The following is a 57,671-nucleotide window of genomic DNA, read 5'->3' on the forward strand; positions in this document are numbered from 1 at the left end:
CGTATCCGGCGCGGTGGGCGGCGTCCTGGACGGAGTCGTTGAAGAGGAGGGTCTTGTCCTCTCCCAGGTTCTTGTCCAGTTCGCCGCCGGTGAAGAGCTGAGTGACGGCGGCAGCGGCGAGTGCGGCGAGGCCGGTGCCGAGGTAGCGGATGGAGTTGAAGGTGCGGCAGGCCGGGCACTGGTCGCGTTCGGCCGCCCGGTCACCGTCGAGGTCGGCGTGGACGAAGGCGGCGTTGTGCAGGGGCTTGGGCCTGCTCGTTCCCTCGCCGTCCTCGGCGGCGGTGAAGTCGGTCTCGGGTGCCAGCGGCCGGAGCCGTCCTCCCATGCCTTCCAGGACCATCACGGCGGGTCCGCCGCGCCGGCGGTCCGGGCCGGCGGCGAAGGCGGCCTCGTGCACCTCCCGGGGGGTCGCGGCGATCATGTTGCGCACCCGGCGCTTGTCGCGGCCGACGGAGGCCCGGCGGATCTTCGTGGCGTTCAGGTCGAGGTGGGCGGGGTCGACCTCCGGCGAGTACGCGGCCCAGCCGGAGCGTCCGCATTCGCGGCAGAACACGGCGGGCAGGAAGACCTGGGCCGGCGGCGGCGCGCTGTCGTCGGCCGGGGCGGGAGCCGGCCCGGCGGCGTCGAGCGGCACGGACGGGCCCTCCCCGTCGTACGGCGACGGGGTGGCACCGGTGGTCCGGCCCGCGCGGGCCAGCGCGCCGCCGGAGGTCACCCGTTCGTCGTCCCAGCGGAACTCGGCGCGGGCGGCGCCGATGCCGCGCAGCACACGGGAGACCGAGCGGACCCAGTGGTGGATCTCGACGGACAGCAGGGGCCGCCCGGGGTGCTCCGGGTCGCGGGCGTACGACAGGAGGGCGAGGTAGCGGGCGAGTGCGCGGGCGGCGAGGCCCGGCCGCTGCTGTACGGCCATGCCCCAGTGGTAGGCGTAGCGGGGCAGCACCTCGGTGATCTCGGCGAGGGTTCTGGGGGTGCCGTCGAGGATCTCCAGGACGGCGGAGGTGAGCCGGTGCCGGCGCAGGACGGCTCCGAGTTCCTCGGGTGTGGGTCCGCTCAGGCCGGTGAAGGCCGCGATGAGGGCGTCCATGACGCCCGGGTCGCGGGTGGGGTCGCCGAGGGCGTCGACCTCCTGGGGCGAGGGGAACGGCAGGGAGAAGTCGCTCTCGCCGGTGAAGTCCGTCGTGGAGCGCCGGTCCTCGCCGACGACCGCGTCGGGCGGGAACGGCACGCCGAAGACCTGCTCGGCGACCTCCAGCATGCCGGGCCGCCCGGCCTCGCCCCGCCTGGCCGCCGCGGAACCGCTGTCGTCGGGACCGCTCTCGCCGAGGGTGGCGGAGGTGGCGACGGGGCAGACCGGTCCCAGGGGCCGGCCGGGTTCGGCCAGGCCGGTGACCGATCCGAGGCGGCGCAGCAGCATGGCGACGTCCGTGCCCTGGGCGCCGTCGTAGGTGTGGAACTCGTCGAGCACGACGTACGCGAGCGGGGAGTCCTGCCACAGCCGCTGGTCCTCGGGCCGCTGGAGGAGCAGGTCGAGCATCTTGTAGTTGGTGATCAGGATGTCGGGCCTGGTGCGGCGGATCTCGTCCCGGTCGACGGCGATCGCGGGGTTGGCCTGCTTGAACTCCTGGGACGGCTTGTCGCCGATGTAGAGCGCGGCCCGCACGCCGGCGTCACGCAGCCGGGTGTCCTTCGGATCGTCGAGGCGCTTGCCGATCCGGTGGGCCTGGTCGGTGGCGAGGGCGTTCATGGGGTAGAGCAGGATCGCCTTGACGCCCTCCCGGCCGGCCTCGCGCTCCCGGAGGCAGTGGTCGAGGACCGGGACCAGGAACGACTCGGTCTTGCCCGATCCGGTTCCGGTGGTGACGAGCGTGGGCCGCGCCGGGCCGTGCAGGGTGGACAGCCGCTCCCAGGCGCGCTCCTGGTGGCGGTACGGGGTGAGGTCGGGGTGCCAGGCCAGGTGCCGCTTCCAGTCCTCGCCCGCGGCGGTCCTGAACGGCGTGCGGACTCGGAGGTAGGGGCCGCGGAAGATGCCGTCCTCGGCGTCGCCGAGGAAGCCCTCCAGGGCGCGGCGGGTGGACTCGTCGGCCAGCGCGTACGTCGTCGCGAGGTACTGGCTCAGACTGGCCCGTACCTGGTCGGCGGCGAGGGTGGGACGCACGCGCGGTTCCTCCTTGGTGCGGATGGTGCTGGTGGGCCGAGGGCGCCCGGTCACCGCCCTACGGTAACGGGGCGCTGGGGCGGAGTCGGCTCCGGCTCACACGCCCAGCTTCCGCCCCACGTACGCGATGCGCAGGGTGCGCTCCTCATGGACCAGGCGGAAGTGCATCCGGCCCGGCTTGGGCAGGAAGTCGCAGTGCCAGTCGAAGAGCTGGTTCTCGCCGTCGGTGTCGGGGAACCAGCACAGTTTCCGGCGCGTCTCGAACTCGGTGCGGACGTAGGAGCGCCACTGGGGCGCGATGGGCTGCTGCTCAGGGTCCCAGTCGCTGACCGCGTCCTGGAGTTCCCCGAGCCGCTCGCCCACCGGCCGTACCCATGCCTCGGGCAGTTCGGCGAAATGCTGCTCGGCGAGGGACGTGAACTGGAGCAGGGGAAAGAGCTCCGGACACCGCTCCCACAGCTCCGTGCCGGACCGCAGGCTCTTGACGGTCTCCTGACGAGCGGTGTTCGCGCCTCGCTGGATCCACGCAAGGTGGGTGGCGACGTGCTCCCGTCGGGCGGCGTGCCCCACCTCGACCTCGGTGCGCGCGAAATCACCGTCCTCGCCCTCGCCGTCGAGCAGTTCCTCCCGGACGAGCGTGAACCGGTCGGCGTCCCAGCGGGGCTCCACCGGCAGCGAGATACCGAGACCCCCGGTGAGGTGCGCCGCCCCGAGTCCTTCTACGGCGTCCCCGTCGTGCCGGTACTCGACGTCGGAGTAGGTCTCCCCCTCGGGGAAGGCCTCCCGGAGGGGCCACTTGGACTGGAGGATGGCCAGCCGCTTCCAGAGGTCGTGGGTGCCCGGCGAGCCGATCCACTTCTGGATCGCGTGGCCCTGGGCCAGATTCCAGGCGTTGATCGGTAACCGGGAGACGAGCAGGGTCCCCGCCCTGTCCTCCCTCGCCACGGCCAGCACCGCCCGGACCATGTCGGTCATGGCGTGGTTGACCCGTTCCGGGTCGGCCGTCGTCTCACAGGACTTCTCGTTCAGGAACAGCTGCGGCACGTATCCCCCTCCGCGACGATGTGTGCGCCGTGCCCCGCCCTCCCCGGCGGGGTCGGCCGGTGATCAGCCGATGAGCTGGTCGAGCGTGTTCTCCAGCTCGTCGAAGAAGCCCGAGGGCCACTGGTCGAGCATGCCGTCCTCGTCGACGCGGGGACTGACGAAGTTCACACCGGTGCCGTCGCCCCGGAAGTAGTGGAACACCGCCTGACCAGGCGCGAGCCGCCCCTGCTTGACGGCGAGGCGCACCCCGTTGATGACGTGGTCGCTGTGCGTCTCCATGATCACCTGGGCGCCCTGCGCCGCGGCCGAGGCGGCGAGCGTGGCCATCTGCGTCTGGCCCTGAGGGTGCAGGTGCGCCTCCGGGTTCTCCAGCAGGATCAGAGAACCGGGGCGGGCGCTCAGGCAGGCCACGACGATGGGCAGGACGTACGTGAGGCCGAAGCCGACGTTGCTGGGACGGCGGCGTTTGGTGGCTCCGGCAGTGCCTCGAAATCCGTACGAGAGGCTCACGACGTCCGCGCCCTTGATCGCGTCGGCCTGGATGTCCACACCCGGGCACAGGTCGCCCATCCAGGCAGCGGTCTGGTCGATCAGATCATCGGACGCGGCTTTCGGGTGGCGCAGCGGGCCGGCGGGAACCGTGTCCTCGCGGTGGTGGCGCAGGAAGTTGACCGTGTGCTCGCCATGTACGCCGAGGAAGCCCCGGCCGATGGCCACCTGGTGGTCGCGCGGGTAGAACTCGGCGGGCGAGATCCGGTCGGCGTGCAGGTACTGGAAGGGGGCGGTGAAGAACGCCGGGATCACGGCCGCCGGCCCGGTCGGCCGCTCCCGTCCGCCCTCGGAGATGTCGGGAAGGTCGACGTCGAGCAGGGGCAGAAGGTTCTGCTCGGCCTCGTACTCGGTGGTCCACCCGTAGTGATAGGGCCCCTCGTCCACAGCGAGGCTGATCCGGGGTTCCTCCTCCGTGAAGTCCTCGTGGAGGACGTCCTCTCCGGTTCCCAGGCCGACGAGTTCGCCGTTGAGCAGGAAGCCCTGGTTGGCGACGCTCGTGCGGAGCCCGGCCTGACGTGCTTGCGGCAGAAGCGAGGAGAACGCCAGATCACCGGACTCGTACGACTGGCGGAGCAGTGCGAGGGACTGGAGGACGCTGCTCTTGCCGGACGAGTTGAGGCCGGTGAGGAGGGTCAGCGGGCCGAGGGGGATCTCCGCGTGCTGGAACGCCTTGTAATTGTGCAGCGTCAATCGGTCGATCACTGTTCGGCCACCCCTCGGAACAGTCGTGCCACTTCCTGGAATCGGGTGCGGATCTTCGCCGGGTCCCCGGTGCCCACGGAGATCGACCGGTCGAAGTCCCAGTCGTCCATGAGCTCGAAGAAGCGGTCGTGCACCTTCGTCCGCGACGCTACCAGCCGTCTCCGCTCGTGATCATCAAGAAGCGCAAGATGGACGGAGATCGTCTCGAAGAGGGCCTTGTTGACGGCGGGAGAGCTGCGCTTTCCGCCTCGCCACTTGCGGAAGGCGTGCTCACCGAACAGATCCCGCGCGCACCGCATCGCCATCCGGAACTCCCGCGCCAGCTGCGCCCGCCGCTCCTCGCCGATGGTGTTGATCTGGTACATGGAGTCGATGAGGAACTTGTCGAAGTCCTTCTCGGTGTGCGCGGCCGGGTTGGTCAGACGGAAGGCGAGGAAGCGCAGCACCATCTCCCGGTCGGCCATCCGTTCGTCGGACACGCTCCACCGGGTGGCCTCGCCGAAGGCCGGGTCCTCGGCCAGGTCGGCGAGGAAGGTCCGGACCGGCCCGCTCACCAGCGCGTGCCGCAGCTCCTGCGGCTTCAGCGGCACACCGCCGGTGTTGATCCGGGAGAAGACGTTGTACTTGACCGCCTCCGGGGTGCCCTGCTGCATGATGTGGACGGTGAGCTGGGTCTCCCGCAGGCGCAGCTTCATCCGTCCGCTGAGGTCCTGGTAGGTACTGCCGTCGAGCTGCCAGAGGTAGTCCACGCCCCGGAGGGTCAACGGTCCCAGGTCGGTGAGCTCGGGCTTCATGAACCGGGCGATGGCGGTGAGCCGCTGGACGCCGTCCACGACGGCCCATGTGTCCTCGTCGCCGTACGCCATGTGGAAGTTGGAGATCGGGATGCGGAGGAGCAGCGACTCGATCAGCCGACTCTGCGCGCGGTCGCTCCAGATGCCGGAGCGACGCTGGAAGTCCGGCGCCAGGTCGAGCATGCCCTGCTCCAGACGGGACAGCAGCAGTTCCGGCGTGGTCGTCTCGGTCTGGATCCTGATGTCCTCCGGCCGGAACGGGGCAGAGATCCCGTCCACGTCCCGGTACTCGCCCTGCTCCTTGTCCTCCTCGTCGGCGGGGAGTTCCAGCTCGACACCGGTCGGACGGCCGTCGGAGCCGATTTCGAGCGGCGAGCCCAGTGGCAGGAGGAGCGAGTCCGGCTGGTCGACGTCCTCGGCCACGGCGTAGCCCCGGGGGTCCGACGATCGGCTCCCTTCGGCGCCCCGGCCGTGCCCGTCGCCCTCGGCTTCCGCCATGCCGCCTGTCGCCCTCCGTCGCCCGCTGCTTGGCTCATAACCTATTGCGCGCGCAATGGGCTATGAGTTCGGCTCAGCCTATATACGGTGCCGGGGGCTGTCAGCGCGACCGCCCGATGCCTGCCCAGGTTGTCCGGCCGGCGGCGGTCAGTGTGTCAGGTCCAGCTCGGCGACGACGGTCTTGCCGACGGGGACGCGGTCGAGGACGTCCCACCGGTCGGCGAGCGCCTCGATAAGGAGCAGGCCCCGGCCGTCCTCGGAGAGCGGCCGGGGTACGGGGCGGGACGTTCCCGGGCCGGGGGGACGCCGCTCGCCCCGGGTGTCGGAGACCTCGACACGCAAGGTCCGGCCGAGGAGCTTGACGGCGAGCTCGAAGTCCCGGCCGGGGACGCGGCCGTGCGTGACGGCGTTGGCGGCGAGTTCGGCGACGAGCAGGGCGGCGGTGTCGGACGCCGGGCTGCCGTGCGGCACGCCCCAGGTGTCGAGCTGGTGCAGCGCGAGCCGGCGGGCGAGCCGGGCGCCTCGCGGGGTGGAGCTGAAACGCTGGGTGAACACACGTACGGTGACGGGTGCCGCGTGGGCGGTGGGGGTGGACGGTGCTGTCATAGGCCCAAGGTGCCGCTGGGTGAGGTGAGTTCACCAGGGCCGCCGCGCGTACGCCGGGTCAGCGTACGCGCACGTTCGGTGGACAGTACGCGTGACCGTACGTGACGATGACCGGGGTCGAAGCGGTACGGCGGCGGGTGGCACGGGAGGTGTCCGGCGGTGGCCTACGAGAGCACGGACGGCGGTACGGGGGCGGCGGCGGGCGGCGCGGAACCGGGGGCGTCGGACAGTCTGCGCACCTTCGGCGCGGTCGTCCAGGCCTTACGCGAGCACACGGGCCTGAGCCGCGAGGAGTTCGGCGCCCTGATCGGCTACTCCAAGCACACGGTCGCCTCGGTCGAACAGGGCCGGCGCATGCCGGACCGCGACTTCGTGGAGCGCGCGGAACCGGTACTCGGCGGCACGGGCGCGCTGCGGAAGGCGGCGCCGCACCTGTCGAGGCAGGCGGGGCTTGCGAGCTGGTTCCGGCAGTGGGCGCGGCTGGAGGCGACGGCGATCAGTCTGTACACGTACGAATGCCGGGTGGTCCCGGGCCTGTTGCAGACGGAGGCGTACGCACGGGCGGTCTCGCTGGACGTGCCCCCGTTGCCGGACCCGGAGGAGCTGGAACAGCGGATCGCAGCACGGCTGGCGAGGCAGGAACTGCTGGCGGTCACGCGGAAGCCGCCGACGGCGTTCAGCTTCATCGTGGAGCAGGCGGTGCTGGAGCGGTGGACGGGCGGGGAGGCGGTGACGCGGGAACTGCTGCACCACTTGGTGGGGTTGATCGAGCGGAACTGGAACGTGGAGTTTCAGGTGATGCCTACGCGGAGCCTGTCCCATGCGGGCATGGACGGCCCTGTGCAACTGGCTGAGACACCGGACAACCACTGGTTCGCGTACTCCGAGGGGCAGCAGAACGGACGACTGATCTCCAACCGCAAGGAGATCAGCCTCCTCCAGCAGCGGTATGCGAAACTGCGCTCGCAGGCCCTGACGCCCGAGGATTCACTGGGCCTGCTCAAGCGATTGCGAGGAGCGCTATGAGCACGTCCGAACTGGCCTGGTTCAAGAGCAGTTACAGCGGCTCGCAGGGTGACAGCTGCGTAGAGGTGGCAAAGGGAACCCAGGCGATCCACGTCCGGGACTCCAAGGACCAGCGGAGCCCCGAACTCGCCCTCTCCCCCGCCGCGTGGGACGACTTCGTCACGTACGCCGCCCAGAGCTGACCTTCACGACAGCGCCCCGCGCCGGACGAGTCCGGCGCGGGGCGCTGTCGTTCACACCGTGGGAGGCGTCCACTTCCCCTTGCCGACGGCCTCCTGGAGCCGCGCGGAGAAGTACGCGTGCGCCGCACGCATCTCCTCTTCACGGTTCGCCTTGTAGAAGGGCGCGGTGTAGCCCTCGGGGGGCTCGGGCCGCTCCTTCTTCTGGTAGGCGAGGAAGTGCTCGTAGTGCTCCTTGGTCTGGCCGAAGCCGTAGGTGTGGCGTTTCCCTGCGATCTTGCGCTCCCGGGAGTCGAACCAGGTCACGGCGTCGAAGTCCTGCATGATCGGGAACCGGGCCTTGTACATGGCGACGAGGGCGTCGGCGCTCACGCCGAGCCAGACCGCGACGAGAGCGTCGATCTCCACAAGGGCTGCCCGCCGTGCCCGCTCGGTGCGCAGAGGGGTGTTCCGCGTCCACACCGGACCGACTGTGTGAAGTGGTTGCAGCTCCGGCCAGTCGCATGCCCACGGCTCGTAGGCTGGCCAGCTGGCGTCGTACAGCTCCTCCCAGAGATCTGCATACGCACTGGTGAGGCAGTTGAGGCGGAGGGTACGCAGGAGCAGGGCCGAGGCAAGAGGATGTCCGACGAAGGGTGCGGGCATCATCTTGGCACCCGCAACGCGAAGGTCTCCCCGCCCGGTGGTGCGTAGGAAATAGTCGATGGGTAGGGCAGACCAGAAGCCTCCTGTGAGGCTCATGAGCGCCGGGGCCGCAATGCTCATGCTCTGAATCTGGTCAACATGAGCGGGTCCGGGGGGCAGGAGCACGGCATACAGCGCCCGCTCCGTATCCGGCGCGATCTGGCGCCGCCACGCCACCCGATAGAACTCCGTATACGGCCGCCGCAACCGCAGCAGCAGCTCCGCCTCTACCTGCTCCTTGGTGACCTCCGAGACCCCCATCTCGAAGCGCCTCGAAGCCGCGCTCCTCGCCCGCCTCACTTCACGCTCGGACTGCCTGAGTTGTTCCAGCGTCCTGCCGTCGCTCCACACGTCCTGCGCCGCCCGGTACACCTCGGGCTTCGCCACGTACATGTATTCGGACTCCGGCACGGCGTCGTCCGCGAGGGTCATGGGGTTGAGGCCCAGGACCTCGCCGGCGCCTTGGCTCGGCTGCTTGAACATGGGGTTGGCCAGACCGATCTGCGGGCCCTTGAGGATCACCTCTGCCCAGTCGGCCGGCCGGCGGACCACACCAGCCCCATCGGGCTTGTTGTAGTCGATGAGGTCGGCCGCCTTGGCACCGCTCTCGTGGTAACCGCTGCTGATCTGTGGCTCGTACTCCGCGAGGCGCAGCGAGTAGTCCGCCAGCGCCTCGATCGCCTGCGCCTCCGCCGTACTCACTGGCGACAGCAGCCGGGCCTGGCGTACGGGTTGCGCCTCGTCACCGGTGAGCTTCTGCCATCGGGCAAGCAGTTCTTCGTCCACGCGGATGATCCGTTTACGGTGCGGACGTTCATCCCAGCTCGCACCGTACTTGATTCCGGGGTCCGGGGCGGTTCCGTCGTCCTCAGCCGACAGGCGCAGGGCGTCTACCGAGACGAGCCAGGACAGATGGTCAAAGCCAATCTCGCCTTCCCGACCGTAGATATGCACGCCGAAGTGACTGGCGTGGCCGACAGGAGGCGGGAAGAAGCGGTTGCCCTGATTTACGAAGTCTCCATGCACCCGCAACCGGGTGTACGCGGCCTCACGCAGGCGCCCTTCCCTGTCACCGCTGAAGTGCGAGCCCGGATGGACCAGGCCTACGGAGCCGTCGTGGGCCATGTGCTGCCACGTTTGGCACATGAACGCCCGGTACAGGTCTGGCTGAGTGCCCGCAAGCAGGGGATACACCGGTCCTGCGCCAAGCATCTCGCTCATGCCGCTGGTCGACGCCAATTCAGCGAGCAGATAGGAGCGGGCGCGCGGCGACTCCAGCAGTTCGTCGCGTCGCCGGGTGCGTTCCACCTTCGTGGGCTTCTCGGTGAGCATGAACCACGGCTCGTACTCGGCCAGGATCGGGTTCTCCTCCCACTTCGGCCGCACCCACGGCGGATTCCCCACCTGAAGGTCGAACCCGCCCCCCGCCCCCCGGAACACATGCGCGAAGTGCAGCTCCCAGTGGAAGAAGCCGTGGCCGTCCTCCGCCTTTATGTCCTTCTCCGTCGTGCCCGCGATGTCCTCGACCGTGTTCAGCCACGGATAGCGGAACGGCAGCTGCGTCGCCGGGCGCATGCCGAGGAAGCCCTCCAGGCGGTCCTCCACGTCGGCAAGGAGTTCCAGCGCCTCGTCGGGGCTGAGGTTCTCGATGCCCGAGAGCAGCGACTGCTCGGGCATGTCGACCCTGCCCAGCAGGCTCTCCAGGAAGTCCAGCCAGTCACCGAGGCTCTGGAGCGGGACCGTCGTGCGCTCCGGCGCGCGGTTGACCGCCTTGCGGGCGGCCGGGGCGCTCCGCTTGGACGCGCCAGCGTCCAGGTCCGCGCCCAGCTCCTCCTGCTCCCCGTCCGGGTCGTCGAACAGGCCGGCCGTCCGCCACAGCTGGTCCCCGGGCGCGGGGCAGGACGGCGGCTCCACCGGCGTTGCCGACGCGACCGGGGCGCCAGGCTCCACCGTCCCACCGCCCAGCAGCCCCGGGACCGACGACTCGTCGACGAGCGAGCCGCCCGTGCCGTACACCGGGTCCGTACCGTCGAGTTCGCCGGTCTTGTCCAGCGGCCAGAACCACAGCGCGCACCAGGCGTCCATGACGGTCTTCAGCCGCCAGTACGGTGTCCCGTGCCGGGTCAGGTCGTCGAGGACCCTCTGCTTGTCCTCCGCCTCTGCCGACTGCTCCAGCCAGTCCGCGCCCCACACGTCGACGCGGCGGGACACCGCCCGTTCGGAGAGTTCGAGGCGGGTCGCGACCAGGGACCACAGGAACTCGGCGCGCCGGGCCACGCCCTGGAGGCGGCCCAGCTCGGTCTTGTCGGCCGCCTTGCGCCAGCGGTCGTAGCGCTTCTGCCGGGCCTCGGCGGTCTCGTCGCCGCGCTCCTGGAACGGCTTCGGTCCCTTCGGGGCCTTCTGGACGCCCTTGCGCCACTGGCCCAGCGCCTTGGCCTCGTCTTCGGCGAGCTTCTTGGCCTCCGGCTCTCCGGCGACCGCGCCCCAGCCGATCGCGGGCAGCAGGAACTGGTGCACCGCGCCGTCGGGCAGCGGCCCGTCCCGGAACGGCAGGTCCTTCGGCGGGAGGGTGTTCTTCTTGGCCAGCCATCCACCGCCCGGCAGGACGTCCGCCTGGTAGACCTTGCGGCCCGCGCCGATGAGTGAGTTGCCGCGCCGCAGATGGAGGCCGAACCAGGGGGCCCGCATGCCGGGGTGCATGGAGTTGAGCCAGAGGGAAACCTCGGCGAGTTCCACCGCCGTGGCGTTGAGGTCCACGCCGTAGGCGTTGTGCAGGGCGATGTACGCCTTGGCCTTCTGGAGCTCGACCTGCCGCAGTTCGGGGTCGATCCGGCGGCCCAGCTCGCGTTCCCGGCGCCTCAGGTACTCGGCGGCCACCTGGTCGATGGCCTCGTTGAGGAACGCGCCCGAGCCGAGGGCGGGTTCGCAGATCTTCCACTCCAGGAGTTCCTTCGCCGGGGTGGTGCCGTCCTGGTCGAGGCGGTGCCTGAGGGCCAGCTCGACCGTGACCTCGGTGAGGGACTTCGGGGTGTAGTAGGAGGCGGAGGTCTGGCGGTCGCGGCCGGCCAGGCGGTAGACGAACGAACCCTTGGGGTGGGGCACCCGCTCCAGGCGGCCCGTCTCCTCGTTCGTCCGCTTGACGAAGAGGGCGTCGTCGTAATCCCCGGTGCGGACACGGGATTCCGGGACCATCCAGCTGCCGCCCGACGGGTCGCCGCCCTTGGCGACCTCGTACAGCTCCTCCTCGGCGATGAAGCCGGTGTACGACATCAGGCCCTCGTACACCGCGCCGAGCTGGTTGATGCCGAGCTGGGCGTACGAGATGAAGCCGCCGCGCTCGCGCCCCCTGCCCTTGGTGAGCATCAGGCGGCGCAGCACCTTGTGCAGGGTCTCGTTGCGCAGCCGGGTGTCCAGGAAGGGGCGGCGCTTCTCTGCTTCTCCGCCCCTGTATTCCGGGTTCTCGATCTGGTCGTCCGAGATGAGACGGACGGCCTCCTTGGTGAACAGCTCGGAGCGCAGGGCCTCGAAGCGCAGGCCCGCGCTCGTGCTGCGGGCGGCGGCGCGGCGGGCGCGGTCGGCCTCGCGGACCCGCTCGGTGTACTCGGCCTGGGTGATCTCGCCGTCGGCGAGCAGCCTCGCCGCCTCGTTCTCGGCCTCCGTCGCCTCCCGGGCCGCCGCCTCCGCCGCGAGGTCCTCGGGCTCGGTGCCGTAGCGGCGGTGGCCCTTCTCGACCTTCTCGAAGAGCAGGTCGAGCGACTCGTACAGGTGGAAGCCCTTCCGGGAGCGCTCGCCGACGAGGTCGCGCAGGACGAGGTCGCCGAGGCGCTGGAGGCCGTAGCCCTGCTCGTACTCGGGGTAGTCGGAGGGCAGGATGCCGAGGGCGGGGCTGGCCTCGGCATACAAGAGGAACAGGATGCGGTACAGGTAGCGCAGCGACTCGCGGCTGAGTTCCTTGGCGAGGCGGGCCGGGTCGTCCAGGTCGGCGGGGGCGACGCCGTTCTCCGGTTCGCGCAGGCGGTCCAGGACCTCGTTGGCGATCCACTCGACGCTCAGGCGCAGGCCTTCGCGGAGTTCGGTCGAGACGCCGACGGCGTGCTTGGAGGACCGGTCGAGGAAGGCGGCGAGCGGGGCGGTGCCGCCCTCGGCGGGGACGCGCAGCGCGTCGGCGCCGAACAGCGCAGCCAGGATGTCGAGTTCGCCGCCGTGGCGGTCGTCGCGGCGGTGCAGGGCAGCGTCGAGGTCGGCGGACAGATAGCGGCCCTCGGGCCAGGCGAGGCGGTCGGCGAGGACGACGACGCCGCCGACGAGCAGCAGGACGTGGCGCGGAGGTGCGTCGCAGGTGAAGAGGAAGTCGGTGAGGGCCTTCGCGTCCAGCAGGTCCGGCGCCGACGTCTCCGTCTCCACCGGGTGGAGCAGACGGCCGGCGCCGTCCGGGTCGAGGGCGGCGTCGGGTTCGGTGGTCCAGCCGCAGGCGACCGCGTACAGGCCGGGTTCGGCGTGGAGCACCTGGACGGCGTACTCGCGGTCGGCGCGGTGGACGGTCACGGTCTGCTCGTGGGCGTCGGCGTAGCCGAGGGCGCGCAGGGTGTCGAGGTGACTCTCGGTGTAGCGCTTCCGCCACCCTTCGGGTACGAGCGCGTTGGGCGCGGCGAGCGCCGCCGCGTCCTCGGCGAGCGCGGCGCGGCCCGCGAAGTAGGAGCCGTACAGGGCGCGCAGGCCCTCGCGGGGGGTGCGGACGCGCGGCGGTACGGAGTCGGGGCCGATGCCCTGGCGGGCGGCGTCGGCGACGGCGTCGGCGTGGCGGCGGCGCTCGGTCTCCTCGAAGGCCGCCCAGCGGGTGAGAAGGCCGTCCTTCGCCTTGAGGTCCTTGGGGAGGACCTCCGCGAGGTAGTGCGGCGAGAGGTAGTCGCCGTGGTTGACCAGCGAGTCGTACGTCACGTCAGTTCTCCGCCTGGGCGTCGGACGGGTGGGCGGCGTCGGATGCGGGGGCCGGCTCCTGGGCGTCGGCCGCGGGTGCGACCGCCTCGGCTCCGGAGGCGTCGGGGGCGCCGGGGCGGTCGAGGACGGCGAGGACCCGCAGCAGCGGGCGGCCGGTGGTGTGGAGTTGGTCGAGGAGCCGGGCCAGTTCGTCGGCGGTCTCCTCGACGAGGCGCTCGCGGCGGCCGGTGACGCCGGGCAGCAGGGAGTCGGCACGCCACCGGGCGACGTGGTCGCGGTAGGCGGCCAGCGGCCCGCTGATCTGCTCCTCCCACGCGGCCCTGCCCGCGTCCAGGTGGTGGCGGGCGGCGGCGACGGCGGCCGGGACGAGGGTCTGGAGCAGGGCCGGGTCCCGCGGGCCTCCGGTGCGGGCGAGCCTCGGGCCGACCTTCGCGTCGCGCAGCGCGTCGGCCATGGGTCGTACCTCGGGCGTCCCGGTGCCGTCGGGGCGGAGACCGGTCACGGCCATCCAGCGGACCACGGTCGGGCGGCCGAGAGCGTTGGAGTGGATGCCCTGGACGAGGAAGACCGGGCCGTCGACGTGGGGCGTGGTGATGACCGGGGCCTCCTGCCGGCCGAACTCGACCAGGACCTTGTCCGTCAGCCACTCGACCACCGGATGGATGTCCGTCAGAAAGGAGACGTCCGGCCACATGGTGGTGCTGCTGTCCCTGGCCTCGGTGAGCTTGCGCTGCGCGAGGGCCCGGTCGAAGGTGACCAGCATCCGTTCGGCGACGTGCTGTTCCCTGAGGTAGGAGGGCGGCAGGGCCTTGAGGCGGTGGAGCAGGTCGGGTGCCAGGGCCGGGGAGAGGGAGAAGTAGGCCCCGCCCTGGGCGTCGGTGCCGGACGACAGGGCGATCTGGTCCTCGGCGCGCTCCTCGTACACCTCGTCGAGGGCGGTGGCGACGAAGTCGGCGGTGTCGCCGTCGAAGAGAGAGATCAGCTCGGCGCGGGCGGGCAGCTCCTGCTCGGTGATCGTGTCCACCTGGCCGAACAGGTCGGCGAGGGCCGTGTCCTCGGCGGGGGAGGACTCCAGGAACTCCTCGACCGTGCCGCCCCTGACCAGTTCCTTGATGAGCCGGCGCTCTTCCTCCTCGGCGCGGTAGAGACCGGAGACGGCCTCGGCCGTGCCGTCCAGCTTGTGCGCCTCCTCCTCCCGGAGGAGCAGCTTCTCGGCGACCGTGCGGTCGTCCTTGGCGCCGGGGACGGCCGAGGTGAGGATCAGCGCGTGGAACCGTGGCTCGTACTTCTGCCCGTACCGGTCGATACGGCCGTTGCGCTGCTCGATGCGGATCAGGGACCACGGGATGTCGTAGTGGACGAGGTGGTGGCACTGGCGGTGCAGGTTGACGCCCTCGGAGGCCACGTCTCCGGTGAACAGCAGCCGGACGGGGGTGTCGGCGAGGCCGAACGCCTCAAGGACCTTGCCCTGCTCCTCGTCGCTGAGGCCGCCGTGCATCACGGCCACGGCCTTCGACGTGCCGTCCGCCCCGACCGGGAAGCCCAGGCGGGCGGGGACGACCTCGGCGAGCCAGGTCAGTGTGCGGACGCGTTCGGAGAAGACCACGGCCCGCGTGGTGGACCGGGGGCCGACACCGATCTCCTTGAGCTGGGCGACGAGCGCGTCGAGCTTGGCGGAGTCGCCGGGCGCGGTGCCGTCGCCCATGCCGGAGACGATCTCCTGGAGCCGGGCGAGGGCAGCCTGCTCGGTGGCGATGGCGGGGTCGGGCCGGAGCCCCTTCTCCTCGGCCTTGCGGACCCGGTCCGTGAGGGAGGAGATGCGGTTCGCGACCGTCTCGCCCAGGGCGACGTGCGAGGACAGGAACGTCTTGAGCAGGTTGTAGGCGAAGACCGGCTCGACGGCGACCGAGACGGGGTCCTGACCGGCGGTGCCGAACTCCGTGCTCGTCGGCGGGGCGGGGATCCAGTGCTCGGCCAGTTCGGCGAAGACCCGCTCCTCCGCCTCGGTGGCCACGCAATGGAGGGAGACGGTGGGACCCCGGTCCGGCCACTCGGTACCCATCTCGTCCCGGACCTCGGGGCTGATCTTGGTGCGCCGGATGAAGAGGTGGCCGAGGTCCTCCGCCGGGTCGTAGTGGTCGCGGTCGGCGATGGCGGCCGGGTCGAGCAGGGAGATCAGGTCGGCGAAGGACCGCTTGTCGCCGTTGTGCGGGGTGGCGCTGGCGAGCAGCAGGGCGTCCGTGCGCGGGGCGAGGATCTCGGCGAGGGCGCGGCGCTGGCTGCCGGGGTTGATCAGGTTGTGGGACTCGTCGATGACGACGGCGTCCCAGCGGATCCGCTCCAGGTGGTGCCGGTACTGGCCGATGTTCTTGAGGGTGTCCACGGAGATGATCACGCGCTTGTAGTGCGTGAACGGGTTCCGCCCGGCCGGAAGCTCGCGCTGGACACGCTGGACGCCGAGCGAGTCGAGCCGTACGAGCGGGATGGAGAAACGCGTCCACAGCTCGTGCTGGAACTGCTCCAGGATGCTCTGCGGGGTCACGACCAGGATGCGCTCGCCGCGGCCTCGCCGGATGAGCTCGGCAAGGGTCAGGCCGATCTCCAGGGTCTTGCCGAGACCGACGACGTCGGCGATGAGGACCCGGGGGCGAAGGTTGCGCATGGACAGGGCGAGTTCGGCCGGGCGCTGCTGGTAGACGAGCGGGTCCAGGAGGAAGCGGTCGGCGAGGGCGAGGCCCCGCTCCGACTGGGGCAGCGGCGTCTTGCGCAGGACGGCTTCGAGGAACAGGCGGCTGCGCCGGAAGTACGAGGAGGTGTCGGGTACGAGGACGGTCTTCTCCGGGTCCAGGAGTTCCACCGTGTCGATGCCGCTGAAGAAGACGGCCTCCTCGTCCCGCACGAACTCGGAGACGCCGACCGCCTCGATCCTCTCCCCGTCGTGATCGGTCGTGGTGGTGTTGCGGACCAGCCACTCCTCGTCCCGTACGAGGATCTGCGCGCCCGGCGGGAACCGGGTTCCCTCCGGCGTCGCCCCCTGGTCGGTCACTCACGGCCCCTTCGTCTTGCGTGTGTCGTCGCTCTCGCCTCCGCAAGTCTGTCACGGGGAGGAAGCGGGACGTACGAGATCGGGCACGGGGGCCGCGCCTGCTCAGAAGCGGGCCTCGCGGGCGTAGCCGGCACGAATCCGCTCGGCGATCCTCAAGGGCGCGGAGGGCCGGACAGCGGTCGTCCCGCCTCGCGGGCGCGGGCGGGTTTCCGCCTGCGCGGGCGAGGACTCCGGGAGGGCGGATGCGCCGTCGTCCGAATCATCCGCACCGGGCTCTCCCTCCGAGGCGTGCTGCCCGGCCCCTGCGGAACCAGCCGGGCCCGCCTGCTCGTCGTCCTCGGCCGCCGCCTGGTCGATGACGGCGGGTGTGTAGGCGGGTGCGTCGGCTCCCGCCGAAGGTTCGGGGGCCGGCGCGGGAAGCTGGGGCACGCTGATCTCGGGCGTCAGAGCTGAGAGGCGGCGCTTGGCCTGGAGGGCGGTCAGACCCTGTGCACGGATGACGCGCACCAGCCTCTCGGTGACTTCGGGCAGTGCCGGCCTGGTATCCGGATCCAGTGCCAGCATGTCCGTGATCAGCGGCACGAGTTCGGGTGGGGCGTCCGTCAGATCGGGAGGGGTCGCCGGGTCCTCGATCCTCAGGGCGACGGCCTGCCACGTCGGCCCCTCGTACGGGTAGTGCCCGGTCGCGGCGAAAAGCAGCACCGCGCCCAGCGCGTACACGTCGGCGGACCGGTCCAGCTTTTGCTCGCCCCGGGCCTGCTCCGGAGGCATGCAGAGCACGCTGCCGACGACGAAGCCGGTGGCCGTCAGGGCGGTGCGGCGTTCCGCGAGCACGGCGAGACCGAAGTCGATCACCTTGGGGCCGTAGGGGGAGAGCAGGATGTTCTGCGGCTTCAGGTCGCGGTGGAGCAGCCCTGCCTCGTGGACCGTGCCGAGGCCCTCGGCCAGCAGTGCTCCGAGGCTGGCGGTCTCGGCGAGCGGCAGGGGCCCCTGACCGGCGACCAGGGTGCGCAGATCGGGTCCGGGGACGTACTCGACCGCGAGCCACGGCTGATCGGCTTTCGCGTCGGCGCCGACGAAGGCCGCGACGAAAGGCCCGTAGACGGTGCGCAGGCTCTCCACCTCGGACAGAAAACGCGCCCGGGTGTCCTCGTCGAGCACGGAGGGCTTGATGACCTTCACCGCGGCCTGGTGGCCGGCCGCGGACTCGCCCAGGAACACCTGGCCCATGCCGCCGGAGCCGATCCGGCACACGAGGGCGAAACCCCCGATCTCCTTCGGGTCGTCGTCCCTCAGTGGTTCCACGGTGTCACGCCTCCCCCTTGCGGTCCGCACCCCGCGATTCCGCGCGGTGGACCTACCCGGACCGGAAGGCAGTCTATGCAGGTCTTCTATCGTCCTGTACCGGCTTCCTCGAAGGCGCCCACAGGCGCGACGGTGGTCGTCACGAGCCTGACAGGCCGTGGTCGTCCATCAGCCGCATCAGGTTCCGCTTCCGCTTCTGGGCGACGCGCAGGTCGGTGATGTAGGCGGTGAAGTCGTCCGGTGTGCCGAGGCGGCGGTGACAGTCGCGGATACCCAGGAGCAGGCTGACGAGCTGTTCATAGGCGCGGTTGCCGGTCTCGTGGGTGAGGCGAGTGACCAGGCGGAGGTAGACGACGAGGGCATCCTCGGGGCGGATCGGGCGGGACTGGTCCGCGAGGGTGAGCCACTGGCCGTCGTGGGCGCCGTACTCGCCGGCTGCCCGCCAGGCGGCATCCACGTCCCCGTCGTCAAGCAGGATGTCGACCAGGACCCGGCCACCGCGCGTGTCCACGCGTTCGGCATCGACGCGGAGATGGGCCAGTGCGCGCTCGCGCTCGGTCGGCCAGCATGCGGCGGCAATGGCCTCGGCACGCAGCTGCTGGTAGGCGAGCAGGGTGCGGCGGGCCGCGAAGTGGTCCCGGCGCAGGGTGACCGCGTCGGCGGGCCGACCGGTCCGGGTGTAGCGGTCGGCGAGGTGGTCGATCAAGGCGGTGTCGACGGTGGCGAGGTCCTCGGTCTCCCGGATGCCGCGCTCAGCCCATTCCAGGGCTTCGACGGTGCGGCCGGCGGTGTCGAGTTCGCGGGCGATGAGCAGATGGGTGTGACCGTTCGGTGCAAGGTCGGCGGCGTGCACGGCGATCACCGTGTCGATGTCCCGTCCCGACTTCGCGAGACGCTGCATGAGGTGTTTCTCGGCCCAGCCGGTGCGGTTCGCCGTCCATGCTTCCGTCACGTACCGGCGCAAGGCGGCCATCCCCTGCCCGCCGAGCAGGTCCTCGTAGTCGAGCGGGTCGATGTCCGTCAGGTCGGCCGCGTCGTCGAGCGCGTGCCTCACGAGCCAGTGGGCGAGTTCCTCCGGGTCGGGGCGGGCCGCGCGGCAGGCGTCATGGTGGGCGTCGGCCAGGCCGACGCCGATCTCCCCGAACCGGCCGTCGGAGTCATCGACGCTTTCGACCACAGCGACCAGCATCCCGATCGCCTCCCGGGCCAGAGCGATCGAGTCGGCTGCCTGGCCGGAGGCCGTCAGTGACCGGATCGCACTGACCGCCTGTGCGGCCTGGTCGGCGTAGGCGTGAACGTCGGCGTACTCGACGTAGCCGTACCGGGCGAAAGGGCCGCTGTCGAGCAACTCGCGGATACGGGAACGGATCCCGACCACGTCGCCGCTGGCGCTCGCGGCCCGCAGTTCCAGACGTCTCCGCAGGCTCCGGTCCTCGGCCATCTCTTCCCGTACAAGAGCAAGCAGATCGTCCCGTGACATGCCGGTCAGCCAGGCGTCGAGGCCTCGGGTCCTGTCCCGGGCAGCCTTCCGCCGGCGAGGCAGGTCGGCTTCCTGGGCGATCACCGTCAGACCGAGCGCGACCAGGTGCTTGCAGAAGTGGCCCTCCTGGCCGTACGGGCAATCGCACGTGCCCGCGGGCTTTCTGCGCACGCCCAGAAGCAGCTCCACCTCGTACCGCTCGGTGCCGCGTACCGACGCCCTGATCCAGCCGTCACCGAACTCGACCCCGGACACTTCGTCGGCATAAGCGAGTCCACGCTCGAACGAACGCTCCCCGGCCAGCGCCCTCAGCTTCGCCTCCGTAAGACCGCCCACGACTCACCGCGCTCCGCTCCGGCCTGGACTCCCCAAACAGCCCCCACGGTAACGGCCGCCCCAGCCAACGGGCCCATCCTCATGTCAGGCCGTCAACAACCCGTTCTCCGCGGTGCCTCACACCCCACCTGCATGGTCGTCGCCCACCCCGGCTCCCCGGACCTTCCCCGAAAGGGCCGCATGACCAAGCCCGCCACTGTGAACCTGACGAAGGCCTCGCCCACGGTCTCCCTGGACAAGCACGGCGTGACCTCGGGAATGATCAAGGTCAACCTCAATGGGATCTCGCCGCAGGCTGCCGCTCAGAGCGCGGCCGGCAAGGCCCGTGTGCCGACAGTGCCTGGAGCATTCTCGACGACGAGGAACCTCGTGTGTGGCTCCGATTGGACCGGGATCACGTCTTGTTTGTCGGGGTGGAGATCTGCGAGTTCGACCTGAGGCCGGCCCCGGTGCTCGACCTTGACCGGCCTTCAGAGATGAGCTGATTCCTGCGGTCGTGCCGTCCCGACCATGCGATCGTTGGTCGGGCAGTGCCGTTGACTGACACGCAGTGGGTGCACCTGACCCCCGAATGCGGCTCACAGGGTCATGGCGAGCAGGCCGAGGACGCGGAAGAGGGTCCTGTCGGTGGGCACCGCTACTATCCGGGACGACGAACGGAGTCAGGGAATGGGCGACGTGAACGAAGCAGCGGTCAAGCGGAAGTTGGGTATCCCGAACTGGCGGAACCTATCCAAGGACAAGGTGCTCAAGTTCGCGGCAGCGATGCCCGAGATGGCCACCGAGGTGCGGCTCAAGCTCATCGAGCAGTTCCCCGCCTTCAAGGACCTGGGCAAGGCCGACATCGATGCGGTCACAGAGGCCCACAAGTCCACTCTCGCAGCCAACGAGAACAGTCAGAACCACTTCTACCAGGCTTCGCAGGACCAGCGGGACGCCCTGCGGGCCGACCTCGGTCGGGACGACCTCAGCTGGGCACAGCGGGAAGCCCTCCACGACCGCCTCGACCGAAACGTGCGGCAGGCATACGAGAAAGACAGTGAGAGCAAGCAGTTCCTGGGGGCGGGGATGAAGGTGGTGGCAGCCGCCGGTGCAGCCGCCCTCGGGCTGGGCGTGGTATTCGTCGGCGGCAAGATCGCTGGAGCGAGCGAGGAAGGTTCCGAGGAATCCCAGTAGGACTGTTATTGATCAGAAACTCATGGGGTTCTCGTCCAGGGTGTGGAGGACGCGCGGGCCACCGAGGTAGCCGCGAACGATGTGCGGCTGGCGCTGGCGTCTGCGGAAGAAGCGGCGTTTCTCGGCGGCTAGTTCGACCTAGTCGCGGGCCTAGGGCAGCAATGGCGCGGCCTGGCCACCTGCTACGAGAAGACCGCCACGGTCTACCGCGCCGTTCTCCTCATCGCGGGCATCTTTCTTTGGTCCGCCCGCTGAAGAGCAGGCAGCTCACGGCCGGAGGCATTCTCCCTGCGGGTCGAAGCAGACGAGTCCGTGCTCGCGGGCCAGTGCAGCGGGGTACTCGGATACTTCCTCAGCTTTGCTGTAGGACATGAGCAGGTACACCATCGAACCCGAGGCCTCATCGATGACCGGGGGGGCGACGCCCACACGACACTGCGGTCGACGTCGTCCGGGTATCGCGCGATGAGAGCTTCCACGTACGCCCCAATGCACGGCGCCGGAGGCACGTCGACGTCGTCCGACTCCAGGTAGCGCTCGTAGAGCTCGTCGCACATCGAGCTCGCAGCACGGTTGTCGAATGGACGGTCGCCGTCCCACACAGCAAGGTCGTAGCTCACAGGCGCATCGCCGCGGGCAACAGTTCCGTCGCCACCAACAGGTCCTGCGATCTCTCTGCCAGCGATCCGCAAGAGAGGCCCTAGTGTCACGGGACGTCACTACCGAGAGGCGGATGGGGCAGGGGCGGGCAACAGCTCGACAGCCAGTGCCCCATCCACTTCAAGATGCCCACCGTGACATACCTGAGAGCTCCGCCGACGGTCACCAATTATGCATAGCGACCCATCAGAAACCGTGCCGTTCGTGCGTCGAACATGCGTCAAGATATCGCACCTAACGCACGTAACGCCCATAACGCACACTCGGAGAAACAGCAGGTCAGGCGTCCTTCTTCACCGGCTCAAGGATCGCCACGCACTCCACGTGGTGCGTCATCGGGAACAGGTCGAAGGCGCGGAGGGTGCGGACGCGGTAGCCGCGGGCGGCGAAGTAGGAGATGTCGCGGGCCAGGGCGGCCGGGTCGCAGGCGACGTAGGCGATGCGGCGGGCGCCGAGGCCCGCGAGGTGGTTGACCGTCTGCTTGCCGGCGCCTGCGCGCGGGGGGTCCAGGACGATGAGGTCGACGTCCGTGATGCCCGTGCGCGGGAGGACCGACTCGACCTTGCCCTGTTCGATGCGGACGCGGGGGAAGCCCTCCAGGTTGTGGCGGGCGTCCTCGACCGCGCGCTTGCCCGACTCGATGCCGAGGACCGCGCCCCGCTCGCCGACGCGGTCGGCGATGGCGCCCGCGAAGAGGCCGACGCCGCAGTAGAGGTCGAGGGCGGAGTCGCCCTTGCGGGGGGTGAGGCCCTGCATGACGGCGAGCATGAGGGTCTGGGCGGCCTGCGGGTGGACCTGCCAGAAGCCGCCGTTGCCGACGCGGTAGGTGCGCTCGTCGGCCCGCTCGCGGACGAAGGCACGGCCGTGGACGCGGTGGACTCCGCCGTCCTTCTCGTCGACACGGAGGACGGAGACCGGCTTGTCCAGTTCGACCAGGGGGAGACGGCCGCCGGGCTTCGGGGTCAGGATGACCTGGCGGTCGTTCGAGCCCGAGGCGGCGATGGCCTCGACGGACGCCATGCCCTCCCAGGTGCGCTTCTCGATGCCGAGCTCCGAGACGCCCTCGGCGGCGATCATGCAGTGGTCGATGATCTCGACCTCGTGCGAGCGGTGCTTGCGCAGGCCCGCGTGGCCCTCGGCGTCGATCGCGTACTGGACGCGCGTGCGCCACTGCGGGACCTCGCCCGGCGGCAGCTTGTCGCCCTCGGCCGGCATGACGGTGCCGTCCCAGCCGACCTCCTCCGGGGTGAGCCCGGCGAGCCGCAGGAGCTGCTCGGCGATGACCTCGCCCTTGAGCCGGCGCTGGGCGCCGGGCTTGGCGTGCTGCCAGTCGCAGCCGCCGCACTTGCCGGGGCCCGCGAAGGGGCAGGGGGCCTCGACGCGGTCCTTGGAGGGGTCGAGGATGGTGATCGCGTCGGCGCGGAGGAAGCGGGAGGTCTCCTCGCCCTCGGTGACGCGGGCGACGACCTTCTCGCCGGGCAGCGCGTGGCGGACGAAGAGGACGCGGCCCTCCTCGGTGCGGGCGATGCAGTGGCCGCCGTGGGCCACCGGGCCGACCTCTACCTCGTACTCCGCCCCGACCAGCGACGTAACAGGGGTGTTCTGCATGACCGGGGACTCCAGAGGAAGAAGAAGGTGGGCTGCCGTTTGCACGGCAGCCCACCAGTCTAGTTGTTCTTTTCGAGACGGTCGTTTCCAGCTGCTCCGGCTGCTCCAGCCGTTCTAGCCGTTCTGGCCGTTCTGGCCGTTCTTTGCCGTCGGTTCCTTCTGGCGCTTCTCCACCGGGCCCCGGCGGACCGAGCCCGGCGCGTTCCACTCCTGGCGCTTCCGGGCCCGCTTCTTCGCGACCTCGGAGGACTGGAGCTGGTACGGGACGGAGGTCACCATGACGCCCGGGGTGAAGAGCAGCCTGCCCTTGAGGCGGAGTGCGGACTGGTTGTGGAGCAGGTGCTCGTACCAGTGGCCGACGACGTACTCGGGGATGTAGACGGAGACGGCGTCGCGCGGGCTCTCGCGGCGGATGCTCTTCACGTACTCGATCACCGGGCGGGTGATCTCGCGGTACGGCGAGTCGAGGATCTTGAGCGGGACGTTGATGCCGCGCCGCTCCCACTCCTCCCTGAGCGCCTTCGTCTCGACCGGGTCGACGTTGACGGTCAGCGCCTCCAGCTCGTTCGCGTGCATGAGCTTGGCGTAGGCGAGCGCGCGGAGGGTGGGCTTGTGGAGCTTGGAGACGAGGACGATGGAGCGGACCCGGGAGGGGCGGACGTACTCGTCGGGCCGTTCCTCCGCGGCGGCGATCTCCGCGGAGACGGAGTCGTAGTGCCTGCGGATCGCGGTCATCGTCCCGTAGAAGATCACCATGCCGAGCAGGGCGACCCACGCGCCGTGGGTGAACTTGGTGGCGAGGACGACGACGAGGACGAGGCCGGTGAAGAAGGCACCGAACGCGTTGATCGCGCGGGAGCGGATCATGTGGCGGCGCTTGGCCGGGTCCTTCTCCGTCCTCAGGTGCCGGTTCCAGTGCCGGACCATGCCGATCTGGCTCAGCGTGAAGGAGACGAAGACGCCGACGATGTAGAGCTGGATCAGCTTGGTCGAGTCGGCCCCGTAGACCCAGACGAGGAGCGCGGCGGCGCCCGCGAGGAGCACGATGCCGTTGGAGAAGGTGAGGCGGTCGCCGCGGGTGTGCAGCTGGCGCGGCAGGTACCGGTCCTGGGCGAGGATCGAGCCGAGGAGCGGGAAGCCGTTGTACGCGGTGTTGGCGGCCAGGAAGAGGACGAGCGCGGTGGCGGCGGCGAGGACGACGAAGAAGAACGTTCCGTCGCCGAAGACGGCGGCCGCGACCTGCGAGATGACCGGGTCCTGGACGTAGGTCTCACCGACCGGCGTGCCGTTGAGCAACAGGTCTTCGGCGGGGTTCTCGGCCATCCGGACGTCGGTGGCCATGGCCAGGAAGATGATGCCGCAGAACATGGTGACGGCCAGGCCGCCCATGAGGGCGAGCGTCGTGGCGGCGTTCTTCGACTTCGGCTTCCGGAAGGCCGGGACGCCGTTGGAGATCGCCTCGACGCCGGTGAGCGCGGCACAGCCCGAGGAGAAGGCGCGGAGCAGCAGGAAGACCAGCGCGAAGCCGGCCAGTCCCGCGTGCTCGGGCTTGATCTCGAAGTCTGCGGTGGGGGCCTTCATGGTCTCGTCGAGGACGATCCCCTTGTACGCGCCCCAGGCGATCATGATGAAGACGCCGGCGACGAAGACGTACGTCGGGATGGCGAAGAGGCTGCCCGACTCCTTCACCCCGCGCAGGTTCATCACGGTGAGCAGGATGATGACCGCGACCGCGCAGGCCACCTTGTGCTCGACCACGAAGGGGATCGCGGAGCCGAGGTTCTCGATGCCCGAGGCGATCGAGACGGCCACGGTCAGGACGTAGTCGACGAGCAGGGCGCTCGCGACGGTGAGTCCGGCCTTCGGCCCGAGGTTGGTGGTGGCGACCTCGTAGTCGCCGCCGCCGCTCGGGTACGCGTGCACGTTCTGGCGGTACGAGGCGACGACCGTGAACATCAGGACGACGACCGCGAGCGCGATCCACGGGCTGAAGTGGTAGGCCGACAGTCCCGCGACGGAGAGGACGAGCAGCACCTCACCTGGCGCGTACGCCACCGAGGACAGCGGGTCGGAGGCGAAGACGGGGAGGGCGATCCGCTTCGGGAGAAGGGTTTCCCCGAGCTTGTCGCTGCGCAGGGCCCGCCCGATCAGGATCCGTTTGGGCACGTCGGTCAGTTTGGACACGGAGAGGATCGTAAGCGTTCGAAATCCGCCATGCTCACCGGCACCCCCGATCAGCACCGAATCTCCCTGAGTACCACCTCGGATGCGGTCCCCGCCAGCGTTGCCGCATAAGCTCGGACCGGGCAACCCGGCAGGGCGTTGCCCGCCGCGGCCCGGGCGGATCGGGCGAGGAAAGTTGTGGGCAGGGTGTTTTCGCAGGTCAGCAGGGTGATCAGGAGTGCGGGGTAAGGGGACGTGCACATCGTCATCATGGGCTGCGGGCGAGTGGGAGCCGCTCTCGCGCAGACCCTCGAACAGCAGGGGCACACCGTCGCGGTCGTCGACCAGGACCCGACGGCTTTCCGTCGTCTGGGGTCGGGTTTCGGCGGACGGCGCGTCACGGGCGTGGGCTTCGACCAGGACACGCTGCGTGAGGCCGGGATCGAGGACGCCGGTGCCTTCGCCGCGGTGAGCAGCGGCGACAACTCGAACATCATCGCGGCGCGGGTCGCGCGCGAGATGTTCGGCATCGAGAACGTGGCGGCGCGGATCTACGACCCGCGTCGCGCCGAGGTCTACCAGCGCCTCGGGATCCCGACGGTCGCGACGGTCCGCTGGACCGCCGACCAGATGCTGCGACGGCTGCTGCCCTCCGGCGCGGAGCCGCTGTGGCGTGACCCGAGCGGCGGCGTGCAGCTCGCGGAGGTGCACACCTCCCCCGCCTGGATCGGCCACAAGGTGAGCCGCCTCCAGGAGGAGACCGGCGTCCGCGTCGCCTTCCTCACCCGACTGGGCGAAGCGATTCTGCCGACCTCCCAGACGGTGCTCCAGGAAGGTGACCTGGTGCACGTGATGATGCGTACGGACGAGATCGCGAAGGTCGAGGAGGCCTTCGCCGAGGGTCCTGAGGAGGGCGGTCACTGATGCGTGTCGCTATTGCGGGCGCGGGTGCGGTGGGCCGTTCCATCGCGGGCGAGCTCCTGGAGAACGGGCACGAGGTCCTGCTGATCGACAAGGCGCCGACCGCCATCTCGGTGGAGCGGGTGCCGCAGGCGGAGTGGCTGCTCGCCGACGCCTGTGAGATCACGTCCCTCGACGAGGCGGCGCTCCAGCGCTGCAACGTGGTGATCGCGGCGACCGGCGACGACAAGGTGAACCTCGTCGTCTCGCTGCTCGCCAAGACCGAGTACGGCGTGCCGCGGGTCGTCGCCCGCGTGAACAACCCGAAGAACGAGTGGCTGTTCAACGAGGCCTGGGGTGTGGACGTCGCCGTGTCGACGCCGCGTCTCATGTCGGCCCTGGTCGAGGAGGCGGTGAGCGTCGGCGACCTCGTCCGGCTGCTCCGCTTCAGCCACGGCGACGCGAACCTGGTCGAGCTGACGCTCCCGCCGGAGTCGGCGGTCGCCGGCACCTCGGTCGGGGACGTGGCCTGGCCCGAGGACACCTCGCTGGTGACGATCATCCGCGGTTCGCGGGTGCTCACGCCGAGCGCGGAGGAGACCCTGGAAGCCGGCGACGAGCTGCTGTTCGTGGCCGCGCAGGCCCGCGAGGAGCAGCTGGAGGACCTGTTGCAGGTCCGCCGCGAGACCACCGAGTCCTGACCCCGGTCGGGATCGGGAAGACGTCTCGTACGTCCGTGCACGGAGAAGGGCCCGGAACCTGTCACCAGGTTCCGGGCCCTTCTCCGTCGTGCACCGGTGCCGCTCAGGCCTCCGGCCGGCTCCGCGCCGCTTCCTTGCGGGCCTTCTCGGCGCGCTCCTCGGCCTCCATCTCGGCGAAGACGTCGATCGGCGGCGGCGCCTTCGCGAGGAACATCCAGGTGAGGTAGACCGCGAGCAGGAACGGCGGGATCTTCAGGGCGACCAGGACCCAGCCGAACTTGGTCGTGTCGGCCCACCAGTACATGGGGAAGAGGATCGCGCACTTGGCGAGCAGGATGAAGCCCCAGGCCAGGCTGGCCTTCGCGTACGCCTTCTTGCGGCCGGGGTTGCGGGTGCGCCAGGAGAGGTTCTCCTTGAACACCGGGCCGAGGATCAGGCCGATCAGCGGGACGCCCGCGACCGTGGTGACGAGGTACGCCAGGGCGAGGCCGAGGGTGTACAGCATGCCCGGCAGGTAGAAGTCCTTGGCGTTGCCCGTCATCATCGCGAAGACGACACCGAAGGCGACACCGAAGACGCCGCTGAAGGCGTGCTTGACGGTGTCGCGGCGGATCAGCCGGACGGCGACCAGGACCAGCGAGATCGCGAGCGCGGCGATCGCCGAGCTGCGCAGGTCCTTGTTGATCGTGAAGATCGTGACGAAGAGCAGGCCCGGCACGACCGTCTCGATCATGCCCCGCAGGCCGCCGAAGGCCTCGAACAGCGCGGCCTCGGTGACCTCCTTCGAGGCCTGGGCGTCCTGTGGGGCCTGGGCGTCCTGATCCGTCGTCGGCTTGTCGAGGGACGTCACCGGCTACTCCTGTCCGAGCGGTCGGAGCTCGTATTTGGGGTTGAAGAGGACCCGCCGGCCGTGGCTCATGGAGATCCGGCCGGAGGCGATCAGCTTGCGGCCCGGTTCGATGCCCACGATGGAGCGGCGGCCCAGCCAGACGACGTCCAGGGGTGCCGTGCCGTCGAAGAGCTCGGCCTCCAGCGCGGGCACACCGGCGCGGGGACGCAGCGTGACCGTGCGCAAGGTACCAGTCACCTTGACTATCTGGCGGTCGGAGCAGTCACAGATGCGCGTGCACCCCGTGGCCTCGGCGTCCTCCTGGAGCTCCACCGACTCCAGGTCCTCCGGGGTGGAGGAGAGCCGGTCGAGCATCCGGCGGAACCTACCGGCCGGCTTCTCTGTACGCGGTGCAGCACTCATACAGAAAGCGTACCGGCCTCCACCGTCACCAGGACCGGCCGCACACACGACTCCCGCTTCACCGTTCGAAGCGGTACCCCATGCCCGGTTCGGTGACGAAATGGCGGGGGTGCGAGGGGTCGGCCTCCAGCTTGCGCCGCAGCTGCGCCATGTACACGCGGAGGTAGTTGGTCTCCGTGCCGTACGAGGGGCCCCAGACCTCCTGGAGCAGCTGCTTCTGGCTGACGAGCCGCCCGCCGTTGCGGACGAGGACCTCCAGGAGGTGCCACTCGGTGGGGGTGAGCCGGACGTCCCGGCCGTCGCGGTGGACCTTCTTCGCCGCCAGGTCGACGGTGAAGCCCTCGGTCTCGACGATCACGACGCCGTCCTCGGCACCGCCGACCGGCTCGGCGCGGCGTACGGCCGCGCGCAGCCGCGCGAGCAGCTCGTCCATGCCGAAGGGCTTGGTGACGTAGTCGTCGGCTCCGGCGTCGAGCGCCTCGACCTTCTCGTCGGAGGTCTGGCGGGCGGAGAGGACGAGGATCGGCACCCTCGTCCAGCCGCGCAGGCCCTTGATGACCTCGACGCCGTCCATGTCGGGCAGGCCGAGGTCGAGGACGACGACGTCGGGGTGGCGCTCGGCGGCCAGCCGGAGGGCGGTGGCGCCGTCGGGTGCGGCGTCGACCTCGTACTTCCGCGCCTTGAGGTTGATCACCAGGGCGCGGACGATCTGCGGCTCGTCGTCGACCACGAGGACCCGGGTCATGGAGGGGGACCTACCTTCTTCGGTGCCCGTTGCGGGCGGCTTGGGTGGGGGCGGTGGGGCTGGGCGGGAGGAGTCGGTAGCGGTGGGAGGACCGGCGGAAGCGGTACGAGAGCGGGCCCTGCGCGGCGGCGGTCGCGGGACGGGAGCCGCCGCGGGGCTCAGCTCACGGCATGCGCCGGAAGCTCCACGACCTGTTCCGGGGGCCCGCCCCGCACGGCCCTGAGGGTGAGCACCATGGTCAGGCCGCCGCCCGGGGTGTCCTCGGCGGAGAGGGTCCCGCCCATGGCCTCGACGAAGCCGCGGGCGACCGCGAGGCCGAGACCGACTCCGGCGCCGCGAGGGGCGTCGCCGAAGCGCTGGAACGGTTCGAAGATCCCGTCCTTGCTCTCGTCGGGCACTCCGGGGCCGCGGTCCACGACGCGCAGTTCGACGCGTTCTCCCAGGGTGCTGGCGGCGACCGAGACGGGTTCCCCGCCGGGGCTGTACTTCACGGCGTTCTCGACGATGTTGGCGACGGCCCGCTCCAGGAGGCCCTTGTCGACCTCGACCATCGGCAGCGTCTCGGGGATGTCGAGTTCGGCGCTGCCGTCGGGCACTCCCCCGAGGGCCATCGGGACGACCTCGTCGAGGTCCACGGCCCGGATCAGCGGCGTGACGGTGCCGGTCTGGAGGCGGGACATGTCGAGGAGGTTGCCGACGAGGTGGTCGAGGCGGTCGGCGCCCGCCTCGATGCCTTCGAGGAGTTCGGCGCGGTCCTCCTCGGACCAGTCGACGTCGTCGGAGCGGAGGGAGCTGACGGAGGCCTTGATGCTCGCGAGCGGGGTGCGCAGGTCGTGGCTGACGGCGGCGAGCAGGGACGTACGGATCTTGTTGCCCTCGGCCTGCTTCCTGGCCTGCTCCGCCTCTCCGACGAGCCGCTGCCGGTCGAGGACGACGGCGGCCTGGGCCGCGAAGGCGCCGAGGACGCGCCGGTCCTCGGCGGGCAGGACCCGGCCGGTCAGCGCCAGGGCCAGATGGTCGCCGACCGGCATGTCCACGTCGGCGTCCTCCGGCCGTGCGACCGGCTGGGGGCCCACGCTCGCCGCCCGGGTCCACGGCTCGATCCCGTCCGCCCGTTCGAGGAGGGTCACCGACTCCATCGAGAAGGTCTCGCGAACCCGTTCGAGGAGGGCGTCGAGGCTCGTCTCGCCGCGCAGCACACTGCCGGCGAGGTACGACAGCACCTCGGACTCGGCGCGGAGCCGGGCCGCCTGGTGGGTGCGCCGGGCGGCCAGGTCCACCACGGAGGCGACCGCCATCGCCACGCCGAGGAAGACGGCGAGGGCGACGATGTTCTTGGGGTCGGCGATGGTGATCCGGTGGACGGGCGGGGTGAAGAACCAGTTCAGGAGGAGGGAGCCGGCGGCGGCCGAGGCGAGCGCGGGCAGGAATCCGCCGAGCATCGCGGCGGCGACGGTCAGCGCGAGGAAGAGCAGCATGTCGTTGGCGAGGCCGAGGTCGGCGTCGACGTGCGTGAGGAGCAGGGCCAGGCAGACGGGCCCCGCGACGCCGACCAGCCAGCCGCCGAGGATCCGGGACCGTCCGAGCCGCGCCCCGCGCGCGACGGGCAGCCCCCGCCCCTTGGCGACCTCGCCGTGGGTGACGATGTGGACGTCGAGGTCGGTGCCGGAGTCACGGGCCACGGTCTGGCCGACGCCGGGGCCGAACACGTACTGCCAGGTGCGGCGGCGACTGGAGCCGAGGACGATCTGGGTCGCGTTGACCCCGCGGGCGAACTCCAGGAGCGCGGAGGGGACGTCGTCGCCGATGACGTGGTGGAACGTTCCGCCGAGGTCCTCGACGAGGGTCCGCTGGACGGCCAGCTCCTTGGGCGAGGCGGCGGTGAGGCCGTCGCTGCGGGCGATGTAGACGGCGAGGACCTCGCCGCCCGCGCCCTTCTCGGCCAGCCGGGTGGCCCTGCGTATGAGTGTGCGGCCCTCGGGGCCGCCGGTGAGGCCCACGACGATGCGCTCCCGGGCCTGCCAGGTGGAGCGGATGTTGTGCTCGCCCCGGTACTGCTGGAGGTACTCGTCGACCCGGTCGGCCGTCCAGAGCAGCGCGAGCTCGCGGAGGGCGGTGAGGTTGCCGGGGCGGAAGTAGTTGGAGAGGGCCGCGTCGACCTTGTCGGACGTGTAGATGTTGCCGTGGGCCATGCGGCGGCGCAGGGCCTGGGGCGACATGTCGACCAGTTCGATCTGGTCGGCGCGGCGGACGACCTCGTCGGGGACGGTCTCCCTCTGCCGTACGCCGGTGATCGACTCGACGACGTCGCCCAGCGACTCCAGATGCTGGATGTTGACCGTGGACACGACGTCGATGCCGGCCGCGAGGAGCTCGGCGACGTCCTGCCAGCGCTTGGGGTTCCGGGAGCCGGGGACGTTCGTGTGGGCGAGCTCGTCGACGAGCGCGACGGCCGGCTTCCTGGCCAGGACCGCGTCGACGTCCATCTCGGTGAAGCTCGTGCCCCGGTAGTCCAGGGTCCGGCGCGGGACCTGCTCCAGGCCGTGCAGCATCACCTCCGTACGCGGCCGTCCGTGGTGCTCCACGAAGGCCACGACGCAGTCCGTACCGCGCTCGATCCGACGGTGTCCCTCGGAGAGCATCGCGTACGTCTTGCCGACGCCCGGCGCAGCGCCGAGGTAGATCCGAAGCTTGCCGCGTCCCATGGCACGACCATACGTCCAGCCAATCGGACATTCCGCACGCGGACGGAGACCCCCGTGCGGTATTGACGTGATTCTGATGTCCGGACGGCCGCGAACCGACCACCCGGGCTCTCCGTGCGTCCGCCCGGGCTCTGTGTGCGTCCGCCCGGGCGCTCAGTGCTCCATGATCTCGCCGTCGCTGAGTTCCAGGACCCGGTCCGCCAGGCCCAGGAGCTGGGGGTCGTGCGTGGCGACCAGGGCCGTGCAGCCCTCGCTGCGCACCACCGCGCGCAGCAGCTCCATGACGGCGAGCCCGGTCTCCGCGTCCAGCTGGCCCGTCGGCTCGTCGGCGATCAGCAGGGCCGGCTTGTTGGCGAGGGCGCGGGCGATCGCGACCCGCTGCTGCTGGCCGCCGGACAGCTCGCCCGGCCGCTGGGCCGCGTGGTCGGCGAGGCCCACGAGCGAGAGCATCAGCGCGACCCGCTCCTCGCGCTCCTTCGGGTCGGTGTTGCGCAGCCGGAGGGGTACGCCCACGTTCTCGGCGGCGGAGAGGATCGGGAGGAGCCCGAAGGACTGGAAGATGAAGCCGATCCGGTCCCGGCGCAGCTCCAGGAGCCCGTTCTCACCGAGCGTGGAGAGGTCGGTGCCGTCGATGACGATCCGGCCCCCGTCGGCGCTGTCGAGGCCGCCCACGAGGTTCAGCAGGGTCGTCTTGCCGGAGCCCGAGCGCCCCTTCAGGGCCACGAGCTCGCCGCGCGGGATGTCGAAGGAGACCCCGCGGAGGGCGTGGACGGCGGCCTCGCCCGTGCCGTACGAGCGCCGGAGGTCCTCGACCCGGACCATCGGCAGACCCGCCGGGTCCTCGGCGACGGCCGTTCCGGACCGCGTGCTGCTCTCACTCACCGTGTGCTCCCCCTCCTCGAACATGTGCGCCCGCCAGTATGGTCCGCCGCCGGGCCCCAGGGCCAGAGCCCGGGCGCGGACGAGGGGGCACCGGAGCACGTACGAAAGGGCAGAAAGGCCGGTGGGCCGCTTCCCGTACCTCTCGTACGGGAAGCGGCCCACCGCTCGTTTCTCGATGCTCGAGCGCGGCTCAGCGGATCTCGGAGACCTCCGGGCCGCGCTGGAGCTGGCCCATGCCGCCGGAGAAGCGCGAGTTCGCCTGCTCCTCCTGCTGGACACCGTCCGGCACCATCTGCGCGTCGTTCGGCAGCTTGAGGACGATCGGGTCGCGCGGGGCCATCGGGCCCTCACCGCGGACGACCACGGTGTCCCGCACGATCTGCTCCAGGAGCCCGGCCGCCTCAGGCTGCACCGCGCCCTGCCCGGAGATCACTCCGCGCAGGAACCAGCGGGGCCCGTCGACACCCACGAAGCGCACGAGCTGTACGCCGCGGTTGCCGTCCGGCAGCTGCACGGGCACCTGGGCCCGCAGCTCCCAGCCGAGGGGGCCCTCGACCTCGTCGATGACTCCGCCCTGCTGGACGATGCCCGTGGCGATCTCGTCACGGACCTCGCCCCAGATGCCCTCGTTCTTCGGGGCGGCGAAGGCCTGCAGCTGCACGGCGCTGTCGCGCAGCACGACGGTGGCCGCGACGATCGCGTCGCCCGCCACCTCGACCCGCAGCTCCATGCCCTCGACTCCGGGGACGAAGACGCCCCCGAGGTCGACACGGCCGTCCTCCGGGGTGGTGACCTCGGAGATGTCCCACGGTCCGTCGGGCCGGGGCGCCGGCGGAAGGTTCACCCGACGCGGCGCGTCGGCCGAACCGTCGGTGCCGACCTCGTCGACGACCTGCTCGGCCTCGCCCGCTGCGTCCTCAGCGGCACCGCTCTTCTTGCGACGTCCGAACACGTCACTGTCCTTCCCGGTCGGATACGACCGAAGCGTATCGATTCCCACCCGTTGAGCCGTCCACGGCGGCATGGCCGCCGGTGGACCCGAAGCCCCCCTCGGCCCGCGCCGAGCCGGGAAGCTCCGCCACCTCGTGGAAGCGCACCTTCTCGACCTGCTGGACGACCAGTTGGGCAATCCGGTCGAACCGCTCGAACCGCACGCTTTCGCGCGGGTCGAGATTGACCACGATCACTTTGATCTCTCCACGGTACCCGGCATCTACCGTCCCCGGGGCATTCACGAGTGCGACTCCGCAGCGGGCGGCCAGGCCGGAGCGCGGATGCACGAAGGCCGCGTACCCGTCGGGCAGCGCGATGGAGACCCCGGTGGGCAGCACGGCGCGCTCCCCGGGGGCGAGGACGGCGGCCTCGGTGGTCACGAGATCGGCGCCGGCGTCGCCGGGGTGCCCGTAGGCGGGGATCGGCACCTCCGGGTCCACTCGCCGGATCAGTACGTCGACAGGGTTGCGCATCAGGGGTTCACCTCGAAGGCGCGGGCGCGCCGGACCTGGTCGGGGTCGGACATGGCGGCCTGGATCTCCTCCGGCCGTCCGTTGTCGATGAAGTGGTCGACCTTGACCTCTATGAAGAGTGCCTCGGCACGGACGGCGACGGGGCCCTCGGGCCCGCCGATCCGGCCGACGGCGGTCGAGAAGATCTTGCGGCCGTGTACGGCGGTGACCGCGGCCTCCAGGTGGAGCACGGTGCCGACCGGGACGGGCCGGGCGAAGTCCGTCTCCAGTCTGCCGGTCACGGCGATGACCCGCAGCAGCCAGTTCAGGGAGCCGAGGGTCTCGTCGAGCGCGGTGGCGAGGACGCCGCCGTGCGCGAGGCCGGGGGCGCCCTGGTGGTCGGGGGTCACGGTGAACTCGGCGGTGACGGTCACGCCCTCGCCCGCCCGCGCCTCCAGGTGCAGGCCGTGGGGCTGCCCGCCGCCGCACCCGAAGCAGTACTCGTAGTGCGCACCGAGCAGCTCGCCGGGGGCCGGGGCGTCGGGGTGGCGTACCGGCGGTATGGCGTCGGCCGGCGGGGTGAGGGCGGCAGATGTTGCAGTCACAGGCGCAGACCTTACCCGCGCGGCCGGGCGCGGGTCGCGCCGTGCCAAGCTTGGACGCATGCAGCCTTCCGTGCCGTCCCCCGCCCCCTCCTCCGAGCCTTCGCCCGCGCCGTCCGCCGAGTCGCCCGCCGAGACGCCCGTCGCGTCGTCGCCGGTGACGGCCTCGGCGCCGGCCGCGCCACGCTTCGACGAGCGGCTGACGGCGCCCCGCTCGTGGTGGCTGATCGCGGGTCTGCTCGGTCTCTCCGGCGGCCTGATCATGTTCCCGATGGGTACGGTCCCGATGCTGGGCGGTCTGATCGTGGCGGCGGTGCTCGCCGGTGCGGCGGTCTCCTCGTACGGCTCCGCCCGGGTCCGGGTGGTGGCCGGTTCGCTGGTGGCGGGCGACGCGCGGATCCCGGTCTCGGCGCTCGGGGCGGCCGAGGTACTGGACGTGGAGGAGGCGCGCGCCTGGCGCACCTACAAGGCCGATCCGCGCGCCTTCATGCTGATGCGCAGCTACGTGCCGCGGGCGGTACGGGTCGAGGTCACGGACCCGGCGGACCCGACGCCGTACGTGTACCTGTCCAGCCGTGAGCCGGAGGCCCTGGTGGCGGCCCTGGATTCCGTACGCGCCGAGGCCTGATCCGGCGGTCGGGCCCGGGGTCCGGTCCGGGGCCCGGTCCGGCCTGACCGGCAGGACGCCCGATCGGCAGGACGCCCGATCCGGCCCGATCGGCAGGACGCCCCGGGCCGGGTTCTCGTCCGGCCCGGAGAGGGCGGCCGGGGCTCATCCGGCCATGATCCGCCGGGCAGGTCCTAGAAGCCGAGCTCCTTGGGGAAGCCGAGCTCCTTGGGATTCTCGGGCTGCTCCAGTGGGGGCAGCTCCGGGAGGGCGTCCCAGGGGATCTGGCGGGCGCGGAGGTCCTTGCGGATGTGCGCGGCGAGCTTCCTGGTGTCGCGCCGGTTCATGACCGCGCCGACGGCGGCGCCGACCATGAAGGGCATGAGGTTCGGCAGGTTCCGCACGAGGCGTTTGGTGATCTGCTGGCGCAGCTCGCGCTTGAGCTGCCCGCCGAGCGCCGCGTTGACCGTGGTGGGCTTGGTGGGGTCGATGCCCCGCTCCTCGGTCCAGGAGGTCAGATAGGCCGTCGAGCGCTGGGCGAGGCGGCCCGGCGGGCGCAGTCCGTACACCTCGTGCAGTTCGGCGATGAGTTTGAGTTCGACGGCGGCGACGCCGGTGATCTCGGCCGCCAGTTCGGCCGGCATGGCCGGGGGTACGGGAAGCATGGCGGCGGCGCCGACGCCCGCGCCGACGGTCGAGCTCGCGTTCGCCGCGCCCGTGACGAGCTTGTCGGCGAGCTGCTCGGGGCCGAGCCCGGGGAACTGTCTGCGGAGGGTCGCCAGGTCGCGGACCGGGATCCGCGGGGCGAGGTCGATCAGCCGGTCGGCCAGATGGCCGATGCCAGCCTTGGCGCTGTCACCGCCACGCTTCACGCCGTCCTTGACGCTGCGCGTGACGCCGCGCCGGACGGCGTCGATCCGGTCGCTGTCGATCTTGATCTTGTCGAGCTGGGCCCGCGCGGGGTTGGCCAGCCGCCTGACGGCGTCCAGCCGTCCGTGGCGCGCCTCGCCCCGGCCCTCGCGCTGCTCCGCGGGGAGCCGTGCCGCGTCCGGCCCGGCGCCGTGACCGGCGCCCGGCTCGACGCGCGAACCGGTTGCCGCCTCGATGTCCGCGACGACCGCTTCGAGCGAGGCCGAAGGGCCCCGCTCGTCGTCACGTACGCCGAGGGAGGGCAGGGGGACGGCCGGCACGGCGTCGGGGGCCTCCTGGGCACCCTCTGCCGAGCTCGTGCCGCCCTTGTACGTCTCCGAGCTCCCAGGGAGCCGGAGACGCCGCTTCCGGGACGGTGTCTCGCCTGCCACGGCCGAGCGGTCTCAGTCGCAGTCGCGGCAGATCGGCTGGCCGTTCTTCTCTCGTGCCAGCTGGCTGCGGTGGTGCACGAGGAAGCAGCTCATGCACGTGAACTCGTCGGCCTGCTTGGGCAGGACCCGGACGGCCAGCTCCTCGTTCGAGAGGTCGGCCCCGGGCAGTTCCAGGCCTTCTGCGGCCTCGAACTCGTCGACGTCGACCGTCGAGGTCGACTTGTCGTTCCGGCGGGCCTTCAGTTCTTCAAGGCTGTCCGAGTCGACGTCGTCGTCGGTCTTGCGTGGGGTGTCGTAATCCGTTGCCATGTCGCTCTCCCCCTCTGGGTAGTTGCGGTGTCTCCAGCGCACGTAACGCGTGAGAGGTCGGACTTGTGCCCGACCTGAGGCGGAGATTTTGCCTCACATCAAGGTCTGTTACTCAATCGACACCCGTCGCGCCCTCTCACGAGTGGTCGGCTTCGGGTGGCGAACCGGACCGTACACGGTCCTCCGGGCACCCTTCACAGGCGCCACCCCGTGTACTTCCCGTCATTCCGGGCCCCGGAAACCCGGACTTTTCCTGGTTTTCCGAGGGATTTCTCGGTCACGGAGAGTGGAGGTCCGGACACCCTCTCCTGTGATCGATCACACATGAGCGTCTCAGAATCGGGGCCAGAGAATTCCGCGCAAAGCGAACGGAACCGGTCGGCTTGTGCAGTGTGTCAGATCGGCAGAGTGACACGCATCACGAGACCGCCGCCCTCGCGGGGCTCCGCGATGATACGGCCGCCGTGGGCGCGGGCCACGGACCGCGCGATCGACAGGCCGAGACCGACCCCCTTGTCGCTGCCGGTGCGCTCCTGCCGGAGCCGCCGGAACGGCTCGAAAAGGTTGTCGATCTCATACGCGGGGACCACCGGTCCCGTGTTCGAGACGACCAGGACCGCCTGGCCGTGCTCGGTCTCCGTGGTGACCTCCACCCAGCCTCCTTCCGGCACGTTGTACCGCACGGCGTTCTGGAGCAGGTTCAGGGCGATCCGCTCCAGCAGGACGCCGTTGCCCTGGACGACCGCGGGTGCGCGCTCGCCCCGGATCTCCACGCCCTTGGCCAGGGCCTCGGCGTGCGTCTGGTCGATCGCCCGGGAGGCGACCTCGGCGAGGTCGACGGCCTTGCGCTCGATGATCTGGTTGTCGCTCCGGGCGAGCAGCAGCAGGCCCTCCACGAGCTGCTCGCTGCGCTCGTTGGTGGCGAGCAGGGTCTTGCCGAGCTGCTGGAGCTCCACAGGGGCCCCGGGGTCCGAGAGGTGGACCTCCAGGAGCGTGCGGTTGATCGCGAGCGGGGTCCGCAGCTCGTGCGAGGCGTTCGCGACGAAGCGCTGCTGGGCGGTGAAGGCCCGCTCCAGGCGCTCCAGCATCTCGTCGAAGGTGTCGGCGAGCTCCTTGAGCTCGTCGTCGGGGCCGTCCAGCTCGATCCGGCGGGCCAGGTCGGAACCGGCCACCTGGCGGGCGGTACGGGTGATCCGGCCGAGCGGGGAGAGCACCCGTCCCGCCATGGCGTAGCCGAAGGCGAAGGCGATGATGCTCAGGCCGAGCAGGGCGAAGAGCGAGCGGCGCAGGAGGTCTTCCAGGGCCATGTCGCTCTGGTGCCGCAGACAGACCGACACGGCGTCGTTGAACTGCTCACCGGTACCCGCGTTGGGCAGCCGGCACCAGGAGGTGGTGGGCAGCACCTCACCCTTGACGATCTTGAACGGCAGTTCGGCCGCGCTCTCGCTCAGGGTCTGCGCGGTGAAGAGGTAGATGATCGACAGCAGCAGGATGCCGGCGATCAGGAACATGCCGCCGTACAGCAGCGTGAGCCGTATCCGGATGGTCGGCCGCAGCAGCGGCCGGACGGGGTCCCTGGGGTCCCACGTCGGTTTCGGTGGCGCCTGGGGGTGGGGCGCGGAGGTCGTGGGCATCGGGTCAGATCCGGTACCCGGAGCCGGGCACGGTGACGATGACCGGGGGCTCGCCGAGCTTGCGGCGCAGGGTCATGACGGTGACGCGCACGACGTTGGTGAACGGGTCGGTGTTCTCGTCCCAGGCCTTCTCCAGGAGCTGCTCGGCCGAGACGACGGCGCCCTCGCTGCGCATGAGGACCTCCAGGACGGCGAACTCCTTCGGCGCGAGCTGGACCTCCTTGCCCTCGCGGAAGACCTCGCGGCGGTTCGGGTCGAGCTTGATGCCGGCGCGCTCCAGGACGGGCGGGAGCGGCACCGTGGTGCGCCGGCCCAGGGCCCGCACGCGTGCGGTGAGCTCGGTGAAGGCGAAGGGCTTGGGGAGGTAGTCGTCCGCGCCGAGCTCCAGGCCCTCGACGCGGTCGCTGACGTCTCCGGACGCGGTGAGCATCAGCACGCGCGTGGGCATGCCGAGCTCGACGATCTTGCGGCAGACGTCGTCGCCGTGGACGAGCGGGAGGTCGCGGTCGAGGACGACGACGTCGTAGTCGTTCACCCCGATGCGCTCCAGGGCCGCGGCGCCGTCGTACACGACGTCGACGGCCATGGCCTCCCGGCGCAGTCCGGTGGCCACCGCATCGGCGAGCAGCTGCTCGTCCTCGACGACGAGTACACGCACGTCGTAGTCCTTCCCTTGAGCCGCGATCCGAAGGCGGACCGGCTGAAACCTGAGCACTGACTGTGCGTGTCCATCCTGCCCCTAACGCGCGTAAACCGGCTGTAAGACGGGTGTGCGGGCCCGGGGCGCGGGGGTGGTGCGGTGGGGGCGTGCGGCGGGGCGCGTGACTCCTCCGGGGGTGGCCCGCGAAGAATTCACCTGATTCACGGGCCAGTTGAGGTTTCTGTGAGGAAGGGGGTGGGGAGGACGACTGCACACCCCGTGATCACGCCCTGTATGTGGCGCGCCACCTATCGCCTTCTGTCCCCCAGAGGCAACAGTGTGTGATCCACCCACCCTCGGCACACCCCCGTGCCACCGGACCCACGACGAGGGGGCGCACGATGGACGCTTTCACCGCAGGACTGCTGCACCGGATCAGGGCCGCGCAGACCGACCTCACGCGTGCTCGTGAGACGGGCGACGACTTCCTCGCGGACGTCGAGCAGGCAGAGCTGGACGACCTGCACCGCCTGGCCGCGGAGCACGGCGTGGAGGTCGCCGCGCCGGGCTACTGACCGGCTCGCACACACGTCGAGGGCCCCGGAGCCGTTCTGGCTCCGGGGCCCTCGCTCGTGCCGTCTCCCGGAGGATCGGGAAACCGTGCCTCTCCTAGTCGTGCCAGGCTCCGAGCTCCTCCAGGAGCTCCTGGAGGGGCGCGAAGACGCCCGGGGAGGCCGCCAGGGTCAGCTCGCCCGACTCCGGCTCCCCCGGGCGGCCACCCGTCAGGGCGCCCGCCTCGCGGGCGATGAGCGCCCCCGCGGCGAGGTCCCAGGGGTTGAGGCCGCGCTCGTAGTACGCGTCGAGGCGGCCGGCCGCGACGTCGCACAGGTCGATCGCGGCCGAACCGCCGCGCCGGATGTCGCGGACGCGCGGGATCACGCGCTGGGCGACGTCGGCCTGGTGGGCGCGGCGGGACTGGACGTATCCGAACCCGGTGCCCACCAGGGCCTGGTCGAGCTCGGGCGAGGGCCGGGCGGCGAGCCGCCGCTCGCCCGCGTACGCGCCGCCGCCGAGGACCGCCCGGTAGGTCTCGCCGCGCATCGGCGCCTCGACGACGCCGACCACGGTCTCGCCGTCCCGCTCGGCGGCGATCGAGACCGCCCAGGTGGGCAGGCCGTAGAGGTAGTTCACCGTGCCGTCGAGCGGGTCGATGACCCAGCGGATCCCGCTCGTCCCGGGGCTCGACGCGCCTTCCTCGCCGAGGAAGCCGTCCTGCGGGCGGCGCTCGGCGAGGAAGCCGGTGATCAGCTTCTCGGCGGCGATGTCCATCTCGGTGACCACGTCGATGGGGCTCGACTTGGTCTTCGCCACGACCAGGTCGTCGGGCCGGCCGTCGCGCAGCAGCGCTCCGGCCCGCCGCGCGGCCTCCAGGCCGAGGGCGAGCAGTTCGGCGAGCAGCGGGTCGCTCACATCGGTCACACCGTTCACGTCAGTCACGTCGTTCACACCGGTCACACCGTTCTGGTCGGTCACGGGGGCTCCTTACGCGTACGGGCTGTCGGCACCGGCCGCCGCCGGCCGCTCCGCCCTTGCCGGGCAGCAGCCGATCGGACACAGGTCGTGGGAGGCCCCGAGCGCGCCCAGGGCGCACCGCTCCACCCGGGTGCCCCGCTCGCCCGCCGCCCGCTCCAGGACGAGGTCGCGGACGGCCGCGGCGAAGCGCGGGTCGGACCCGACGGTCGCCGAGCGCCGGACGGGCAGGCCGAGCTCGGCCGCCTTGGCCGTGGCCTCCGTGTCGAGGTCGTAGAGGACCTCCATGTGGTCGGAGACGAAGCCGATCGGGACCATGACGGCCGCGGGCGCCCCGGCGCCGTGCAGCTCCTCCAGGTGGTCGCAGATGTCGGGTTCCAGCCACGGGATGTGCGGGGCGCCGCTGCGGGACTGGTAGACGAGCTTCCAGGGGTGGGCGACGCCGGTCGCCTCGCGGACCGCCTCGACGATCACCCGTGCCACGTCGAGGTGCTGCCGGACGTAGGCGCCGCCCTCGCCGTGCTCCGAGACCGGGCCGGAGCTGTCGGCGGCGGAGTCGGGGATGGAGTGGGTGGTGAAGGCGAGGTGGGCCCCGTCGCGCACGGACGCGTCGAGCTCGGCGAGGGAGGCGAGGACGCCCTCGACCATGGGCTCGACGAAGCCGGGGTGGTTGAAGTAGTGCCGGAGCTTGTCCACGCGCGGCAGCGGGAGCCCCTCCGCCTCCAGGGCGGCCAGCGCGTCGGCGAGGTTCTCGCGGTACTGGCGGCAGCCGGAGTAGGAGGCGTACGCGCTGGTGGTGAGGACGGCGATGTGGCGCCGGCCGTCGGTGATCATCTCGCGGAGGGTGTCGGTGAGGTACGGCGCCCAGTTCCGGTTTCCCCAGTAGACCGGGAGGCCGAGGCCGGCCTCCGTGAAGTCCGTCCGCAGCGCGTCGAGCAGCGCGCGGTTCTGGTCGTTGATCGGGCTGACGCCGCCGAAGAGGAAGTAGTGCTGCCCCACTTCCTTGAGCCGTTCCTTCGGAATGCCTCGGCCGCGCGTCACGTTCTCCAGGAACGGGACCACGTCGTCCGGGCCCTCGGGGCCGCCGAACGAGAGCAGCAGCAGGGCGTCGTACGGGGCGGGATCGTGCTGATCGGACATGGCACCGATCTTCCCACCCGCCTCCGACGCGGGAGGGCGCGCCCCGACCGACGGCCTCCGCACGGGGGTACACGTCCGAAATCACGGTGCTCGTCCAAAAAAAGGGGGATGACCGATCGACTTCAACACCGTAGGCTTTAGCTGTTAATTACACGTGTTGAGTCGTCGCGCGGAGCCCGCTCCGAAGCACGGAGATCCGGAGAGCCTCTTGCCCAGCCCCTACCGCGCGATCTTCGCAGCGCCCGGCACGACCTCGTTCTCCGTCGCCGGTCTCCTCGGCCGCATGCCGCTGTCCATGATGGGCATCGGCGTCGTCACCATGATTTCCCAGGTCACCGGCAGGTACGGCCTCGCCGGCGCGCTCTCGGCGACGCTCGCGATGTCCGCCGCGGTCCTCGGCCCCCTGGTCTCGCGGCTGGTCGACCGGCACGGGCAGCGCAAGGTGCTCCGCCCGGTGACGCTGATATCGCTCGCCGGTGCCGCCGGGCTCCTCCTCTGCGTCCAGCAGGAGGCCCCGGACTGGACGCTCTTCGTCTTCACCGCCGTGATCGGCTGCGTGCCGAGCATCGGGGCGATGACCCGGTCCCGCTGGGCGGAGATCTACCGGGGCGACGAGCGGCGCCTGCACACCGCGTACTCGTGGGAGTCGATCGTCGACGAGGTGTGCTTCATCTTCGGGCCGATCATCTCCATCGGTCTGTCGACGACCTGGTTCCCGGAGGCCGGCCCGCTGTTCGCCGGGGTGTTCCTGGCCATCGGCGTCTTCTGGCTGACCTCGCAGCGCGCGACGGAGCCCGTGCCGCACCCCCGCGCGAGCGGCGAGAAGAGCGTGTCCGCGCTCCGCTCCCCCGGCCTCCAGGTCCTGGCGCTCGCCTTCGTCGCCACCGGAGCCATCTTCGGCTCGGTGGACGTGGTGACCGTGGCCTTCGCCGAGGAGCAGGGGCACAAGGCGGCCGCGAGCCTCGTCCTGGCCGTCTACGCGCTGGGCTCCTGTCTCGCCGGCGCCGTCTTCGGGCTCCTGCACCTCAAGGGCCAGCCGTCCCGCCGCTGGCTCCTGGGCATCTGCGCGATGGCCGTGAGTATGATCCCCCTCCTACTGGCCGGGAACTTGCCGTTGCTGGCCGTGGCGCTCTTTGTCGCGGGTCTGTCCATCGCACCGACGATGGTGACCACGATGGCCCTCGTCGAAGCGCACGTACCGCGCACCAAGCTGACCGAGGGCATGACCTGGACGGGTACCGGGCTCGCGATCGGCGTGGCGCTCGGCTCCTCGGCCGCCGGCTGGGTGGTCGACGCGTCCGGGGCCGAGGCGGGGTACGTGGTGCCCGTCGTCTCGGGTGCGCTCGCGGTCGCGGTGGGTCTCCTCGGACACCGCCGGCTGCGCAGGCCGGCTCCGGACCGGGAGGGGAAGCGTGAGCGGGACGACGACAGCAGCGGGGTCGGGGAGCACCAGGACGGCGAGCAGCCCGTGGCGTAACTGGGCGGGGAACGTCACCTCCCGTCCGGTACGGGAGGTGAGCCCGGCCTCGGCAGAGGAGCTCGCCGAGGTGGTGCGCAAGGCGGCCGAGGACGGCCTGCGGGTGAAGACGGTCGGTACCGGCCACTCCTTCACCTCGATCGCGGCCACCGACGGCGTACTGATCAGGCCGGGGCTCCTCACCGGGATCCGGCGGATCGACCGCGACGCGATGACCGTCACGGTCGAGTCGGGCACTCCGCTCAAGCGGCTCAACGTGGCGCTGGCCCGCGAGGGCCTGTCGCTCACGAACATGGGCGACATCATGGAGCAGACGGTCGCCGGGGCCACCTCCACGGGCACGCACGGCACGGGCCGCGACTCCGCCTCGATAGCGGCGCAGATCCGCGAGCTGGAGCTGGTCACGGCGGACGGGCAGCTGCTGACGTGCTCGGAGAAGGAGAATCCGGAGGTCTTCGCGGCCGCCCGGATCGGGCTCGGCGCCCTCGGTGTGGTCACGGCGATCACCTTCGCGGTGGAGCCGGTCTTCCTGCTCACCGCGCGCGAGGAGCCGATGACATTCGACCGGGTCGCCTCGGAGTTCGACGCGCTGCACGCGGAGAACGAGCACTTCGAGTTCTACTGGTTCCCCCACACGGACAACTGCAACACCAAGCGCAACAACCGCAGCGCGGGCCCCGCCGCCCCGCCCGGGAAGGTCGGCGGCTGGATCGAGGACGAGCTCCTCTCCAACGGGCTGTTCCAGGTGGCCTGCTCGCTGGGCCGCGCGGTCCCGCCGGTCATCCCCTCGATCGCCAAGGTCTCCAGTCGGGCCCTGTCGGCCCGTACGTACACCGACATCCCGTACAAGGTCTTCACCTCGCCGCGCCGGGTGCGCTTCCTGGAGATGGAGTACGCGCTGCCGCGCGAGGCGGCGGTCGCCGCGCTGCGCGAGGTCAAGGCGATGGTCGAGCGCTCGCCGCTCAAGGTGAGCTTCCCGGTGGAGGTGCGCACCGCCCCGGCGGACGACATCGCGCTGTCCACGGCCTCCGGGCGGGAGACCGCCTACATCGCAGTCCACCTCTACAAGGGAACGCCCCACCGCGCGTACTTCACCGCGGTGGAGCGCATCATGACGGCGCACGGGGGGCGCCCCCACTGGGGCAAGGTCCACACCCGTGACGCCGCCTACTTCTCCGAGGTCTACCCGCGCTTCGCCGAGTTCACGGCGCTGCGCGACCGGCTGGACCCGGACCGGCTCTTCGCCAACGACTACCTGCGCCGCGTCCTGGGCGACTGACGGTCAGCCGCCGGTGCCCGGGGCCGGCGCCGACGAGGCCGGCGGGGCCGCCGGATCGGCGGCCCCGGTGGTCGGGGCCCCGGTCGGCGGGGCCGTCGTCGGCGGAGCCGTGGGCTCCGTCGGCTCGGCCGGCTCCGTCGGGTCGGTCGGCTGTGCCGGATCGGTCGCGGGGCCGGTCGGCGTCGGATCGGGCGCCGACCCGCCGTCGGTGGAGCCGGAGGACGTCGCGTCCGGGTCCGGGGTCGCGGTGCCGGTACCGCCGGTGCCCGGGTCGCCCGGGTCCGGCGTGGCGCCCGTCGCGGGGGTGCCGTCACCGTCCTCCCGCTGTCCGGTGTCGCCCGCGGATCCGGAGGGCGTCGGCGCGGGGTTCTCGTCCCGGTTCGGTGCGTCCTGTCCGGAGTTCCCGCCGCCGCGCACGACGGAGCCGAAGGTGGTGGTCCCCTGGGTGCCGCTGAAGTCCTGGCCGGAGACCAGCTCGTAGGCGGTGATGCCGCCCATGGTGACGCCGAAGACCAGGGCCGCGGCGATCGCCGGGCGCTTCCAGCCGCGGACGCGGGTGCCGTGCGTGGTCGCCGCGCCGAACTCCTCGTCGAGCTCCTCACCGGCCTGCTCGCCGGTGTGCGCGCCGGTCCGCTCGCCTGTCTGCTCGCCGGTCTGATCCTCGTACGGGAGGGCGTACGCCCCGGGGCGCGCGACCGTGCCGAGCATCATGGTGTGCCGGTCCCCGTCCCCCGCGGGACGCGCGGCCGGGAAGGGCACCTGCCGGGCCTTGGGCTTGGCGGCGGCGGTCGCGTCGCGCACCTGCTCGCCCGTGCGCTTGAACAGGTGCTGGAAGAGCGGTCCGCCGCAGGTGGCGATGACGCTGATCACTCCGGCGCCGACGATCGTGCCGTACACGCCGAGGGTGGAGGCGAGCTTGGCGGCGATGACCGCGGCCAGGGCACTGCCCGAGACCTGGGCCACGCTCAGGTCGATCCTTCTCCTCGGGGCCCTTTCCCCCTGTCCCACCTCCGTCTTCTCCGGATTCTCCGGTTCGTCCGTGTCGGTCTCCGGCCTGTGACGCATCTCCAACCCCTGATGGCTCATCCGTTCGCCTTGCACCCAGAAGGGACAAATGGGCGAAGTGAATAGTTCCGCTTCTGCTGGTTCTGTGAAGAGGGACACGTATGGGGGAAGATCGCGGAGACTCAACTCCCGTACCGCCCGAGAAGTTGGGTGGCGCGCCGGTCCACCCAAGTGGCCCGAATGGAGTACATTGGCGAACCCTGGGTCCGGACGCCTTCACGGGTGCCCGGGATCGGGGAGGGGGCCGAACGCGGCACTCGAACCGGCGGCGTCGCGCACCGCACGGAGACCCGCTGCACAGCGTGACCGTCAGTCACTCTGAGTGGCGAACAGGTAACCGTGCCATAACGGCGCCCCAGGGTCCATGCCCGACACGCCGGGCAACTCGGCAAGGTAGTGGCAGGCTGCACCCGGGCAGGCCACACTCGACTAGCGGAAGCAGCGACGCACGTGACGTCGGCAGGCACCACCCGGGAGGTCCCCATGCCCGAACTGCGTGTCGTGGCCGTCTCCAACGACGGCACACGACTGGTGCTGAAGGCTGCTGACAGCACGGAGTACACACTTCCGATCGACGAGCGGCTCCGCGCCGCCGTGCGCAACGACCGCGCGCGCCTCGGCCAGATCGAGATCGAGGTGGAGAGCCACCTCCGCCCCCGCGACATCCAGGCACGGATACGAGCCGGTGCCTCCGCTGAGGAGGTCGCCCAGCTCGCCGGCATCCCCGTCGACCGCGTACGCCGCTTCGAGGGCCCCGTCCTCGCGGAGCGCGCGTTCATGGCGGAGCGGGCCCGCAAGACCCCGGTCCGCAGGCCCGGGGAGAACAGCGGCCCGCAGCTCGGCGAGGCGGTGCAGGAGCGGCTGCTGCTGCGCGGCGCCGACAAGGACACCGTGCAGTGGGACTCGTGGCGGCGCGACGACGGCACCTGGGAGGTGCTGCTCGTCTACCGCGTCGCGGGCGAGGTCCACACGGCCAGCTGGACGTACGACCCGCCCAGGCGGCTCGTCCAGGCCGTGGACGACGAGGCGCGGGCGCTGATCGGCGAGACGGACGACACGATCGCCGCCGCGCCGGAGCCCAGCTTCCCCTTCGTGCCGCGCATCGCCCGGCTGCCCCGGGACAGGCCCCTCGACCGGGCGCTCGACCGCCAGCTCGACCGGCTGGAGCGGCCCGCCCCGGCACCCGAGCCGGAGGAGGAGCGGGACTCGCTGACGAGCCTCCTGGAAGCCGTCCCGAGCTTCCGCGGCGACATGATCGTGCCCGAGCCTCCGGACACGGAGCCCTCGGAGGATCCGGAGGCGGAGGAGCCGCCGGCCCCGGCCGCCTCGGCAGGAGCGGGCTCCGCGTACGCCGACGTCCTCATGCCGCGCGCCGTCTCCGGCCACCGCGACCGTCTCACCGGCACCACCGACCGCCAGGCCGAGGCCGACGGCGTCCGCCCCGGCCGCCGCGCCGCCGTGCCCAGCTGGGACGAGATCGTCTTCGGCACCCGGCGCAAGAAGCAGGAGTGACCGTGCGGGACGTGACCCGCACGGGAGTGATCCGCACGGGAACGACCCGCACAAAAGTGATCCGCACAGGATCCGCACAGGAGTGACCGGCGTCCGCGCCGGTACGGGAAGGCCCGCGCCGGGCAGATCGCCGGCGCGGGCCTTTCGCGTCCGCACGGCCGCGGGAGCCGCCGAACCGTGCGCGGGATCTACTGCGGGTCCGGTCCCGTGGCCACCGGGCGGGCGGGGTCCCCGGACCACTCCGACCAGGAGCCGGCGTAGAGCGCGGCGGGGATGCCCGCGATCTCCAGGGCCAGGACCTCGTGGGCGCCGGAGACGCCGGAGCCGCAGTAGACCGCGACCGGGGTGTCCCCGTCCGCGCCCAGGGCGGTGAAGCGGTCGCGCAGGGCGTCGGCGCCCAGGAACCGGCCGTCCGCGTCCACGTTCTCCGTCGTCGGGGCCGAGACCGCGCCCGGGATGTGCCCGCCGACCCGGTCGATCGGCTCCACGTCGCCCCGGTAGCGCTCCGCCGCCCGGGCGTCCAGGAGCAGCCCGGCGCGGGCCAGCTCCGCCGCCCCGTCGGCGTCGAGCAGCCCCAGCGCGCCCGGCTCCGGCCGGAAGTCGCCGGGATCCGGCTCGGGGGTCTTCTCGGAGAGCTCTCCCGTCCAGGCCGCGAGGCCGCCGTCCAGGACCCGCACGTCCGGGTGGCCCGCCCAGCGGAGCAGCCACCAGGCGCGGGCGGCGCCCCAGCCGAGACCGCCGTCGTAGACGACGACGGGCCGCCCCGCCGAGACACCCGCCCGGCGCATCGCGGCCCCGAAGGCCGTCACGTCGGGCAGCGGGTGCCGACCGCCGCTCCCGGCCGGTCCCGCGAGGTCCGCGTCCAGGTCGACGTAGACCGCGCCGGGGAGGTGACCGGCCTCGTACGCGGGCCGTCCGGGCGGTCCGGCGAGCGTCCAGCGGACGTCGAGGAGCACCGGCGGCCGCGCCCCTGCCGACTCGCTCAAAAGTTCGCTTGCGGAGATGATGGGGTTCATGGGTGCCATCCTCGCGCAGCCGGCGCGGCCGCGGAGGAACAACCAGGCGCCCTCCCGCGACAACGCGCCCCCCGGAAGGCGGTGCGGCCGGGACGCGCCGCCCGCCCGTCGGTGCGACCATCGGCCATGAGGCACGCGACACGGCCACGACGATGGTCCGAGGAGAGAGTGACGATGACCGAGGCGACTCGGCGCACACCCGGCACACCCTGCTGGGTGAGCCTGATGGTGCACGGGCTTGACGGGACCCAGGAGTTCTACAACGCGCTCTTCGGCTGGGAGTTCGTGCCCGGCCCGCAGCACCTCGGCCCGTACGTCCGGGCCCTGCTCGACGGCAAGGAGGTCGCGGGCATCGGCCAGCTGCCGCCCGACCGGCACCTGCCCATCGCCTGGACCACCTATCTGGCCACCGACGACGCCGACGAGACCTCCGAGACGATCCGCTGCTGCGGCGGCACGGTCGCGGTCGGCCCGCTGGACGCGGGTGAGGCCGGCCGCCTGGCGATCTGCTCCGACCCGGTCGGCGCGGTCTTCGGCATCTGGCAGGCGGAGGCGCACCACGGCACGGTGGCCGCCGGGCCGCCGGGGACCCCGGTGTGGAACGAGCTCCTCACGTACGAGACGTCCTCGGTCGGCAAGTTCTACCGGTCGATCTTCGGGTACGAGGTGGAGCCGGTCGTCTCCGCCGACTTCGACTTCGCCACGCTCCACCTGGACGGACGCCCGGTGGCCTCGCTGCACGGCGTCGGGAACGCGCTGCCCCGGGACCGGGGCGCGCACTGGATGACGTACTTCGAGGTCGACGACACGGACGCGGCCGCCCGGCTCGTCGCGGAGCTCGGCGGTCAGGTGCTGAGGCCGCCGAGGGAGGGCACGGCGGGACGGCACGCGCTGGTGACGGACCCGGAGGGCGCGGTGTTCACGCTCGTCAGGTCCGTCGACCGCTGATCCCCTCGGGGATGTCGACCACTCGTCCCTTCGGGGGTGCGGGTCAGGACCGGCGGGCCCGGGCGAGGCCGCGGCGGAACCGGGACGTGCCGGTGGCGGCCGACTCCGGGGCGGTGGCCTCCCCCGCGCCCGGCAGGCCGAGCTGGGTGAGCCGCTGGGCGTCGAAGTGGTGCGCGATGCCGGGCTCCGCGTGGTGCTCGGCCAGGAAACGGGTGGCCTCCTCCCGGAGCCCCGGGTGGCTCTTGTGCCGCATGCAGTAGCCGACGGCCCGTACCAGGGGCGCGAGCGAGTCCGGGGCCGCGCCGGGGACCGCGGGCTCCTCTCCGCCCTCCAGGTCCGCGACCAGGTGGTCGACGACGGTGAGCGGGATCCGGTTGCTGTTCTCGAAGGGGGTGAGGCGTTCGAGGACCTCGACCGTGCCCACGCGGGCGATCGGGATGCCGTAGTAGACGGCGGCGGTGAGCATCGCCGTGGAGAAGCAGCCGACGACGAGCCGCGGCCGGCACCGCTCGTAGAAGGTCTCGGCGAGCAGCGGGCCGTCGAGGACCGTCAGCCGTACGCCGAGCTCCGCCGCCTCCTCGTGGAGGGCCTGGGAGTAGCGGACGGGCGCGGTCGGGTGCGGCTTGAAGACCACTGAACCGTGTCCGGCCGCGGCGGCTCCGCGGAGCATCCGTACGTGCAGCTCCTCTTCCTCCTCGGCGGTGAGGAGGTTGAGGGCGGCGAGGTACTGGCCGAGCAGGAGGGCCGTCGGCTCGGCGGCGACGGCCCGCGCGATCGGCGAGTCGGTGTCCGGCGCCCCGTTCCCGTCCGCGTCCGCGCGCTCGTGGGCGCGCTCGTCGGCGCGCTCGTCGGCGCGCTCGTCGGCGCGGGAGGCTTCGGCGATCTCGGCGAGCACCGCGCGGAAGGCGCTGTCGGGGACGAGCTCGGGCTCGACCCCGTACTCGCTCAGGAGCAGCGGCCGCAGCCCCGGCACCAGGTCGAGGTGGAGGACCCGGCGGATGCGGATGGCGATCGACTGGGCGAGGTCGGAGCGGGTCGGGCCGTAGCTCATGAGGCCGTCCGCGTAGACGTCGACCGAGCTCTCGGGGAAGGCGGCGGCGAGCGCCTTGGCGGGGTTGACCTGGATCGATTCGACGATCAGCTCGACCCGGGCGCTGCCGAGGCCCCAGGCGGTCCGCAGGACGCGCTGCCAGAGCGGGGTCTCCTCGGGCCGGGGTGCCCAGGCGGCGGGGTGGTACGGGTGGATCGTCTCGTTCCAGTCGAGCGTGCCGTCGAAGCGGGCGGCGATCCGCTCGTAGCCGGTCATCGTCTCCAGGCGCAGCGCGGTCTCCGGGATCTCGGCGTTGTGCGAGATCAGCAGGAGGCGGCGGGCGTCCTCGCGGGGGCCGAACTGTCCGGCGTCCAGCGCGGCCGCGAGGGTGGCCGCGCCGTAGAGCGTGGAGACCTGGAAGATCTGTACGCGGCGGGGGTCGGGGGCCGTGCCGGAGGCCATGGCGGAGGTCGTGTCGGGAGCCATGGGTCAGGCGGTCCTTCCGGGTTCGCGCAGGCTCCGGAGGAGGGTGCTGCGCGGGATGTCCATGGTGGTCAGGGTCTCGTCGAGCACCTGCTGCGGCATGCGGCGCAGGGCGTCGCCGACGTCGTCGCGCAGCTGTGCGGCGACCTCGGGCTCGTACTTCCCGACCTTGCCCATGTGGAAGGCGATCATCGCGCAGTAGGTGCGGACGGCCTTCGGGAGGAATCGGTCCGCCTCGGCGTCCCGGGAGACGTCGTCGAGCAGGAGATCGTACGAGGGGATGAAGTCCAGCTGCCGGTTGTCGGTGATCTGGGTGAGCGAGGTGGTGACGCCCCGCCGGTAGAAGACACCGTGCAGGGAAAGCGCGGCGAACGTGCTGGCTTTGAGGTGGAGACGCCAGATCCAGAGGCGGTCCTCCGCTGTTCTGAGAGAGGTCTCGAAACGCGAGGCGCCGTTCTCGAAGAGCCGTCCGCTGTAAATGCCGAAGGGAACGAAGGGATAGTCGACCATCGTCACCATGCTGGCGGGCGAGATGCCGTCCCTGGGGTCCATCACCGCGTCGCGGACCTTGGCGGGGGCGTAGCGGATCTGTCGCTTCCGGCCCTCCGCCAGGACGTGGTCGGTACGGGCGAAATCGCAGTCCAGGCGGGAGATTCCGGCGACGGCGGCGCTCAGGTGCCCGGGGGCGTACCAGTCGTCGCCGTCCAGGAAGGTGAGGTAGTCGCCGCGCGCCGCGTCGATTCCGGTGTTGCGCGCCTGGGCGACGCCGAGATTCGTCTCGTGGCGAATGACGGTGGCGTTCGGGAGGCGGTCGCGCCAGCGGTCGAGGATTTCCGGGGTGTCGTCCGTCGAGCAGTCGTCGATCAGCAGGAACTCGAATTCCGGGTTCGCGTTGTTCGCGAGACTGCGCAGGGTGTCGGGAGCATAGGGCCCGACATTGTGGAACGGGACGACGACGGACAGTTTTGGCACTCGGAATCCCCATACTGAATCGAACAATCAAACGCCGGTACGGCGGGCACAGTAGCCGTCCACTTTTCCGGCTGAACGAGCCACGGGTGCACTCCGGGTGAACTCTTGTCGTCCCCGGTGGAAACCCCCGTCAGGGCCGGACGCGGCGGGACCGCCGGTGCAGGAGCGCCGTCGCGGCCAGGGCCAGGAGCGCGGCCGCTCCGGCGGCGCCGCCGAGGCGGAGTCCCGGTGGCCGGAAGGAGCAGCCGACCGTGGTCGCCCGCCCGTCGAGGGGAACGGCGACGAGGCCCTGGTACGCGCGGGCGGGCGCGGCTTCCGCGTCGCCCGCGGCGCAGCGCCAGCCGGAGATCCGGGGCGCGGCGAGCACGGCGACGCCCGTGCTGCCCGGGGGCAGTTCGGCCGTGACGCCGTGGCCGCCGGCGTTCACGCGGGTGGCGCCGGTGGCGGTGAGGTGTCGTACGGCGGAGTCGAGCCGGGCCCGGACGAGGCAGCCGACGGGTTGCCGGGGCAGCCGGATCGCGGCCTCGGGCAGCAGGTCGATCCGCACCTCGCCGGAGTCGGGCACGGTCCCGAGGGCCCGCATGGGGGCGCGTACGGAGGGCGGCTTGCCCTCGAAGTCGACGGCGGTCTCCCCCGCCAGGGTCGCCGAGCCCTTGTACTCGGGGGCCCAGAACCAGACGTCGGAGCCCGCCGGGCAGCTGGCGGTGAGGGTGCGTCCGGTGCGGCGCGTGTCGCGCGGCAGCTCGTACACCGAGGATCCGAGGAGGAGTTCCTGCCGGACGAAGGCGGAGTCCCCGGGACGCGGGGCGCGTGCCTCGCGCGGGCGGACGGTCACCAGGGGCGGTACGGGGGTGGTGACGGCGGTGACCTCGGCGCGGGGCCGCGCGTCCTGGCGTACCGGCTCCGTCGGCTCCGAGCGGATCCGGGTGCCGATGGAGAAGAGGACGTCGGTCACGGGGTTGTCGAGGGTGACCGGGTGCCGGCCCTTGGCGTAGGAACCGAAGCCCAGCGCGGAGAGGGTGGAGGAGGTCACGTCGGCGGTGAGACTGCTGTAGACCTCGGCCCCTTGGCCGCCGACGAGCAGGACGTCGTTGCCGCCGGGCACCTCGCCGGGGTCCGTACGGTACCGGGGCCAGGCGTCGGCGCGGGCCGCCTCGCGGGCGGCGGAGGCGTGCCAGGGGCCGATCCGGGGCGACCAGGCGACCTCGCTCCGCTGCTGCTCGTCGATCCGCTTCCCGGTGACGACCGTCTCGCCGGCCTGGGCGGCGACGAGGAGGACCACGGCCAGGACGGGCAGGGCACGGAGAGCGGTCCGCCGGACGCCCTCCCGGGCGAGCAGGGCGGCGACGAGCGCCAGGGCCGCGGCGGCGAGGAAGGCGGGGAAGGTCCAGTCGTCGATGTCGACGCTCCCCCGGGCGGCCCAGGCCAGGGCGCCGAGCAGGGTGCCGCCCGCGAGGAGCGCGCTCGGCCGGGGCACGCCCTGGGCGACCGAGAACCAGGCGGCGATGAGCAACAGCCCGCACAGGACGAAGACCTGACGGTACGGAGCGCCGTTGGGCGAGGCTCCCGCGTGCCAGAGCAGATGGGTGGGCTCCCACTGGAGGGAGAGCGTCACCAGGACGACCGCCGCCGTCCACCCGGCCCGGACGCGCGGGGCGACGGCCCCGTTGAACGGCAGCGTCAGGGCGAGGGCGAGGGCGGGAGTACCGATGAAGAGCGCGGGGCTCGCGACGCTCGCGGTGGCGGGCAGGAACCGGGCGAGGAGGTCCGTCCAGGGGGCGGGCGCGAAGGTGGTCACGGGGGTCGGGTCGGCGACCTTGGTGGCGAGGAAGACGATCACGACGAGCGGCGCGGCGAGCCCGATGCCGATGAGCACGCCCCGGGCGGCGCGGAGCGCTCCCGCGATCCGCTGCCGGGCGGTCGCGCTCTCCTCGGCGGTGAGGAGCCGGACAGCCAGGAAGACGGCCGCGCCGAGGGTGGCCATGTAGGCGGTGTAGAAGTTGGCGATCCAGGCCAGGGCGACGACGACGGGACCGAGGACGGGACGGCGGCCGGTGCGGGCCCACTCGCCGACCAGGCAGAGCAGCGGGAAGGCGACGAGCCCGTCGAGCCACATCGGGACGGTGGCGCCGAGGTTGAGGGTCCAGCCGGAGAGGGCGTACGCGGTGCCGAGCACGGCGGCGACGGGCCAGGGGCCGGGGCGCAGTCGCAGGAGCAGCAGCGCCGCCGCGGCTCCCGCGGCGCTGATCTTGGCGGCGGTGACGACGTAGAGGGCGAGTTCGATCCGGTCCGCGGGGAAGAGGACGACGAGCAGATCGAAGGGGCTGCTCAGGTACGTGCCGATGTCGCCGAGGAAGTTGGAGCCGAAGCCGGAGTTCCAGTTGAGGAAGGCGTCGCCGTGCGTCTCCCCGAGGAGGAGGGCCCGCCAGTAGGCGTGGTACGGCAGGTACTGCTGGCCGAGATCGACGATGTTCCTGGTCACGGGCCCGAAGGGGTACGTGCGGGACAGCGCGGTCGCGAGGCAGAGGAGCGCGGCGGAGAACAGGGAGGCGGCGAGCGGGGCGGCGGCGGCCGGGGCGAGCCGGCCCTCCGGTCGAAGAACCGACCGAAGTGCCGACCGGGCTGCCGACCGGAGAACCGACCGGAAGCCCGGTCGGCGCCGGCCCCCGCCGGCCCCCTCCTCGCCGTCGACCTCGTCGAGCACGGTCTCGGCGGCGGGGGGCACACGTCCTCCAGGGGGCGCACGGAGCGGGGAACGCCCGGAGGGGAAGTCGTCACGGGCCGACCGCCATTACCGCCGAGGCGGGCGACCCGTAACCGATCATCAGGCGGTGTTCCGGTACACCCCGGGTGAACACCCGGTGCCGCGAGGGTGGGTGGTTCAGCCGTTCGAGGCCACGAGCTCGTCGACCGTGCGGGCGACGGTGCCGAACAGGTCGGAGACCGTCGTCAGGCTCGCGACCTGGAGCGCGTCCGACGCGACGACGGTGCCGTCCGGCGCCGGCAGGGGACGGGTGGCGGTGGCCTCGGCGACCACGGTCGGGCGGTAGCCGAGGTTGAAGGCGCCCTGTGCGGTGAAGAGCACGCACATGTGCGTCATGAATCCGGCGATGACGAGGTCGCCGCCGGCGCCGACGCCGAGGTCCTTGAGGGTCTGCTCCAGGTCCGTGGCGTGGAAGGCGTTCGGCACCTGCTTGACGACCACCTTCTCCCCCTCGATCGGGGCGACTTCGGCACTGATCGAGCCGATCTCGGCGCGGATGTCGTACGGGGTGCCCTCGCCGCCGTCGTTCACGACGTGCACGACGGGCGTGCCGGCGGCGCGGGCGGCCGCGAGCAGGCGCGCGCCGGCGGCCACGGCCTCCTCGGCACCTTCGAGCAGCATGACGCCGGTGCGGTAGGTGTTCTGGAAGTCGATCATGATCAGGGTGGACTCGCCCAGGCGCGGGAGCTCCTGGGGCAGGCCGATCACCTCGCGCAGGGTGGTGGACGCGGTCATGGTGGTTCCTTTCGGTTCGTTGTCCGCTACGGGACGAGGGAGCGCCGAGCGCCTACGACAGGTCCTTCGTGGCGCCGTCGGGCGCGAGGTCGACGAGCTTCCCGTCGACGCCCTGCTCCCGGAAGGCCTTCACCAGGGACGTCAGGTCCTCGGAGTAGATGTTCCAGCTGTCGGTGTGGACCGGGACGACCTTGCGGGGGTCGAGGTCCTTCGCCACCAGGGCCGCGTTCTTCGAGGTGAGGGTCAGCGGCGCGTTGTCGAGGATCGCGGGCGTGCGGGCGGCACCGGCGAAGAGGACGGCCGTGTCGATGGGGCCGATCTCCTTCCTGACGCGGTCTCCGACCTCCTTGGCCACCTTCACCGAGGCGTTGTCGCCGGAGATGTACGTGGTGGGGACGCCCTTGCCGCTGAGGACGAAGCCGGTGACCTCGCCGTCCGCGCCGCGGTCCACTCCGTCCGGCCCGTGGAGGGCGGGCACCGCGGTGACCGTGACGGTGCCGCCGGAGGTCTTCAGCTCGTGGGTGGCCCAGGCCTTCATGCCGGTGACGTGGTCGCCGAGGCGCTTCCGCGCGCCGGGCGTGGAGAGCACGACGGGCACGGTCCTGAGCAGCTCGCGGCCCGTGTCGTCGAGGTTGTCGTCGTGCTGGTCGTGCGAGAGCAGGACGGCGTCGATCGTGCCGATCCCGTCGGTGCCGACCGCCGGGGCCTGCGTCTTCTCCAGGCCGCTCTTGTACTTCTTCGGCGCGTCGAAGGTCGGGTCGAGCAGGATGCGCAGGCCGCCGACCTCCAGGACCGTGGTCGGCCCGCCGACGTGCGTGGCGGTGAACGCGGCCTTCGCGGCGTCGGGCGCGGCCTCGGCACCGTCGGACGAGGCCGAGGCCTCGGCGGCGTCGGACGTGGCCGAGGCCTCGGCGGCGTCGGACGTGGCCGAGGCCTTCGCGCCGTCGGCGGTGCCCGTGCCGCCGCAGGCGGCGAGGAGGGCCACGCCCACCGCGGCTGCGACGGCGCCGGTGGCGACGCGGAGGAACGTCGAACGGTTCATCGGGGATTACCAGCTCTCTCATGGCGAACGGGCGACGTCGTCGCGGAGGCGGCCACCCCCCGGACGTTCTTCACGCTAACACATTTCGTAATCATCGATAACGCCGTTCTGTTAGCGCTGTTATCGTGGGGGCCATGTCGACGGCACGAGAGCGCATCCTGGAAGCCACCGAGGAACTGCTCGCCACCAAGGACGCCCTGGCGATCTCGACCCGGGCCATCTGCGACCGGGCGAAGGTCGGCATGCCCGAGATCTATCGCCAGTTCGGCGACAAGCAGGGGCTGCTCACGGCGGTCGCCGACATCGGCTTCGAGCGCTTCCTCGCCGCCAAGAGGCGCAATCCGCTGACGGACGATCCCGTCGCGGACCTGCGGACGGCCTGGGACAGCCACGTGGCGTTCGCGCTCCGCAACCCGTACCTGTACCGGCTGATGTTCACGCCGACGGGCGACGCCAAGCCGCAGGCGATCAAGGAGGCGCAGGCCATCCTGCTGACGGCGGTGGAGCGCTGCCGGGACGCCGGACGGCTGCGCATGACCCCCGAACTGGCGGGGCAGTCGATCCTCTCCGCCAATGTGGGCGTGTGCATGATGGCGCTGTCGTTCCCCGAACTCTTCGCGGGCGACGACATCTCACGGGCCGTGCGCGACGCCGTGATCGGCAAGGCCACCGGTGACGAGCGCGAGGACACCCGGATCGGTACGGCGACGGTGCTCGCCCAGGCGCTGGTCGGCAGCCTCACGGGCGCGGCCCCCGTCAGCGCCGCCGCCCTCGACCACCTGACCCGCTCACTCCGACCGCCTACCGCCGCCCCGGAGGCGTAACGGAGTCGAGGGCCAGTGCCTGTCCGACCCTGATCCGCTGGACAGGCCCTGGCACTTCGGAGCGCGACCGCGCCCGGAAGGTGCGCCGGTACGTGTCCGGGGGCACGCCGACCGTGCGGTTGAAGTGCCGGCGCAGCGTCGTGGCGGTGCCCATGCCGGTGGCCGTCGCGATGGCGTCGACGCTGTCGTCGGTGGCCTCCAGCAACTCCTGGGCGCGGCGGATGCGTTGGGTCAGCAGCCACTGCAACGGGGTGGTGCCGGTCGCCGCCCTGAAGTGGCGGCCCAGGTTCCGGGAGCTCATCCGCGCCCGGCGGGCCAGGTCCTCCACGGTCAGCGGGCGGTCGAGCCGTGCGACGACCCAGGGGAGCAGCGCGGTGAGCGGGTGGTCTTCCTGGGCGGGCACCGGGGCGGTGACGAACTGGGCCTGGCCGCCTGCCCGGTGCGGGGGTACGACCAGGCGGCGGGCGACCGTGTTGGCGACCGCCGAGCCGTGGTCGAGGCGGACCAGATGCAGGCACAGGTCCATCGCCGCGGCCTTGCCTGCGGAGGTGAGCACGCTGCCGTTGTCCACGTAGAGCACGTCCGGGTCGACCTCGACGCGGGGGTAGCGGTCGGCCAGGGCCTGGGTGTGTCCCCAGTGCGTGGTCGCGCGCCGGCCGTCGAGCAGCCCGGCGGCGGCCAGGACGAACGCGCCGGTGCAGAGGGAGGCCACCCGTGCGCCCGCCTCGTGGGCCGCGCGCACGGCGTCGACGAGCTCGGCGGGCGGGTCCACGTCGACGTCGGCCCAGCCGGGGACGATCACCGTGTCGGCGTAAGGCAGCCGGTCGAGTCCGTGGTCGGGCTCCAGGTGGAACCTGCCGACCCGCACGGCGCTCGGCCCGTGGACGGTGAATGCGTACCAGGGGTCGACCAGGTGGGTCAGGTCGGAGCCGAAGACCTCGTAGGCCACGGAGAGTTCGAAGTGCAGCATTCCGTCGGTGACGGCCAACGCGACTGTCTTCATGTCCGAAATTGTACGCACCATGTCGTTCCAGACACTCACCTTCGCGGATCTCCGCCGTGCAAGATGTTCACAGTTGAACAAACGAGAGCGGCACGAGAGCGGTAGGAGAAGTCGATGACAGCGGGTCAGACGGTAGCGGTGTTCGGTGCCTACGGGCACACCGGTCGTTTCGT

The 57,671-nt window shown here is 71.4% G+C and carries 46 protein-coding genes (2 of these 46 cut by a window edge); 13 read left to right on the top strand and 33 right to left on the bottom strand.

Features of this window, described 5'->3' with window-relative positions; genetic code table 11:
• The 5 genes from ACZ6K0_RS29095 to ACZ6K0_RS29115 form a co-directional block, all read right to left on the bottom strand.
• Window positions 1–2,212, bottom strand: the 5' end (the start) of a protein-coding gene (locus tag ACZ6K0_RS29095; RefSeq protein WP_469232841.1) for a DEAD/DEAH box helicase. The gene continues 4,631 nt to the left of window position 1, outside the view; 2,212 of the gene's 6,843 nt are visible here — the first part of the coding sequence; it begins with the start codon at window positions 2,210–2,212; the stop codon falls past the left edge of the window.
• A gap of 42 nt (window positions 2,213–2,254) precedes the next feature.
• Entirely contained in the window at window positions 2,255–3,202 is a 948-nt protein-coding gene (locus ACZ6K0_RS29100) for a hypothetical protein (protein WP_469232839.1), read from the bottom strand.
• A 63-nt stretch (window positions 3,203–3,265) separates the two neighbouring features.
• Window positions 3,266–4,456 carry an AAA family ATPase gene (locus ACZ6K0_RS29105; protein WP_469232837.1) on the bottom strand — a complete coding sequence of 397 codons (1,191 nt, stop codon included), beginning with the start codon at window positions 4,454–4,456 and terminating at the stop codon, window positions 3,266–3,268.
• Entirely contained in the window at window positions 4,453–5,748 is a 1,296-nt protein-coding gene (locus ACZ6K0_RS29110) for a DUF262 domain-containing protein (RefSeq protein WP_469232835.1), read from the bottom strand. The genes ACZ6K0_RS29105 and ACZ6K0_RS29110 overlap by 4 nt, the downstream gene beginning before the upstream one ends.
• A gap of 147 nt (window positions 5,749–5,895) precedes the next feature.
• Window positions 5,896–6,354, bottom strand: a complete 459-nt coding sequence (locus ACZ6K0_RS29115) for an ATP-binding protein (RefSeq protein ID WP_469232833.1) — start codon at window positions 6,352–6,354, stop codon at window positions 5,896–5,898.
• A gap of 159 nt (window positions 6,355–6,513) precedes the next feature.
• On the opposite strand from ACZ6K0_RS29115, the gene ACZ6K0_RS29120 reads away from it, so the two are divergent.
• Complete coding sequence (locus ACZ6K0_RS29120) at window positions 6,514–7,380, top strand: helix-turn-helix domain-containing protein (RefSeq protein ID WP_469232831.1); 867 nt, start codon at window positions 6,514–6,516, stop codon at window positions 7,378–7,380.
• Window positions 7,377–7,562 (top strand): DUF397 domain-containing protein, encoded by a 186-nt coding sequence (locus tag ACZ6K0_RS29125; RefSeq protein WP_469232829.1) that lies wholly within the window; start codon window positions 7,377–7,379, stop codon window positions 7,560–7,562. Before ACZ6K0_RS29120 ends, ACZ6K0_RS29125 begins: the two co-directional genes overlap by 4 nt.
• A 51-nt stretch (window positions 7,563–7,613) precedes the next feature.
• On the opposite strand, the gene ACZ6K0_RS29130 is transcribed toward ACZ6K0_RS29125, so the two are convergent.
• The 4 genes from ACZ6K0_RS29130 to ACZ6K0_RS29145 form a co-directional block, all read right to left on the bottom strand.
• Complete coding sequence (locus ACZ6K0_RS29130; protein WP_469232827.1) at window positions 7,614–13,181, bottom strand: DNA methyltransferase family protein; 5,568 nt, start codon at window positions 13,179–13,181, stop codon at window positions 7,614–7,616.
• 1 nt (window position 13,182) lies between these two features.
• On the bottom strand, window positions 13,183–16,227 hold the full coding sequence (locus ACZ6K0_RS29135) for an SNF2-related protein (protein WP_469232825.1): 3,045 nt from the start codon (window positions 16,225–16,227) through the stop codon (window positions 13,183–13,185).
• A 102-nt stretch (window positions 16,228–16,329) separates the two neighbouring features.
• Window positions 16,330–17,532 (bottom strand): serine/threonine-protein kinase, encoded by a 1,203-nt coding sequence (locus tag ACZ6K0_RS29140; RefSeq protein WP_469232824.1) that lies wholly within the window; start codon window positions 17,530–17,532, stop codon window positions 16,330–16,332.
• 139 nt (window positions 17,533–17,671) lie between these two features.
• Window positions 17,672–19,348 (bottom strand): SWIM zinc finger family protein, encoded by a 1,677-nt coding sequence (locus ACZ6K0_RS29145; RefSeq protein WP_469232822.1) that lies wholly within the window; start codon window positions 19,346–19,348, stop codon window positions 17,672–17,674.
• A gap of 669 nt (window positions 19,349–20,017) precedes the next feature.
• Between ACZ6K0_RS29145 and ACZ6K0_RS29150 the strand changes: the two genes are divergently transcribed.
• Window positions 20,018–20,524: a hypothetical protein gene (locus tag ACZ6K0_RS29150; protein WP_469232820.1), complete on the top strand. Its 507-nt coding sequence runs from the start codon at window positions 20,018–20,020 to the stop codon at window positions 20,522–20,524.
• A 939-nt stretch (window positions 20,525–21,463) separates the two neighbouring features.
• Here ACZ6K0_RS29150 and ACZ6K0_RS29155 read toward each other — a convergent pair.
• On the bottom strand, window positions 21,464–22,792 hold the full coding sequence (locus ACZ6K0_RS29155; RefSeq protein ID WP_469232819.1) for a class I SAM-dependent RNA methyltransferase: 1,329 nt from the start codon (window positions 22,790–22,792) through the stop codon (window positions 21,464–21,466).
• A gap of 114 nt (window positions 22,793–22,906) precedes the next feature.
• Window positions 22,907–24,976: an APC family permease gene (locus ACZ6K0_RS29160; RefSeq protein ID WP_376401067.1), complete on the bottom strand. Its 2,070-nt coding sequence runs from the start codon at window positions 24,974–24,976 to the stop codon at window positions 22,907–22,909.
• Between the two features lie 234 nt (window positions 24,977–25,210).
• Here ACZ6K0_RS29160 and ACZ6K0_RS29165 point away from each other — a divergent pair, with 234 nt between their 5' ends.
• Window positions 25,211–25,879 carry a potassium channel family protein gene (locus tag ACZ6K0_RS29165; protein WP_030321520.1) on the top strand — a complete coding sequence of 223 codons (669 nt, stop codon included), beginning with the start codon at window positions 25,211–25,213 and terminating at the stop codon, window positions 25,877–25,879.
• Window positions 25,879–26,556, top strand: coding sequence for a potassium channel family protein (locus ACZ6K0_RS29170; RefSeq protein WP_376401069.1), 678 nt, complete (start codon window positions 25,879–25,881; stop codon window positions 26,554–26,556). Before ACZ6K0_RS29165 ends, ACZ6K0_RS29170 begins: the two co-directional genes overlap by 1 nt.
• 103 nt (window positions 26,557–26,659) lie before the next feature.
• On the opposite strand, the gene ACZ6K0_RS29175 is transcribed toward ACZ6K0_RS29170, so the two are convergent.
• From ACZ6K0_RS29175 to ACZ6K0_RS29210, 8 genes are all read right to left on the bottom strand, one after another.
• Window positions 26,660–27,406 carry a DUF3159 domain-containing protein gene (locus ACZ6K0_RS29175; protein ID WP_376401072.1) on the bottom strand — a complete coding sequence of 249 codons (747 nt, stop codon included), beginning with the start codon at window positions 27,404–27,406 and terminating at the stop codon, window positions 26,660–26,662.
• Window positions 27,407–27,409: 3 nt separating this feature from the next.
• A complete protein-coding gene (locus tag ACZ6K0_RS29180; RefSeq protein WP_079039299.1) occupies window positions 27,410–27,808 on the bottom strand; it encodes an OB-fold nucleic acid binding domain-containing protein in 399 nt (132 codons plus the stop codon).
• 58 nt (window positions 27,809–27,866) lie between these two features.
• Entirely contained in the window at window positions 27,867–28,553 is a 687-nt protein-coding gene (locus ACZ6K0_RS29185) for a response regulator (RefSeq protein WP_376401075.1), read from the bottom strand.
• A gap of 158 nt (window positions 28,554–28,711) precedes the next feature.
• Window positions 28,712–31,258, bottom strand: coding sequence for a DUF4118 domain-containing protein (locus ACZ6K0_RS29190; protein WP_376401078.1), 2,547 nt, complete (start codon window positions 31,256–31,258; stop codon window positions 28,712–28,714).
• A 153-nt stretch (window positions 31,259–31,411) separates the two neighbouring features.
• The gene (locus ACZ6K0_RS29195; RefSeq protein ID WP_376401080.1) at window positions 31,412–32,164 is read right to left on the bottom strand and encodes an ABC transporter ATP-binding protein; all 753 of its coding nucleotides are present in this window, start codon (window positions 32,162–32,164) and stop codon (window positions 31,412–31,414) included.
• A gap of 166 nt (window positions 32,165–32,330) precedes the next feature.
• Window positions 32,331–33,092 (bottom strand): DUF3710 domain-containing protein, encoded by a 762-nt coding sequence (locus ACZ6K0_RS29200; protein WP_376401082.1) that lies wholly within the window; start codon window positions 33,090–33,092, stop codon window positions 32,331–32,333.
• Window position 33,093: 1 nt separating this feature from the next.
• A complete protein-coding gene (dut, locus tag ACZ6K0_RS29205) occupies window positions 33,094–33,606 on the bottom strand; it encodes a dUTP diphosphatase (protein ID WP_024758522.1) in 513 nt (170 codons plus the stop codon).
• Window positions 33,606–34,190 (bottom strand): PaaI family thioesterase, encoded by a 585-nt coding sequence (locus ACZ6K0_RS29210; RefSeq protein WP_376401086.1) that lies wholly within the window; start codon window positions 34,188–34,190, stop codon window positions 33,606–33,608. Before ACZ6K0_RS29210 ends, dut begins: the two co-directional genes overlap by 1 nt.
• Window positions 34,191–34,248: 58 nt before the next feature.
• Here ACZ6K0_RS29210 and ACZ6K0_RS29215 point away from each other — a divergent pair, with 58 nt between their 5' ends.
• On the top strand, window positions 34,249–34,815 hold the full coding sequence (locus ACZ6K0_RS29215; protein WP_376401089.1) for a DUF3093 domain-containing protein: 567 nt from the start codon (window positions 34,249–34,251) through the stop codon (window positions 34,813–34,815).
• Window positions 34,816–34,988: 173 nt separating this feature from the next.
• Here the strand turns inward: ACZ6K0_RS29215 and ACZ6K0_RS29220 are convergent, their stop codons facing one another.
• From ACZ6K0_RS29220 to ACZ6K0_RS29235, 4 genes are all read right to left on the bottom strand, one after another.
• The gene (locus ACZ6K0_RS29220) at window positions 34,989–36,095 is read right to left on the bottom strand and encodes a hypothetical protein (RefSeq protein ID WP_376401092.1); all 1,107 of its coding nucleotides are present in this window, start codon (window positions 36,093–36,095) and stop codon (window positions 34,989–34,991) included.
• Window positions 36,096–36,107: 12 nt separating this feature from the next.
• Complete coding sequence (locus tag ACZ6K0_RS29225; RefSeq protein ID WP_003955561.1) at window positions 36,108–36,404, bottom strand: DUF4193 domain-containing protein; 297 nt, start codon at window positions 36,402–36,404, stop codon at window positions 36,108–36,110.
• A 395-nt stretch (window positions 36,405–36,799) separates the two neighbouring features.
• A complete protein-coding gene (locus ACZ6K0_RS29230; RefSeq protein WP_469232814.1) occupies window positions 36,800–38,038 on the bottom strand; it encodes a sensor histidine kinase in 1,239 nt (412 codons plus the stop codon).
• A gap of 4 nt (window positions 38,039–38,042) precedes the next feature.
• A complete protein-coding gene (locus ACZ6K0_RS29235) occupies window positions 38,043–38,696 on the bottom strand; it encodes a response regulator transcription factor (protein WP_024758527.1) in 654 nt (217 codons plus the stop codon).
• A gap of 383 nt (window positions 38,697–39,079) precedes the next feature.
• Here ACZ6K0_RS29235 and ACZ6K0_RS29240 point away from each other — a divergent pair, with 383 nt between their 5' ends.
• On the top strand, window positions 39,080–39,253 hold the full coding sequence (locus tag ACZ6K0_RS29240) for a hypothetical protein (RefSeq protein ID WP_376401099.1): 174 nt from the start codon (window positions 39,080–39,082) through the stop codon (window positions 39,251–39,253).
• A 94-nt stretch (window positions 39,254–39,347) separates the two neighbouring features.
• Here ACZ6K0_RS29240 and ACZ6K0_RS29245 read toward each other — a convergent pair whose 3' ends face one another.
• Together ACZ6K0_RS29245 and ACZ6K0_RS29250 are read right to left on the bottom strand one after the other, a co-directional pair.
• Window positions 39,348–40,148: an inositol monophosphatase family protein gene (locus tag ACZ6K0_RS29245; RefSeq protein WP_469233027.1), complete on the bottom strand. Its 801-nt coding sequence runs from the start codon at window positions 40,146–40,148 to the stop codon at window positions 39,348–39,350.
• Window positions 40,149–40,220: 72 nt separating this feature from the next.
• On the bottom strand, window positions 40,221–41,348 hold the full coding sequence (locus ACZ6K0_RS29250) for a ferrochelatase (RefSeq protein WP_376401101.1): 1,128 nt from the start codon (window positions 41,346–41,348) through the stop codon (window positions 40,221–40,223).
• A 208-nt stretch (window positions 41,349–41,556) separates the two neighbouring features.
• Between ACZ6K0_RS29250 and ACZ6K0_RS29255 the strand changes: the two genes are divergently transcribed.
• On the top strand, window positions 41,557–42,825 hold the full coding sequence (locus ACZ6K0_RS29255) for an MFS transporter (protein ID WP_469232812.1): 1,269 nt from the start codon (window positions 41,557–41,559) through the stop codon (window positions 42,823–42,825).
• Window positions 42,761–44,104, top strand: coding sequence for a D-arabinono-1,4-lactone oxidase (locus ACZ6K0_RS29260; RefSeq protein ID WP_376401107.1), 1,344 nt, complete (start codon window positions 42,761–42,763; stop codon window positions 44,102–44,104). Before ACZ6K0_RS29255 ends, ACZ6K0_RS29260 begins: the two co-directional genes overlap by 65 nt.
• Window positions 44,105–44,107: 3 nt before the next feature.
• Here the strand turns inward: ACZ6K0_RS29260 and ACZ6K0_RS29265 are convergent, their stop codons facing one another.
• A complete protein-coding gene (locus ACZ6K0_RS29265; protein ID WP_469232810.1) occupies window positions 44,108–45,067 on the bottom strand; it encodes a hypothetical protein in 960 nt (319 codons plus the stop codon).
• 552 nt (window positions 45,068–45,619) lie between these two features.
• Here ACZ6K0_RS29265 and sepH point away from each other — a divergent pair.
• Entirely contained in the window at window positions 45,620–46,681 is a 1,062-nt protein-coding gene (gene sepH / locus ACZ6K0_RS29270) for a septation protein SepH (RefSeq protein ID WP_376401113.1), read from the top strand.
• Between the two features lie 188 nt (window positions 46,682–46,869).
• On the opposite strand, the gene ACZ6K0_RS29275 is transcribed toward sepH, so the two are convergent.
• A complete protein-coding gene (locus ACZ6K0_RS29275; RefSeq protein ID WP_469232808.1) occupies window positions 46,870–47,697 on the bottom strand; it encodes a sulfurtransferase in 828 nt (275 codons plus the stop codon).
• Between the two features lie 174 nt (window positions 47,698–47,871).
• Here ACZ6K0_RS29275 and ACZ6K0_RS29280 point away from each other — a divergent pair, with 174 nt between their 5' ends.
• Window positions 47,872–48,645: a VOC family protein gene (locus ACZ6K0_RS29280; protein WP_376401118.1), complete on the top strand. Its 774-nt coding sequence runs from the start codon at window positions 47,872–47,874 to the stop codon at window positions 48,643–48,645.
• 43 nt (window positions 48,646–48,688) lie between these two features.
• On the opposite strand, the gene ACZ6K0_RS29285 is transcribed toward ACZ6K0_RS29280, so the two are convergent.
• The 5 genes from ACZ6K0_RS29285 to ACZ6K0_RS29305 form a co-directional block, all read right to left on the bottom strand.
• A complete protein-coding gene (locus tag ACZ6K0_RS29285; protein WP_469232805.1) occupies window positions 48,689–50,161 on the bottom strand; it encodes a polysialyltransferase family glycosyltransferase in 1,473 nt (490 codons plus the stop codon).
• Between the two features lie 3 nt (window positions 50,162–50,164).
• Entirely contained in the window at window positions 50,165–51,130 is a 966-nt protein-coding gene (locus ACZ6K0_RS29290) for a glycosyltransferase family 2 protein (protein WP_469232804.1), read from the bottom strand.
• Between the two features lie 130 nt (window positions 51,131–51,260).
• The gene (locus ACZ6K0_RS29295; RefSeq protein ID WP_469232802.1) at window positions 51,261–53,855 is read right to left on the bottom strand and encodes a YfhO family protein; all 2,595 of its coding nucleotides are present in this window, start codon (window positions 53,853–53,855) and stop codon (window positions 51,261–51,263) included.
• Between the two features lie 156 nt (window positions 53,856–54,011).
• A complete protein-coding gene (locus tag ACZ6K0_RS29300; protein WP_376401129.1) occupies window positions 54,012–54,629 on the bottom strand; it encodes an isochorismatase family protein in 618 nt (205 codons plus the stop codon).
• A 52-nt stretch (window positions 54,630–54,681) separates the two neighbouring features.
• Window positions 54,682–55,671 carry an MBL fold metallo-hydrolase gene (locus ACZ6K0_RS29305; RefSeq protein ID WP_469232800.1) on the bottom strand — a complete coding sequence of 330 codons (990 nt, stop codon included), beginning with the start codon at window positions 55,669–55,671 and terminating at the stop codon, window positions 54,682–54,684.
• A gap of 134 nt (window positions 55,672–55,805) precedes the next feature.
• On the opposite strand from ACZ6K0_RS29305, the gene ACZ6K0_RS29310 reads away from it, so the two are divergent.
• On the top strand, window positions 55,806–56,495 hold the full coding sequence (locus tag ACZ6K0_RS29310; RefSeq protein WP_469232798.1) for a TetR/AcrR family transcriptional regulator: 690 nt from the start codon (window positions 55,806–55,808) through the stop codon (window positions 56,493–56,495).
• Here the strand turns inward: ACZ6K0_RS29310 and ACZ6K0_RS29315 are convergent.
• On the bottom strand, window positions 56,473–57,498 hold the full coding sequence (locus ACZ6K0_RS29315; RefSeq protein ID WP_376401138.1) for a helix-turn-helix domain-containing protein: 1,026 nt from the start codon (window positions 57,496–57,498) through the stop codon (window positions 56,473–56,475). The genes ACZ6K0_RS29310 and ACZ6K0_RS29315 overlap by 23 nt on opposite strands.
• Before the next feature lie 114 nt (window positions 57,499–57,612).
• On the opposite strand from ACZ6K0_RS29315, the gene ACZ6K0_RS29320 reads away from it, so the two are divergent.
• Window positions 57,613–57,671, top strand: partial view of a saccharopine dehydrogenase NADP-binding domain-containing protein gene (locus tag ACZ6K0_RS29320; protein WP_469232796.1) — the beginning only. 979 nt of this gene lie beyond the right edge of the window; 59 of the gene's 1,038 nt are visible here — the first part of the coding sequence; its start codon is at window positions 57,613–57,615; its stop codon lies beyond the right edge, outside the window.

This window comes from Streptomyces sp. NPDC042346, from assembly GCF_055581845.1.

Bases quoted from the DNA above. Each gene is read 5' to 3' on its own strand.
- ACZ6K0_RS29170 (WP_376401069.1), top strand. From the start codon at position 25,879: ATGCGTGTCGCTATTGCGGGCGCGGGTGCGGTGGGCCGTTCCATCGCG.
- ACZ6K0_RS29115 (WP_469232833.1), bottom strand. From the start codon at position 6,354: ATGACAGCACCGTCCACCCCCACCGCCCACGCGGCACCCGTCACCGTA.
- ACZ6K0_RS29280 (WP_376401118.1), top strand. From the start codon at position 47,872: ATGACCGAGGCGACTCGGCGCACACCCGGCACACCCTGCTGGGTGAGC.
- dut (WP_024758522.1), bottom strand. From the start codon at position 33,606: ATGCGCAACCCTGTCGACGTACTGATCCGGCGAGTGGACCCGGAGGTG.
- ACZ6K0_RS29300 (WP_376401129.1), bottom strand. From the start codon at position 54,629: ATGACCGCGTCCACCACCCTGCGCGAGGTGATCGGCCTGCCCCAGGAG.
- ACZ6K0_RS29305 (WP_469232800.1), bottom strand. From the start codon at position 55,671: ATGAACCGTTCGACGTTCCTCCGCGTCGCCACCGGCGCCGTCGCAGCC.
- ACZ6K0_RS29195 (WP_376401080.1), bottom strand. From the start codon at position 32,164: ATGTTCGAGGAGGGGGAGCACACGGTGAGTGAGAGCAGCACGCGGTCC.
- ACZ6K0_RS29240 (WP_376401099.1), top strand. From the start codon at position 39,080: ATGGACGCTTTCACCGCAGGACTGCTGCACCGGATCAGGGCCGCGCAG.
- ACZ6K0_RS29185 (WP_376401075.1), bottom strand. From the start codon at position 28,553: ATGACCCGGGTCCTCGTGGTCGACGACGAGCCGCAGATCGTCCGCGCC.
- ACZ6K0_RS29315 (WP_376401138.1), bottom strand. From the start codon at position 57,498: ATGAAGACAGTCGCGTTGGCCGTCACCGACGGAATGCTGCACTTCGAA.
- ACZ6K0_RS29125 (WP_469232829.1), top strand. From the start codon at position 7,377: ATGAGCACGTCCGAACTGGCCTGGTTCAAGAGCAGTTACAGCGGCTCG.
- ACZ6K0_RS29310 (WP_469232798.1), top strand. From the start codon at position 55,806: ATGTCGACGGCACGAGAGCGCATCCTGGAAGCCACCGAGGAACTGCTC.
- ACZ6K0_RS29180 (WP_079039299.1), bottom strand. From the start codon at position 27,808: ATGAGTGCTGCACCGCGTACAGAGAAGCCGGCCGGTAGGTTCCGCCGG.
- ACZ6K0_RS29275 (WP_469232808.1), bottom strand. From the start codon at position 47,697: ATGAACCCCATCATCTCCGCAAGCGAACTTTTGAGCGAGTCGGCAGGG.
- ACZ6K0_RS29230 (WP_469232814.1), bottom strand. From the start codon at position 38,038: ATGCCCACGACCTCCGCGCCCCACCCCCAGGCGCCACCGAAACCGACG.
- ACZ6K0_RS29250 (WP_376401101.1), bottom strand. From the start codon at position 41,348: ATGTCCGATCAGCACGATCCCGCCCCGTACGACGCCCTGCTGCTGCTC.
- ACZ6K0_RS29225 (WP_003955561.1), bottom strand. From the start codon at position 36,404: ATGGCAACGGATTACGACACCCCACGCAAGACCGACGACGACGTCGAC.
- ACZ6K0_RS29155 (WP_469232819.1), bottom strand. From the start codon at position 22,792: ATGCAGAACACCCCTGTTACGTCGCTGGTCGGGGCGGAGTACGAGGTA.
- ACZ6K0_RS29150 (WP_469232820.1), top strand. From the start codon at position 20,018: ATGGGCGACGTGAACGAAGCAGCGGTCAAGCGGAAGTTGGGTATCCCG.
- ACZ6K0_RS29215 (WP_376401089.1), top strand. From the start codon at position 34,249: ATGCAGCCTTCCGTGCCGTCCCCCGCCCCCTCCTCCGAGCCTTCGCCC.
- ACZ6K0_RS29110 (WP_469232835.1), bottom strand. From the start codon at position 5,748: ATGGCGGAAGCCGAGGGCGACGGGCACGGCCGGGGCGCCGAAGGGAGC.
- ACZ6K0_RS29285 (WP_469232805.1), bottom strand. From the start codon at position 50,161: ATGGCTCCCGACACGACCTCCGCCATGGCCTCCGGCACGGCCCCCGAC.
- ACZ6K0_RS29190 (WP_376401078.1), bottom strand. From the start codon at position 31,258: ATGGGACGCGGCAAGCTTCGGATCTACCTCGGCGCTGCGCCGGGCGTC.